The following is a 55611-nucleotide window of genomic DNA, read 5'->3' as shown; positions in this document are numbered from 1 at the left end:
TCGAGGTACCGCTCGTTCGCGCCGTGCAGTCCCTGCAGGGCGACGAAGTCGGCGACACCGAATTCCGGGTCGTGCGCGGGCTCGCCGCACACCTTGGCGCCGAGGCGCAGATATCCCCGGAGCAGCGGCGGCAGGACCGGGCGGGCGGGCGGGTCGATCTCGTCGAGTGATCGCCCGTCGACGCGCACCGGGTTCCTGGGCACGGCCCGGGAGGCCGGGTCGCTGCCGTACTTGCGGAGCAGCAGATCACGCACGCCGCGGACGTTGGAACCGGCCACCTCGTCCGGGTGCTCCCGCATCGGCACGGAGACGCAGCCCATCACCCACTCGTATCCGGTCAATTGCAGGTAGTGGAGGATCCCGGCCCACATCAGGCTCAGGACCGAACCGGAACGGTGATCGGGGTCGACGCACGCCCGGCCCATCTCGACGATGCGGTTGCCGACGGGATCGAGTGCCGAGATGTCGAATTCGGTGGCGGTGTAATAGCCGCCGGCCTGGGAGGCGGCGTCGGGCGGGAGCATGCGATAGCACCCGACGAATTCGCCGGTCTCCTCGTGCCGAACGAGGAGGTGGTCGCAGAAGTCGTCGAACCGGTCGGCGTCGAGGGCATCCGCGTGTGCGGGGACGGAGAATCCGGGTTCGGAGGCGAACACGCGGTAGCGCAGCCGCTGGGCTGCCACGCGGTGTTCGCGGTCGGACGAGACGACCAGGGAGTATCGGGGCGCGGTTACAACAGAATCGGCGGTCTCACTCGGTGCGCGGAGAACTGACGAAGTTGTCATGGCGCAGGTTTACCGAGCAGGGGCGGCGTGGGGGCATCGCCCGGGTGTCGTGTCGATGCAGCCCGGATGAACGACGGAAGATACGACGGCGGCCCCGCTCCCTCGAAGGGAACGGGGCCGCCGTCGGTCGACAATCAGCCCTTGTGGGCCTTGACTGCCTCGGTGAGCTGCGGCGCAACCTTGAACAGGTCGCCGACGATGCCGTAGTCCGCGATCTCGAAGATCGGGGCTTCCTCGTCCTTGTTCACGGCGACGATGGTCTTCGACGTCTGCATACCGGCGCGGTGCTGGATGGCACCGGAGATGCCGAGCGCGATGTACAGCTGCGGGGAGACCGTCTTACCGGTCTGACCGACCTGGAACTGGCCCGGGTAGTAGCCCGAGTCGACCGCGGCACGCGAAGCACCGACAGCGGCACCCAGCGAATCTGCGAGTTCCTCGACGACGGTGAACTTGTCGGCGCTGCCGACACCGCGACCACCGGAGACGACGACCGTCGCCTCGGTGAGCTCCGGGCGGTCGCCACCGACGATCGGATCACGCGAGGTGATCTTGACGGCGCCCTCGTCCTGGGCCGGAACCTCGACGGAAACCTTCTCGCCTGCACCGGCTTCGGGCTTCGCCTCGATGGCGCCCGGGCGGACCGAGATGACCGGGACGTCGCCGTTGGCCTTCGCCTCGACGGTGAACGCGCCACCGAAGATGGAGTGCACGGCACTGCCGTCGGACTTCACGTCGACGACGTCGACGAGCAGGCCGGAGCCGATGCGGGCAGCAAGACGTCCGGAGACCTCCTTGCCCTCGACGCTGGCGGCGGTGATCACCGCGGCCGGAGCTGCCGACTCGACGAGCGACGCGAGTACGTCGACCTTCGGGGTGATCAGGTAGCCGTCGATGTCATCCGACTCGGCGACGTAAATCTTGGCCGCGCCTGCGGCGGCGAGGCCCTCGGCGAGCTTGTCGGCGGTACCGGCGGGACCGGTGACCACTGCGGCCGGCTCACCGAGCGCGCGAGCGGCGGTGATGAGTTCGGTGCTGACCTTCTTGAGCGCACCCTCTGCGTGCTCGACGAGCACCAGTACTTCTGCCATGTCTAACTCTCCCTGTGTGTGTCTGCTGGTCTGTAGAGGGGCGCGATCAGATGATCTTCTGGCCCACGAGGTAGGCAGCGATCTTGCTGCCGCCGTCGCCCTCGTCGACGATGCGCTCACCAGCGGTACGCGGGGGCTTGGGGGTGGAGGCGGTGACGGTGGTGCCCGCGTTGGCGACACCGACGGTCTCCGGGTCGACACCGAGGTCGGCCAGCGTGTAGACGAGAACTTCCTTCTTCTTCGCGGCCATGATGCCCTTGAAGGAGGGGAAGCGGGGCTCGTTGATCTTCTCGGTGACGCTGACGATGGCCGGCAGGCTCGCCTCGAGGCCGAAGAGACCCTCGTCGGTCTCGCGCTCGCCGGTGACGGTGCCGTCGGTGACCGTGAGCTTGCGCAGCTGCGTGAGCTGCGGGATGCCCAGGTACTCGGCGATGATGGCCGGAACGGCGCCGACGCGGCCATCGGTGGCCTCGTTACCGGCGATGATCAGGTCGGCAGGTTCTTCGTTCTCGAACGTGATCTGTCCGAGCGCCGCGGCCAGCGTCCACGCGGTCTGCACCGCGTCGGAGCCGTGGAGGGCCGGGTCGTTGATGTGCACTGCCTTGTCGGCACCCATGGACAGGGCCTTGCGGATGGCGTCGGTGGCGCGGTCCGGACCTGCGGAGAGGACGGTCACCTCGCCGCCCTGAGCCTCCTTGATCAGGAGCGCTTCTTCGACGGCGCGCTCGTTGATCTCGTCGAGCACTGCATCGGCGGCCTCGCGGTCAAGCGTGTAGTCGCCGTCGGTCAGCTTGCGCTCGGACCACGTGTCGGGGACCTGCTTGATCAAAACAACGATGTTCGTCATGGGTCTTCGTCGACCTCCTGTGTGTTCTTGCGTGGTTATCGTGAGTCGCTCCGCGTGGGCCGAGCTCTCGCCTTCGATATTTCGTCGCACGATTGCTCTGCGACAGATTACCCCACGCTAAGTTACCCATCGGTAACTTGCGTGAAAGTCTCGTTCACCATAACGGCCGAAACCGCATTTCACCGCTGTGATGTAGACCACCTGGACGAGCGACCTTGCCGGGGGCACTAACCTCGCACCGGTGAGCGAATCATTTGTCGGCGACCGCGAGGACGCACCACTGCCCCTCACGGGCGAGCGGACCGTGCCCGGTATCCCCGAGGAGAACTACTGGTTCCGGCGGCACGAGGTCGTCTACCGCGACCTCCTCCCCCGCTGCGCGGGACGCCGGGTACTCGAGGCCGGATCCGGAGAAGGCTACGGCGCCAACATGATTGCCGATGTGGCACAGGGCGTTACCGGACTCGACTACGACATCTCCGCCGTCGAACACGTCCGCGCGCGGTACCCCCGGGTCGAAATGCTGCACGGCAATCTCGCGGAGCTTCCCCTCGGCGACGAATCCGTCGACACCGTCGTCAATTTTCAGGTGATCGAACACCTGTGGGACCAGGCCCAATTCCTGCGCGAGTGCTTCCGGGTGCTGACCCCCGGAGGGGAACTGCTCGTCAGCACACCCAACCGCATCACGTTCTCGCCGGGCCGCGACACGCCGCTGAATCCGTTCCACACCCGCGAACTCGACGCGGCCGAGCTGACCGAACTGCTCGAGGAGGCCGGATTCACCGTCGCCCTCATGACCGGCGTGCACCACGGCACGCGGCTGAAGGCCCTCGACACGAAGCACGGCGGCTCGTTCATCGGCGCGCAGATCGACCGTGCACTCGCCGGCGAACCGTGGCCCGAGGAACTGACCCGCGACGTCGAGGGCATCACCGTCGACGATTTCGCACTGCACGAAGGCGACATCGACGACAGCCTCGACCTGGTGGCCATCGCGGTGAAGGATCCTGTTCGGTGACCGAATCCGACAACCGCACCGGAGCGGGCGAAGCGACGGAACCGGGCATGTTCTGCCTGGTCCTGCACTCCCACCTGCCCTGGCTTGCCAACCACGGCCGCTGGCCCGTCGGCGAGGAATGGCTCTACCAGTCGTGGGCGGCGTCGTACCTCCCCCTCACCGCGATGTTGCGGCGGCTGTCCGACGAGGGTCGCTCGCATCTGCTGACCCTCGGCATCACCCCCGTTCTCGCAGCTCAGCTCGATGACCCGCACTGCCTCGCCGGGATGCACCACTGGCTCGGGAACTGGCAGATCCGCGCGCACGAGGCGGCAGGCATGCCCGACGACGCGCACCGCGAACTCGGTGCGCGCGAACACCGTGCGTCCGCCGCCGCCCTCGCCGACTTCGAGGTGCGCTGGCGCCACGGCGGCTCGCCAGTGCTGCGGGACCTCCTCGACCGAGAGTCGTTCGAACTGCTCGGCGGTCCGCTCGCCCACCCGTTCCAGCCGCTGCTCGATCCGCGGTTGCGGTCGTTCTCCCTCCGCGAGGGGCTCGCCGACGCCGCCGCCCGGTGGAACTGCACGCCGACAGGTATCTGGGGGCCCGAATGCGGGTACACCCCCGGCATGGAGACCGGATACGCCGAGGCCGGCGTCACGCATTTCATGGTCGACGGTCCCGCGCTGCGCGGCGACACCTCCCTCGGCCGGCCGGTCCGGGAGTCGGACGTGGTCGCGTTCGGACGCGATCTGCAGGTCAGCTACCGGGTGTGGTCGCCGAAGTCGGGTTACCCCGGCCACGGCGCCTATCGCGACTTCCACACGTACGACCACGCCACGGGACTCAAACCGGCCCGGGTCACCGGCCGCACGGTCGACTCGGCCGACAAGGCGCCGTACGACCCCGCCCTCGCGTCGGCGGCGGTCGACCGGCACGTGGCCGACTTCGTCGCCACCGTCCGCAAGCGGCTGCGCGACGAATCCGGCCGCATCGACCGGCCCGCACTCGTCGTCGCCGCGTTCGACACGGAACTGTTCGGGCACTGGTGGCACGAGGGCCCCGAATGGCTCGAGAAGGTGCTGCGCGCGCTGCCCGAGGCCGGGATCCGGGTCGGCACCCTCGACGACGCCCGCAGCCAGGGCTACGTCGGCGAACCCGTCCAGCTCGAGAACTCGTCGTGGGGATCCGGCAAGGACTGGCGGGTGTGGGCCGGCGATCAGGTCGCGGACCTGGTGCAACTCAACTCCGAGGTGGTCGGGACCGCACTCGATACCGTCGACAAGACCCACGACCACGACGCCGCCCCCGGACGTCCCGCGCTGCGAAACCGCGTGAACGACCAGATGCTGCGCGAGGCACTGATGACGGTGTCGAGCGACTGGGCGTTCATGGTCAGCAAGGATTCGGCGGCCGGGTACGCCCGCGACCGGGCACACAAGCACGCGCACGCCACCCGTGAGATCGCCGCCGCCGTGTCGGCGGGCAAGGAAGCGGCCGCGAGCAGACTCGCAGAGGGATGGAACCGCGCCGACGGCCTGTTTCCCGGGCTCGACGCGCGACGTCTGCCCGCCGGGGACCACCGGCTGACGGGCACCGAGGGAGGGGCGTCGTGAAGATCCTGATCGTGTCGTGGGAGTACCCACCCGTCGTGGTCGGCGGCCTCGGCCGCCACGTGCACCACCTGGCCACCGAACTCGCTGCCGCCGGACACGAAGTGGTGGTGCTGTCGCGGCGGCCGTCGGGCACCGACGCGTCGACCCATCCCACCGTCACCCACATCGAGGACGGCGTCCTGGTGGTCGCCGTCGCCGAGGACCCCGCGCACTTCGTGTTCGGCGAGGACATGCTCGCGTGGACGCTCGCGATGGGGCACGCGATGGTGCGGGCCGGCGTCGCACTGCACAAGCCGGGTGTCGGGGAAGGCTGGCATCCGGACGTGGTGCACGCGCACGACTGGCTGGTGGCGCATCCGGCCATCGCGTTGGCCGAATTCTACGACGTCCCTTTGGTTTCCACGCTCCACGCCACTGAAGCCGGACGGCACAGCGGCTGGGTGTCCGGTCGGATCAACCGGCAGGTGCATTCGGTGGAATGGTGGCTGGCCAACGAATCCGACGCGCTCATCACGTGTTCCGCGTCGATGCAGGACGAGGTGACCGCACTCTACGGTCCGCAGCTCCCGCCGATCACGGTGATCCGCAACGGAATCGACCTCACCACGTGGAGCTTCCGCGAGCGTGCGCCACGGTCCGGACCGCCGAAACTGCTGTTCGTCGGCCGCCTCGAATACGAGAAGGGCGTGCAGGACGCCATCGCCGCGCTCCCCCGCATCCGCCGCAGCCACCCCGGCACGACGCTGTCGATCGCCGGGGAGGGCACCCAGTTCACCTGGCTCTATCAGCAGGCCCGCACGCATCGCGTCGCCCGTGCCGTGAACTTCCTCGGCAACCTCGACCACGTCGAACTGCTCGGGTGGCTGCACGGCGCCGACGCCATCGTCCTGCCCAGCCGGTACGAGCCGTTCGGCATCATCGCGCTCGAGGCCGCCGCCTCCGGAACCCCCCTCGTCGCGTCCACCGCTGGCGGTCTCGGTGAAGCGGTCGTCGACGGCGAAACCGGCATGTCGTTCCAGCCGGGCGACGTCACCGGACTCACGTCCGCGGTCCGGGAGGTCCTCGACGACCCGGCCGGGGCGCAACAGCGTGCAGTCGCCGCCCGCGACCGCCTCACCGCCGATTTCGACTGGCACAAGGTGGCCGAGGAGACCGTCCACGTCTACGCGGGCGCCAAACGTCGCGTGCGGCATCCGCTGGCGCGGCCGGAGATTCCCGAGCGCCCCCTGCCCGGACGCTGAGCCTGGCGCTGACCGGGCGAATGTACCGTTCGGCGCGTTCGGTGCGCGAGCGATACATTCGCCGCTCAGTTCGTGCGGGCCCGCCTGATCCGGATCGGACCCCGAGCCGAGTCCGGATCCACCACATCACCCTTCTGGGTGATCTCGACTTCGCCGGCGGCGGCCAGACGCCGCGCGGCCTCCCGCACCGACTCCATGAGGGGCCGCCAGTCGCCGGGGGCGACGGCTCGCGCGACGTCCGACGGGCAAATGCTCGCGGTGTCGGCCCGGGCGTCGAGGAGCGCCCGGATGCGGTCCTCGAGTTCGCCGTCCGCCGAGGTCATGCTGCCGACTATGCCACCGCGCCGCTCAGTTCTCCTGCGCCGCCTTCTTGCGAGCGATGTCTTCGAGGGCCGCGATGTACTTCGCGCGGTCCGCCGCGCCCGCCTCCCACTCCGCCTTGCGGTTCTTCACGGCCTTGGCCGGCGACCCGACGGCAATGCTGAAATCGGGGATATCGCCCTTCACGACGGCGTGCGCACCGAGAACGCAGCCGCGCCCCACGCGCGTGTTGCGCAGGACCGTCACCTTGGCCGCCACCCACGTGTCGGGACCGATGCGGACCGGGCCCTTCACGATGCCCTGATCTTTGATCGGGACATTCACGTCGTCCATGCGGTGGTCGAAGTCGGTGATGTAACACCAGTCCGCCACGAGCGTCGACGCACCGATCTCGATGTCCAGGTACGTGTTGACGACGTTGTCCTTGCCGAACACCACCTTGTCGCCGATGCGCAGCGAACCCTCGTGGCAGCGGATGGCGTTGCCGTCGCCGATGTGCACCCACCGGCCGATCTCGAGCCGGGACAGGTCGGGGGTCGAATGGATCTCCACCCGCTTGCCGAGGAACACCATGCCGCGCAGGATCACGTGCGGGTTGGCGAGCTTGAATTTCGCGAGCCGGTAGTACCGCACCAGGTACCACGGCGTGTACGCCTTGTTCGCCAGCACCCATCGCAGCGAGGCGCGTGTCAGGAAGCGGGCCTGCTCGCTGTCGCTCCGCCGGGATCCTCGCCACCTCGTACGCAACGGTGCGCCCCACATGCTCGTCATAGCCTGTCAGCCTACGTTCACCGCCCGTACCCCCGTTCGGGTGCGTCCGGACTCCGACACCGCCATCGGGGTGTGACGCTGGCCCCGCCTCGGGGCGTGTGCTCGGCCCCGCCTCGGGGCGTGTGCTCGGCCCCGCCTCGGGGCGTGTGCTCGGCCCCGCCTCGGGGCGTGTGCTCGGCCCCGCCTCGGCGGGATAGTCTCTGGGCCGAGCGTTATCGAAGACGAGGAGATGTAATGCGGCGGGTCCTACGTTCGTCAGTACTGGCGCTGGCGACGATCTCGACTGTCGTCCTCAGCGGCTGCAGCAGCGGACCGCAGGTCGACGACATCTTCTCGGCAGGCGGGTGGCCCGGCATGCACGCCGACGCCCGCAACAGCGACACCAGCCCCGTCACCGGTTCCCGCGACCTCTCCTTCGCATGGTCGCGCCCGCTCGGCGGCCCTGTCGCGAACTACGCGTCCGTGGCGGCGAGCGGCCAGATCTTCGTCACCGCGCGCACCGAGAAGGGCTGCAACCTCTTCTCCTACCAGATGGACAGCGGCCGCAAACGCTGGTGCCGGCAACTCGCCCCCGGCGCCGTGGCGTCCACACCGGTCGTCGACGGCGCCGCCAACGTGTACGTCGGCGAGGACGGCGCCATCAACTCGTTCAACGAGTACGGCCAGCTGCGTTGGCGCACACCGGTGGTCGGGACCCCGCTGTCCGCGCAGTTCACCGGCGACGGCAACCTCCTCTTCATCACCCAGCTCGGCCAGATCAACGTCGTGAACACGCAGAACGGCCAGAAGGTCGTGGCGCCCTACGATCTCGTGCCGCCGCCCTCCCCCGTCGACGGTGCCAACATCGACATCCTCCCCGACGACAAGGGCCTCCGCGGCTGCTTCTTCGGCGCCCCCGACTGCCCGGTGGCGAACATGCCCGCCATCGACCTCGAGTCCGGCAAGTTCTACTTCACGCTCTTCGCGCCCGGCGCACCCCAGGCCGAACTCGTCGCGATGAAGTACTCCGGCGGCGACAACCCGGCGATCACCCAGGAATGGTCCAGCGACACTCTGCCGGGCGGCAGCGCGTCCAGCCCCGACCTGTCGGCCGACGGCTCCGTCGTCTACGCCAACGACAACTGGGGAACGATGTGGGCGATCGACTCGGCGACCGGTGATCCGAAGTGGAGCTACGACATCGGGTACGCCGCGGCAGGCAGCCCGTCGACGTCCGCGGACGGTCTGATCATCCCCGCCGGTGGTCCCGACGGCCACCTGCTGGCACTGCAGGACAAGGGCGATCACGCCGAACTCGTCTGGGAGCGGAAGGATCTGCTGCAGCTGGGTGTCCCGGTGCAGACGGCCGGGTCCACCGGGTACGCGGTGGTCCGCGAGGGCACGGACGGACTGGCGATGCTCACGTTCGACACCGGAACCGGCGAAACCCTCGACCAGGAGACCCTGCCCGGGGCGAAGGGGTTCACGGTCGGCACGTCCGTCGGGCCGAAGGGCGAAGTGCTCACGCCCACCCTGCTCGGGGAGCTGTTCGTCCTCCGCTGACCCGTGAGTACTTCTTAACCGCGGGCGGTTGAGAAGTACTCACGGGCGCGAAGCGCAAATGAAGGCGACGCCGGCCCGGCCGATCCGCGTGATCACCACACTGAGCGAACGGCTTCCACGCAGCTTCAGCTTGGGCCGCAGGACCGCGGGGTCGACGTCGACGCCGCGCACCAGGATTTCCGCCACACCGCAATCGTGACGGGCCAGTTCCTGCCGCAGCGACTTCTCCGAATACTTCACCTGGTCGAGGATGCGGAAGCCCCGCACGCCGTCAGGAACGGAATCGCCGGTGAGATAGGCGATCCGGGGATCCAGCTGCCACAGTCCGTGCCGGGCCGCGTAATGCCGCACCAGGCCCGCGCGCACGACGGCGCCGTCCGGGTCGACGATCCATTCCCCCGGCGCGCGTTCGGGGATGTCGTCGTCCTCGGCGTCCGTCACCGTCCACGCGGTTCCGTCGGAGCCGAGGACGCTCGCCCGCCGCGTGACACCGGCGCCGGACAGCCCCGGCGACCACAGGCAGGCCTCGCGCACACCGCCGTCGAGGGACACCACCTCCACCTCGCCGTCCCAGCCGAGCCGGTCGAAATCGAGTCCGGGGGCGCACTTCACGGCCAGATCGCGTCCGCGGTACGCGTCGATCAGATCGGGGAGCGGCGGTTCCAGCGCGGCGGGATCGTGCGTGCGCCTGCCACCGGACCGTCGCGCCGGATCCGCGAGCACGACGGTGCCGCGGGTGCACGGGACGAGCGCGTCGGCGCGCACAACCGTCGCCCCAGGAACGTTGTGCCGCGCCATCAGGAGGCGGACGGGGTCGAGGTCGCTGCCGATCACCGTCGCCGCCGTCCCGACCACCGCGTCGAGTTCGGCACCGATCGAGCAGGTGACGTCGTGGACGTTCCGGTCCGACAGCCGCGACGCACGATGTGCGGCGACCGCACGCGGCGTCGCCTGTTGCAGAGCGTCGTCGGTGAAGAACCAGTTTTCGGTGCCGGGTAGTTTGGCGGCCGCCTTCCGTCGCAGCAGCACGGTCTCCACCAGCAACGCCACGTGTGAGCCGAAACGTGTACGCGCCCGGCCGATGTCGGCCAGGCGCGTCGACGCGGTCAGGGCGAGGGCGTCCACTTCCGCGAGAGCGTCTGCCCCGTCCGCACTCTGCAGGAACTCCACGTCCCCGGGAGTGAACGCATAACCCAATTCAGTTGCCGGGCTTCACGCCGGTGATCATGACGTTGTAGAAGAATCCACGCGGCACCACGTGCCGGAGAAGCTTCTCGTCGACCCAACTGAGCGTCTTCCATCCGGTGAACGCGAAACGTCCCCAGCCCCAGCCCAGCTTCTCCGGGGGCACCGCGGCCTCGAACGTGCGGACGGGCCACCCGAGCAGAGCGGCGGCGAATTCCTCGGTGGCCGCGTGAACCTGCTCGGCGCCTGCCGACTTCGCGATCTTCTCGAGGTCGCTCGGATCGAATGTGTGGAGGTCGACGACGGCCTCGAGCGCAGCCGCGCGCGAGGACTCGTCCAGTTCCGCCTGCGGGCGACGCCAGTCGGCGAGGAACGGCAACTTGGTGACCCGGGTGGTGACCTCCCACGTCGCGCGACCCAGCCAGCGGGCGTAGAAGTTGCCGATCGTGGTCGGCTCACCGGCGAACACGAAACGCCCGCCCGGCTTGAGGACGCGCAGAACCTCGCGCAGCGACTGCTCGACGTCCGGGATGTGGTGCAGGACCGCGTGTCCCACGACGAGGTCGAACGTGTCGTCCTCGTACGGGATGGTCTCGGCGTCGGCGACGCGGCCGTCGACGGACAGTCCGAGACCCTCGGCGTTGCGGAGCGCGACCTTCACCATGCCGGGCGACAGGTCGGTGACCGAACCGGTCTTCGCGACTCCGCCCTGCATCAGGTTGAGGAGGAAGAATCCGGTGCCGCAGCCCAGTTCGAGCGCCCGCTCGTAGGGCAGCGGCTGATCGCCCGCGACGGCGTCGAAACGTCCGCGCGCGTAGTCGATGCACCGCTCGTCGTACGAGATCGACCACTTCTCGTCGTACGTCTCGGCTTCCCAGTCGTGGTACAGCACCTGGGCCAGTTTGGTGTCCTTCAGCGCAGCCTGGACCTCTTCGGCGGTGGCGTGCGGATGAGGAGCTGGGTCGTCATGGGCGCTTGCAGTCATGCGGCAAATCCTACTCGCTGGTAAGAGTGAACAGGTTCTAGTTTCGGGCTTCAGACTACTCGCCCGTGAACTGAGCCTTACCCGGGCCGTTCTCGATGAACGATTCCATCCCGATCTTGCGGTCCCGGGTGGCGAACAGCGCGGTGAACAGCTGACGCTCCACCGCCAGCCCGGTGCCCAGGTCGACGTCCAGCCCGCGGTCGACGGCCGCCTTGGCCGCGGCCAGTGCGCGGCCCGCCCCCTTCGTGAACTGCGACGCCCAGGTGCGTGCCGCCTCGTACACGTCGTCCGGCGCCACGACCTCGTCGACCAGACCGATCGCCAGGGCCTCCTCGGCGTCGACGAACCGGCCCGTGAACAGCAGATCCTTGGCCTTCGACGGTCCGATCAGCCGGGCAAGACGCTGGGTGCCACCGCCTCCGGGAATGATGCCGAGCAGGATCTCCGGCACGCCGAGCTTCGCGTTGTCGCCCACGATGCGCCGATCGGCCGACAGCGCAACCTCCAGGCCGCCGCCGAGCGCGTACCCCGTGATGGCGGCAACGGTGGGCTTCGGAATCTCGGAGACCGCCGCGAGGTCGGACTGCAGGTCGCCGATCACGTCGGCCATCTGCCCGAACGTCATCTCGGACATTTCCTTGACGTCCGCGCCCGCGGCGAAGACCTTCTCGCCGCCGTAGACGATGACGGCCTTCACGTCGGAATTGACGGTCGCCTCTCGCGCAGCCGCCCGCAACTCCTGCTGAACCTGACGGTTCAGAGCGTTCATCGGGGGGCGCGCGAGCCGGATCGTGCCGATGCCTTCGGATACCTCGAGGGTGACAAACTCAGCCATGAGGCAAAAGGCTACTTGTCTGCCTCCGACCCGGTTTCGCGGCCCGCCCCATCGCGATCAGCCGCGTGACGCCCACGGATGCGGACCGGCTTCGTAGTAGCCGTCCTGTCCCGGGAACTCGACGCGGAGCTGCTCCTCGCCGGTGATCAGCGTCGGCAGGATCACCGGGATCTCGGGCTCCGCGGCCAGCACGTCCGCGACCGACCCGAACGCGCTGAGCGCCGTGAGCTGACTCCACGTCGGCGGCAGCAGGATGCTTCCGCCGCCCTGCCAGTGCGCGAGCGCCGCGGCCGGACTCTGCCACTGCACCTCCTCGGCCTCGGACGTCGCGCCGTCCGCGATCTGGCCGTGCGGCGATGCGGCGACGAAGAAGCGCGTGTCGTAGCGGCGACCCTCGCCGACCGGGGTGATCCAGTTGGCCCAGGGCCGCAGCAGATCGGCCCGCAGGACGAGGTTCTCGCGTTTGAGGAAGTCGCTGAACGACAGTTCGCGTGTCTCGAGCTGCGTACGGGCCTGGGCGTACCGCGACGTATCCGCCACGACCGTGTCCGCGCTCGGTCCCGCGAGGAGCACGCCACATTCCTCGAACGTCTCGCGCACCGCCGCGCACACGAGCGCCTTCGCGCGCGCCGCGTCGGTGGAGAACCGCCCGGCCCACCAGTCGACGGACGGTCCCGCCCAGTCGACCTCGGCCTCGGCGTCGGACGGGTCGACGCCGCCGCCGGGGAACACGGTCATTCCGCCGGCGAACGCCATCCCCTTCACCCGGCGGAGGAGGAACACCTCGATGCCGGACGCCGCGGCACCTGCCGCGGCGTCACGGATGAGAATGACGGTGGACGCGTCCTTGGGCGCCACGTCGGTACTGTCGCGGGGCGTCTGCTCTTGCTTCGAGACCATGCCTCGGAACCTACGCCGACGGGTGACGCGCGTCGCAGTCGGTCCCCGGTCCTCAGCCTCTCCGATGCGCGCCGGGGACGCGGGTCCGCCGCGCGAAGAACCGGCCGTCCACCTTGTCCAGGCTGATGGACTGGCTGAACGCCTCGCTGAGGTTCTCGGCCGTGATGACCTGGTCCAAGAGCCCCTGCGAGACCACCGCCCCCTCCTTGAGGAGCATGGCGTGGGTGAATCCCGGCGGGATCTCCTCGACGTGGTGGGTGATGAGGACCGTCGCGGGGGCGTCGGGGTCGGCGGCGAGGTCGGTGAGGCGCGCGACCAGTTCCTCGCGCCCACCGAGGTCGAGACCGGCGGCGGGCTCGTCGAGCAGCAGCAGTTCCGGGTCGGTCATCAGCGCACGGGCGATGAGGACGCGCTTGCGCTCGCCCTCGGACAGCGTGCCGTAGGTGCGCTTGGCGAGGTGTTCGGCGCCGAGGCTCTCGAGCATCTCTACGGCACGATCGGTATCCATGTCGTCATAACGCTCACGCCACCGCCCGAGCACCGCGTAGCCGGCGGAGACGACGAGATCGCTCACGACCTCCTCGGACGGCACCCGGTTGGCGAGCGCCGAGGAGGACAGTCCGATCCGCGGCCGGAGTTCGTTGATGTCGACGCGGCCGAGCCGCTCACCGAGGAGGTAGGCGCTTCCGCTCGTGGGATGCAGTTCGGCGGCCGCGATGCGGAGCAACGACGTCTTCCCTGCCCCGTTCGGCCCGAGGACGACCCATCGTTCGTCGAGTTCCACCTTCCAGGTGACCGGGCCCACCAGAGTGTTGCCCCCGCGGCGGAGGAGAACGTCGTCGAATTCGATGAGGAGATCAGGATCAGGTTCATGCACGGACCCATCTTCCCGCACATCTTCCGGGCATTCACGGCAGGATCAGTTGCGTGTCGCCTCACATCGATCCGTACCCCGGCGAGATGTCGTCTCTCCCGCCGAGTCTGCGGCTGCCCGGGTCGCCGTTTCCCCTGGGAGCGAAAGTGCGTGGCACCGGAACGCAGTTCGCGGTTCACGCCCCCGACGCCGAACTGGTACAGGTGTGCCTGATTTCGGAGGAGGGCGACGAGACCCGGATCGACCTGGTCCAGCGGACGTACGGCATCTGGCACGGCATCGTCGAGGGTGTCGGCGCGGGGCAGCGCTACGGCTACCGCGCGCACGGTCGCTGGGATCCCGCGTGCGGCGTGCGCCTCAACCCCGCCAAACTACTTCTGGATCCGTGGGCCACACGCATCACCGGCGAACTCGGCGACCACGAGGCGCTGCTCTCCCACGACGGCGACCCGTTCGGCGGCCCGTCGCTCATCGACAGCCTCGGCCACACACCACTGTCGGTGGTGACGGCCGATCACGCCCGCACGAGCGGACCGCGGATCGAAAGGCCGTGGGAGGAAACCGTTGTCTACGAACTCCACGTGGGGTCGTTCACGGCGCGGCACCCCGACGTGCCGCCGCGGTACCGCGGAACGTATCTGGGTCTCGCCGAACCGGCCGTCGTCGGTCATCTCGTGCGCCTCGGGGTGACCGCGGTCGAACTGCTCCCGGTGCAGGCGTACGTCTCCGAGGCCACCGTGCGCTCGCGGGGCATGCGCAACCACTGGGGATACTCCACCGCAGCGTTCTTCGCCCCCCACCCGGGGTACGCGGTCGTGCCCGGCGAGGAGATCACCGAGTTCCACACGATGGTCGACGCGCTGCACGCCGCGGGGATCGAGGTCGTCCTGGACGTGGTCTACAACCACACCTGCGAGCAGAGCGTCGACGGCATCAGCCTCAGCTGGCGCGGCCTCGACGCCCCCGGCTACTACCTTCTCGATACCGAGGGGCGCGACATCGATCTCACCGGTTGCGGGAACACGGTCGACGCGCAGTCGCCCGTCGTCGTCCGGATGATCGGCGACAGCCTGCGTTACTGGGCGCACGAGATGGGGGTCGACGGCTTCCGGTTCGACCTCGCGTCCGCGCTCGGCCGGCCCGGCGGCGGCCGATTCGATTCGCGCGCTTCGATCTTCTCCGCGATCACCGCGGATCCCGTTCTCACGCGCTGCAAACTGATCGCCGAACCGTGGGACGCCACGCCCGATGGATACCGGGTCGGGCAATTCGGCTCTCAGTGGTCCGAGTGGAACGACAAGTACCGCAATACCGTTCGACGGTTCTGGAACGGCGGCACCGGGGTGCGCGAACTCGCCTCCCGGGTGGCGGGCTCGGAGGACGTCTTCGGCACCCGGCGCCCCTGGGCCACCGTCAATTTCGTCACTGCCCACGACGGGTTCACCGCCGCCGACCTCGTGTCGTACACCCGCAAACGCAACGAAGCCAACGGCGAGGACAACCGGGACGGCGCCGATCACAACGACTCCGTCGACCACGGCGTCGAAGGCCCCACCGACGACCCGGCGGTCACCGGGGCGCGGTCCCGGCACGTCCGCGCGCTGCTGGCCACCCTCGCCCTGTCCACCGGCACACCGATGTTCACCGCGGGCGACGAATTCGGTCACACCCTGGGCGGCAACAACAACGCGTACTGCGTCCCCGAAGGCACCTCGCCTGAAGATTCCTGGCCGCTCGACTGGAGCGCCGGGGACCCGGCCCTTGTCGCGTTCGTCACCCGGGCCCTCAACCTCCGGCGCGCCTCCCCCGCCTTGCGTCAGCCGGAATTCTTCGAGGGCAGGCGCACACCCACCGGCCATCCCGACCTCGTGTGGTTCGGCGCGGACGGCGCCGAGATGGACGATTCGGCGTGGCACGACGACTCCCGGCGCACCCTGCAGGCGTGGATCGACGGTTCCGACATCCGCTCCCACACCGAGGACGGGCACCAGCTCACCGACGACAGCTGGCTTCTCGTCTTCCACTCGGGCGGGCCTGCCGCGATCACCCTGGGGTGTCCCGAATGGTTCTACGGGACGGTGCTCGCCGAGTTCGACTCGGCCTCACCGGACGGAGCACCGGCACCGGGCGGCCCGATCTCCGGCGACTCCACGGTCGCGGTGTCCGGTCCCGCACTGCTCGTCTTCCGCGCGGTCGGGTAGATGCCGCCGAAACGCATCATCAACTGGATGAGCGGGCCGATGCCCAGCGCGTAGACGACGGTGCCCACCCCGACGGTGCCGCCGAGCACCCAGCCGGTGGCCAGCACGGTCACCTCGATCGACGTGCGGATCACCCGCACCGACAGCCCGGTCCGCGCAACCAGGCCGGTCATGAGGCCGTCCCGCGGGCCCGGGCCCATTCCCGCACCGATGTACAGCACGGTGGCGAGCGCGTTGAGGACGACACCACCGAGCATCACCGCGATCCGCACGGCGAGGGAGTCGGCGGGTTCGAGCCATGCCAGCGACGTGTCCACCGACACCGCGATGACCACCACGTTGGCGACCGTGCCGAATCCCGGTTTCTGGCGGATCGGGACCCAGAGTGCGAGCACCAGAACGCCGGTCAACGCGGTCACGGCACCGAAACTGAGGGGTGTGCGACCGGCAACGCCCTGATGGAACACGTCCCACGGATCGAGGCCGAGGCCGGCGGTGATCATCATGGCCATCGAGAAGCCGTACAGCCACAGTCCGGCGAACAGTGCGATCAGGCGTCGAGCGAGCATGACCACCAGTCTGTCGTGAACCAGGGCGGTACCCCATAGCCAGGACGGCGTTACTGGACTGTCGACGCGTCGGCCGCTGCTCTCAGGGGCAGGCGATCACGGTCATGGATCCGGGTGCCACCTCGGTGAAGCCGGCGTCGCGCACCGCGATCGCCCTGCCCCGCACCACCTCGATGGTCAGCGTCTCCCACAATCCGACGTCGGCGTCACGCACGGCGCAGCGGTAGCCGGTGGCCGCCCAGGCGCGGGCCTGTTCGGTGGTCATCGCGCCGGCGAGCAGCATCGAGGCGTGACCGACCTGCGCGGCGGCCTTTCCGACCGTCATGTCCAGGACGGAGTTGATCCACAGCACCGGAACGCCGTCGGGAATCTCCCCGGGGTCGTCGTGGTCGAGGTCGGTGCCGCCGATCTGCAGCTTTCTGATGCGCGGATCGAGCGCGCCCACGGCAACGGGCACGAGGGCGCGGGCCTGTGCACCGTCGACATCGACGGTGATCCCGTCGACCTCCTGTGCCGCCCGCCAGCCGGCTCCCCGGGCCCTCCGCGACACCTTGCGGATCCGGGACCCCACCCAAGCGAGGTAGTCCGCCTGCCACGGTCCGGGCGCGCCCGTCTCGTCGGCGCCGACTCGCGGGTCGAGGCACAACGCCACCGTCGCAGTCGCGGCTGCCTCCAGCAGCGCACTGCGCGGCGGAGGGTCGGCCTTCGGGATGTGCAGCACGATCGGCATGGCGAGGACCTGCGCCGGGTCGTCCGGATCCGGCCGGCCGCCGTATCCGGCCGCGAGGACGGCGTGACGCGCCGCCCACCCGGAATCGGCACCGGCCTCCCCGGTGACCGCGGCGCGGCACGATTCCGTCACGGCAGCGGGACGCGTCGCACCACGCCGTCCACCGCGTCGGCGGCCTCGACCTCGTCGCGGGTGACCCCGAGGATGAACAGCACGGCGTCGAGGAAGGGGTGCGACAGGGCGGTGTCCGCGACCTCCCGCAGCGCGGGCTTGGCGTTGAACGCGATTCCCAGGCCGGCCGCGTTGAGCATGTCGATGTCGTTGGCGCCGTCGCCGACCGCCACCGTCTGCTCCATCGGGACGCCGACCTGACCGGCGAACTTGCGCAGCGCGGTCGCCTTCGCCGCCCGGTCGACGATGTCGCCGATCACCCGGCCGGTGAGCTTGCCGTCTACGATCTCGAGCGTGTTGGCCTGCACGAAGTCGAGTTCCAGTTCGTGGGCCAGGCCCTCGATGACCTGCCGGAAACCGCCGGACACCACACCGCAGTGGAAGCCGAGCCTGCGGAGCGTCCGGATGGTGGTGCGGGCGCCCGGTGTCAGCTCGAGACCGTCCGCGACGTCGTCGATCACCGACGCGTCGAGGCCGGCGAGGGTCGCGACCCGCTGGTGCAGGGATTCGGTGAAGTCGATCTCCCCGCGCATCGCCGACTCGGTGACGGCGCGCACCTCGTCCTCGACACCGGCGCGGGCGGCGAGCATCTCGATGACCTCACCCTGGACGAGCGTCGAGTCGACGTCGAACACGATGAGCCGCTTGGCGCGACGGGCCAGGCCCCCGCGTTCGACCGCGATGTCGACGTTCTCCCGCACGGCCACCTCGGCCAGCACGGTGCGCAGGCTCTTGTCCGCCTCCGCCGTGCCGGGAGCGCTCACGAGGAGTTCGAGGCCCGTCACCGGGTAGTCGGCGACTCCGCGGATCGAGTCGATGTTGACCCCGAGGGTCGCCATCTCCCGGGCCACCGAACGCAGCGCGCGAGCCGACACGGGGCTGCCGAGGACGACCACGGCGTGCGTGGACAGCGACTGCCTGCCGGGATCCGCGCCGATCTCGACGTCGACCGACATCCCGACGGTGGCCATCGCCTCCTCGAGTTCCTCCTGCAGCGCCTCGCCGTTCTCGGGGCACGCCACGAGGACGCCGAGGGTCAGTCGCCCACGAATCACCACCTGCTCCACGTCGAGAAGGCTCACGTCGTGGCGGGAGAGCGACCCGAAGAGCACCGAGGTGACGCCGGGTCGGTCGGGGCCCGTCACGGTCACCAGGACAGTGGTGTCAGCTGCACCCACCGATGTACTCCGATCATGTTGCTCGCGCGGCTTGTCCGGCACCCATTGTGCCAAGTCAAAGGCCCCGCCCGTTGCTGGGGCGGGGCCTTTCTCAAACTGATGTGTCAGCGGCCGGTGTCGGTGCCGGGGTCGCCTTCGTCGCCGATGGTCAGCGGCTCGTGGCGTTCCTTCTCGAGCACGGTGCTGGCGTGCTTGCCACCGTGGCCCGGTCCGACGTGCGCCTCGGCCTTCATCCGCTCGACCATGTGCGGGTAGTGCAGCTCGAACGCGGGGCGCTCGGAGCGGATGCGCGGCAGCTCGGTGAAGTTGTGCCGCGGCGGCGGGCAGCTGGTGGCCCACTCGAGGGAGTTGCCGTAACCCCACGGGTCGTCGACAGTGACGACCTCGCCGTATCGGTAGCTCTTGAAGACGTTCCAGATGAACGGCAGCGTCGAGGCACCGAGGACGAACGCGAAGATCGTCGAGAACGAGTTGAGGAACGTGAAGCCGTCCGAGGGCAGGTAGTCGGCGTAGCGACGGGGCATGCCTTCGTTACCCAGCCAGTGCTGGACGAGGAACGTGCCGTGGAAGCCGATGAACGTGGTCCAGAAGTGCCACTTGCCGAGACGCTCGTCCATCATGCGACCGGTCATCTTCGGGAACCAGAAGTAGATGCCCGCGTAGGTGGCGAACACGACGGTGCCGAAGACCACGTAGTGGAAGTGGGCGACCACGAAGTAGGTGTCCGTGACGTGGAAGTCCAGCGGCGGGCTCGCGAGGATGACGCCCGACAGACCACCGAAGAGGAACGTGATGAGGAAGCCGATCGAGAACAGCATCGGCGACTCGAACGTCAACTGGCCCTTCCACATGGTGCCGATCCAGTTGAAGATCTTCACACCCGTCGGGACGGCGATCAGGAACGTCATGAACGAAAAGTACGGGAGCAGCACGGCGCCGGTGGCGTACATGTGGTGAGCCCACACCGCGATGGAGAGCGCGGCGATCGCCAGCGTCGCGTAGACCAGGCCGCTGTAACCGAACACGGGCTTACGGCTGAAGACGGGGAAGATCTCCGAGACGATTCCGAAGAACGGCAGCGCGATGATGTACACCTCGGGGTGACCGAAGAACCAGAACAGGTGCTGCCACAGCAGCACACCACCCGTGGCCGGGTCGAAGATGTGGCCACCGAGGTGACGGTCGACGAACAGACCCATGAACGCGGCGGTCAGCAGCGGGAACGCCAGCAGAATCAGAATGCTGGTGATGAAGATGTTCCACGTGAAGATCGGCATCCGGAACATCGTCATGCCGGGGGCACGCAGGCAGATGACGGTGGTGATCATGTTGACACCACCGAGGATGGTGCCGAGGCCGGCGACCGCGAGGCCCATGACCCAGAGGTCGGCGCCGACGCCCGGGGAGTGCAGCGCACTCGTCAGGGGCGTGTAGGCGGTCCAGCCGAAGTCGGCGGCACCACCGGGGGTGATGAAGCCCGCGGTCGTGATGATCGCGCCGAACACGTACAGCCAGTAGCTGAACGCGTTGAGTCGCGGGAACGCCACGTCGGGGGCGCCGATCTGCAGCGGCAGGATGTAGTTGGCGAACCCGAACACGATCGGCGTCGCGTACAGCAGCAGCATGATCGTGCCGTGCATCGTGAACAGCTGGTTGAACTGCTCGTTCGACAAGAACTGCATACCGGGCACAGCGAGCTCGGCGCGCATCATCAGGGCCATGAGACCACCGATGAGGAAGAACGCGATCGAGGTCGTCAAGTACATGATTCCGAGCACCTTGGGGTCGGTGGTCGTAATCATTTTGAAGATGAACGAGCCCTTGGGTCCCTGCCGCGGCGGGTAAGGCCTGGCTGCAGCTATCGCGGGGACTGGCTGGGGCGCTACGGCAGTCACTGATCCTCCTGAATGCGCGTCCGACCCCGGGCTGCGAGGCGAACGGTCTCTGGCTTGCGCTCATCGAATCGTAGACCGTGCCCTCTGCGGCCTCCGACTGGGTCCTACCCACTGTCGTACTTACCCGGACTCAGAGCAAACCGGGGCGCGGGCGACCTGCGGTTTGTTCCACCGGGGAGCACCGGGGAGTGCTCACTGTCACGCAGTCCGGCGTGTCGCGTGGGGACGGTCGAGGCGGTCCCGCGGAGGCTCCGGCACGCCGGAACCGGGCTGTTAAGGTTTCGCTCACCTAACTTCTATCAGGAGCTCCATGTGAACGTTCTCTCCCGCCGCCGGGTAGTCGCCGGCGCGGTCGCGCTGGCCGCGGCAGCCACCCTCTCGATCACGTCCTGCTCCAGCAGCGACGACTCCGCCGCCGCCGGCACCACGTCGTCGCCCGGGCAGTTCCCCCGCACCGTCGACCACTTCCGCGGCAGCACCGAGATCCCGGCCGCACCGCAGCGCATCGTGGCACTCGACAACAGCTTCACCGACGCCGTCCTCCTCCTCGAGGCGCCCCTGGTCGGGTACGTCGACTACCGCGAGCCCGGCCTGCCCGACTACCTCGGCACCACCCGCGACGAGTACGCGGCAGACGCGAAGTCGGTGGGCAAGGTCAGCAGCGCGAGCCTCGAGCAGATCGCCGCGCTGCAACCCGACCTGATCATCTCCGCCGAGGTGCGCGACGGAAAGAACTACGAGCAACTGTCGGCGATCGCGCCGACCATCTTCACCGAGACGACCGGGCCCACGTGGAAGGACAACATCCGGCTCGTCGGAAAGGCGCTCGGCAAGGAAGAACTCGCGGAGCAGAAGATCGGTTCCTACGAGGAGCGGGCCGCCTCGGTCGGCGCGGAGATCAACGGCACGGCGTCGAATCCGGTGATCTCGGTCGTCCGGTTCGCGGGCGAGCCGACGGCACGCCTCTACCGCACCAGCTCGTTCAGCGGGATCGTTCTCGCGGACGCCGGGCTGGCACGTCCGCAGAGCCAGGGCCCCGATCCGGCCGACCCGGACAACATCATGCAGGCCGTCAGCCCCGAACTGATCAGTGAGGCGGAGGCCGACGTCATCTTCATCAGCACCTGGCAGGACCCGGCAGGCAAGAGCGCCGAAGCGGCGAAGCCGTTCCTGGAGAGCCCGCTGTGGCAGACGCTGAAGGGACGCAAGGTCGACGTCGACGACGCCCGCTGGATGACGCCGGTCAGCGTCCAGGGCGCGCACCTGATCCTCGACGACCTGTCGGACACGTTCGGGGTGGACAAGCACAGCGGCTAACCTGAACGCGCCCGCACACACAGGAAGTCGCCGAATTGTCCCCTCGTAGGTTTTCCGCCCGCCGCGCGTCCACCGGTCTGGTCGCTGCCGTCGCCGCGCTCGCGCTGGCCGGCTGCTCTCAACCGTCCGACGACGATCCCGCAGCGTCCATCGTCCGGACCACCACGCAGATCGCCGGAGCCGGCGTGGTCGGCATCGAGCGGGACACCACGACGGCCTGCGCCGAGCGGGCCCCGGTCGACGCCGCACTCGCGGCCGGCTCGACGCACCGGGTGGTCCACACGAAGGGCGAGAGCGACGTCCCGTCCGATCCGCAGCGGATCGTGGTCCTCGACAGCGCCGCGCTGGACGCGGTGTGCGCCCTCGGCCTGTGGGAGAACGTGGTCGGCGCGGCAACCCTCGACGGCGAGTCGCCGCAGCCCGGCTACCTCGGCACCGGCGTCTCCGAGATTCCGAGCGTCGGATCCGTGGACGCCCCGGACGTGAACAGGATCGCGCAGGCGGACCCGGACCTGATCCTCGGATCGAGTCCGGCGTCCGACCAGCTGTACGGCACGCTCTCCCCCATCGCGCCCACCGTGTTCGTCGGCTCCGACCCCGTGTACTGGAAAGCGCAGTTCCTCCTCGCCGGCAACGCGATGGGCCGGGCCGACGCAGCGACCGCGGCACTCGAGCAGTACCAGCAGGGCGCGAAGCAACTCGGCATCGACATCGATGCCGCGCAGACACAGGCGTCCGTCGTGCGTTTCGACGCCGACAGCATGGAGGTCGAGGGCCCGGCCACGTTCGCGGGCCAGGTCCTCACCGACGCCGGGGTGCGGCGGCCCGCCTATCAGAACCTCGACGGCGCCGTCACCGAACCGATCTCCGAAGCCGACATCGACCAGGCCGAGGGCGACCTCATCTACGCCGTCCTGGACGGCAAGGACGGCACCGCGCACGCGGAGGACGTCATGTCCGGGGAGGCCTGGGAAGACCTCGAGGCCGCCCGCGACAAACGGGTCTTCGCCGTCGAGGGTGACGTGTGGGGCGGAAACGGCGTCGTCGCCGCGCGCGCAATGCTCACCGACCTGCGGAACACGCTGAACGGCTACGTCGGCTAGGAGGCTCGATGCCCGTGCCCGAGTTCGTCGCCGCCCTGCGCGGCCACGTCGGCACCGCACCGCTGTGGCTGTCCGGGGTGAGCGTCGTGGTGCGCGACGACGACGGACGGGTGCTGCTGACCCGGCGCGTCGACAACGGCAAGTGGGCGGTCGTGTCCGGCATCCTCGAACCCGGGGAGGAACCGGGACCGGCCGCGCTCCGGGAGATCCGCGAGGAAACCGGCGTGGACGCCGAACTGGTCCGGATCACGAGCGTCGACGTCACCGACCCGGTCACCTACCCCAACGGCGACGTCGCGCAGTATCTCGACGTGTGCTTCCTCGCCCGGTACGTCGGCGGCGAGGCCGCCGTGTCGGACGACGAGAACCACGACGTGGCCTGGTTCTCCCCCGACTCGCTGCCGGACGACCTCACCCCGTCGTCGCGGCTGCGCCTCGACAAGGCAGTGCAGGACGTCCCCGAGGCGTGGTTCCGCCGCTGAACGCAATTCGCCCGATGCCGCACCGGTGCAGCAGAACCGAACCGGTGTGACATCGGGCGACGCGAAAGTTCGTTCTAGAAATCCCAGTCTTCGTCTTCGGTGTTGACGGCCTTGCCGATGACGTAGGAGCTGCCCGAGCCGGAGAAGAAGTCGTGGTTCTCGTCGGCGTTGGGCGAGAGTGCCGACAGGATTGCCGGGTTGACGTCTGTCTCGTCCTTCGGGAACAGACCCTCGTAGCCGAGGTTCATCAGCGCCTTGTTGGCGTTGTACCGCAGGAACTTCTTGACGTCCTCGGTGAGGCCCACCTCGTCGTAGAGGTCCTGGGTGTAGTCGACCTCGTTGTCGTAGAGCTCGAAGAGCAACTCGAACGTGTAGTTCTTGAGGTCGTCGCGCTCGGCCTCGGTGAGCTGCTCGAGACCCTTCTGGTACTTGTAGCCGATGTAGTACCCGTGCACGGCCTCGTCACGGATGATGAGGCGGATGAGGTCGGCGGTGTTGGTGAGCTTCGCCCGCGACGACCAGTACATCGGCAGGTAGAAGCCGGAGTAGAACAGGAAGCTCTCGAGCAGGGTGGACGCCACCTTGCGCTTGAGCGGTTCGTCGCCCTGGTAGTAGTCCATGACGATCTCGGCCTTGCGCTGCAGGTTCGGGTTCTCCTCGGACCAGCGGAAGGCGTCGTCGATGTCGCGGGTGGAGCACAGCGTCGAGAAGATCGAGCTGTAGCTCTTCGCGTGCACCGACTCCATGAACGCGATGTTGGTGTACACCGCCTCTTCGTGCGGCGTGATGGCGTCGGGGATGAGGCTGACGGCTCCCACGGTGCCCTGAATGGTGTCGAGGAGCGTCAGCCCCGTGAACACCCGCATCGTGAGCTGCTTCTCCTGCGCCGTGAGCGTGCCCCACGACGGGATGTCGTTGGACACCGGCACCTTTTCGGGCAGCCAGAAGTTGCCGACGAGACGGTCCCACACCTCGGCGTCCTTCTCGTCCTGGACGCGGTTCCAGTTGATCGCGGATACGCGACTCACCAGCTTGACCATTGATTCCTCACTTCGTTCGGCTGTGAGTACTTGTTAACCGCCGGCGGTTAACAAGTACTCACGGGCGGCGGAGCCGCCTACAGCATGCAGGAAACGCAACCTTCGACCTCAGTCCCCTCCAACGCGAGCTGACGCAGCCGGATGTAGTACAGCGTCTTGATGCCCTTGCGCCACGCGTAGATCTGCGCCTTGTTGATGTCGCGGGTGGTGGCGGTGTCCTTGAAGAACAGCGTCAGCGACAGCCCCTGGTCGACGTGCTGCGTCGCGGCGGCGTAGGTGTCGATGATCTTCTCGTACCCGATCTCGTAGGCATCCTGGTAGTACTCCAGGTTGTCGTTGGTCAGGTAGGGCGCCGGGTAGTAGACGCGGCCGATCTTGCCTTCCTTGCGGATCTCGATCTTCGACGCCACCGGGTGGATGGAGCTGGTGGAGTTGTTGATGTAGGAGATCGATCCGGTCGGCGGCACCGCCTGCAGGTTCTGGTTGTAGATGCCGTGCTGCTGCACGGAAGCCTTCAGCTCACGCCAGTCGTTCTGGGTCGGGATGTGCAGGCCCGCATCGGCGAACAGCTGCCGCACCCGCTCGGTCTGCGGCTCCCAGGCCCGGTCGGTGTACTTGTCGAAGAACTCACCCGAGGCGTACTTGGACTCCGGGAAGCCGGCGAAGTACGTGCCGCGCTCCTTGGCGATCTCGTTGGACGCCCGGATCGCGTGGAACACCACGGTGTAGAAGTAGATGTTCGTGAAATCGATGCCCTCGTCGGAGCCGTAGTAGATCCGCTCGCGTGCCAGGTATCCGTGCAGGTTCATCTGCCCGAGACCGATGGCGTGTCCCTCGTCGTTCGCCTTCTTGATCGACGGGACCGAGTCGATGGAAGTCTGATCGGCGACGGCGGTCAACGCGCGGATCGAGGTCTCGATGGTCTGCGCGAAGTCCGGCGAGTCCATCGTCTTGGCGATGTTGAGCGAACCCAGGTTGCAGGAGATGTCCTTGCCGATATGACTGTAGGACAGGTCGTCGTTGAACTCCGACGGCGTGGAGACCTGGAGGATCTCCGAGCACAGGTTGGAGTGGGTGACCTTGCCCGCGATCGGGTTGGCACGGTTCACGGTATCCTCGTACATGATGTACGGGTACCCGGACTCGAACTGCAGCTCGGCCACGGTCTGGAAGAACTCACGCGCCTTGATCTTCGACTTGCGGATCCGCTTGTCGTCGACCATCTCGTAGTACTTCTCGGTGACGTTGATGTCCGCGAAGGGCACTCCGTAGATGCGCTCGACGTCGTACGGCGAGAAGAGGTACATGTCCTCGTTCTTCTTCGCCAGCTCGAAGGTGATGTCCGGGATGACCACACCGAGCGAGAGGGTCTTGATGCGGATCTTCTCGTCCGCGTTCTCCCGCTTGGTGTCGAGGAAGCGATAGATGTCCGGGTGGTGGGCGTGCAGGTACACCGCGCCGGCGCCCTGACGCGCGCCGAGCTGGTTGGCGTACGAGAAGGAGTCCTCGAGCAGCTTCATGATCGGAATGACGCCCGAGCTCTGGTTCTCGATCTTCTTGATCGGGGCGCCGTGCTCGCGAACATTGCTGAGCAGCAACGCGACTCCGCCGCCGCGCTTGGACAGCTGCAGGGCGGAGTTGATGGAGCGGCCGATCGACTCCATGTTGTCCTCGATGCGGAGCAGGAAGCAGGACACGGGTTCGCCGCGCTGCTTCTTGCCCGAGTTGAGGAACGTGGGGGTGGCGGGCTGAAAGCGGCCGGCGATGATCTCGTCGACCAGCTTGGTGGCCAGATCCTCGTCGCCGGCGGCCAGCGTCAGGGCGACCATGCAGACACGGTCCTCGAATCGCTCGAGGTACCGCTTGCCGTCGAACGTCTTCAGCGTGTACGAGGTGTAGTACTTGAACGCGCCCAGGAACGTCGGGAAGCGGAACTTCTTCGAGTAGGCGTGCTCGATCAGCGACTTCACGAACGCGCGCGAGTACTGGTCGAGGACCTCGGGCTCGTAGTAGTTCTCCTCCACGAGGTAGTCGAGCTTCTCGTCGAGGTTGTGGAAGAAGACGGTGTTCTGGTTGACGTGCTGCAGGAAGTACTGCCGGGCCGCCGCGACGTCCTTGTCGAACTGGATCTCGCCGTTGGGCCCGTACAGGTTGAGCATCGCGTTGAGTGCGTGGTAATCGAGACCGTTCGTCGAGTCTCCACCGCGCGCGTCGCGCTCTACGCTCCCCGCGTCGATGGTGTCTGTGATGGTCGGCGCCACTTCTCGTGCTCCTCGTCGTCTAAGTGATCCCAGAATTCACCCAGACCGGCCCTGACCCGCTCGACGTCCTCGGCTGTGCCCATGAGTTCGAAGCGGTAGAGGTAGGGAACGTGGCATTTCTGAGAAATGATGTTTCCTGCAAAGCAATAGGATTCACCGAAATTGGTGTTTCCCGCCGCGATCACTGCTCGGATCAGCGACCTGTTGTGTGTGTTGTTGAGAAATCGGATGACCGGCTTCGGGACGTAGCTGGTGTCGCGGCCCATGGCCGTCGTCCCCCCGCCGTAGGTCGGGAGGATCAGCACGTAGGGTTCGTGCACCTCGAAGGTGCCCTCGCGGTCATGAATGGGTATGCGCGTCGCAGGCAGCCCGAGCCGCTGGACGAATCGGTGCGTGTTCTCCGAGGCGCTGGAGAAGTACACCAGCGATGTCATCGGTTTCCACCATCTGGACTAGTACTACCGTTTACTGCCGCCCGGGAATCGGTTCGTTCTCCGCCTCGGGCGGTGCGATCGCTTCGCTTCAAGCAGCGTTTGCCGAGAGGGTCTTGATGCGGTCGGGGCGGAAGCCCGACCAGTGCTCGTCACCGGCCACGATCACAGGCGCCTGCAGGTATCCCAGTGCCATGACGTAGTCCCGGGCTTCGGGGTCTTCGGTGATGTCGACGACGGAGTATTCGATACCCGCCTTGTCGAGGGCCCGGTAGGTGGCATTGCACTGAACGCAAGCGGGCTTGGTGTAGACGGTGATGCTCATGAAGTCCCTCTTTCCACTGCCGAATGGAGCTGACGAAGTGTGTGTTCAGCGCACTGAGACTTCCCCGGATCGAGATGGCGGTGACCCCCGATGGAGATGCTCACCGAGTCGGTTCTCGTTGTGGTCTCTCAGTGCTCAAGACACTACACCTAGTGGCCGACAGAAACACTTAACCCGAGATGTTGTGAGTCACATTGATGAAATTCCCTGGTCGTCATCCCTCGGACCATAAATTTCGTGCTCGCTCCGGCGTGTCGCACATCACATTTTCCGCGTGACGCGGAACACCCCTCGCATCGCGCTCGTGCACTGGAGGCTTCGGGAGCTTACGTCACCTCCGAGGACACGCCCGCATCGGCGGCGCGGGCTCCCGCACAGCGCCGTCCGGACCGGCCGGACACCACTTCCGCCGAACGACGCCGGTCCTTCCGGGACCCGGCCCCGCCGCACCCCACACCCCCTCTCCCTCCTGCCGCGGCCGGGCGCACCGGGCGTCGTACCCGGCCACCGCTCCCACGCTTGCCGGCCGGTAACTGCAGGCCCCGACTCCCCCTCCCGGTACCGTGAGCGAATGTCCGACGACCCCCTGGACGACCTCGTCTGGTCGGCGCCCGTAGCGCGCACGAGGCGGGTGACCCCGAACATGCAGCGGATCACCCTCGCGGGCGGCGATCTGGGTCGATTCGAATCCAGCGGGACGCCCGACGAGCGCCTGCTCCTCGCGTTCCCGCCGGACGGCGCGGAGAAGCGCAGTTACACCGTCCGCCGCTGGGACCCGGACGCCCGGGAGATGGACATCGACTTCGCCGTCCACGCGGGCGGGGCCGCGGCGCACTGGGCCGCGAGCGCGCGTCCGGGCGAGATGCTCGGGTTCTCCACCGCCTCGGGGTGGTACGCGCCGCCCGCCGACGCCGAATGGCAGCTTCTCGTCGCCGACATGACGGCACTGCCCGCCGTCGGACGGATCCTGGAGGAACTACCAGGTTCGGCGCGGGTGCACGTGATCGCGGAGGTCACTACCCCGGCGGACCGGCAGCAGTTCGCGACCGATGCGGCGCTGACCGTGACGTGGCTGGACGGAAGCGGCAACGGCGCCGGGGACAGCCTGCTGGCCGAGGCGGCCCGCGACCGGCCGTTCCCGGATTCGCCGGGATACGTGTGGTTCGCGGGTGAGGCGAAGGTGTCGCGGATGGTGCGACGCTGGTTGCGCCGCGACCTGGGCTGGCCCGCGGACCGCTACGACGTCATCGGCTATTGGCGCGACAACAAAGAGGAGTGGGTCGCGCGGTACGAGACGGTGCGCGAACAGATAGAAGCCGCCAGGGACTATGCCCTGGCGGCCGGTGAAGACTTCGACGCGGTGCGGGACGCCGTCGACGCAGCCCTGGATCGGACCGGGCTGTAACGACGACGGCGTTCCGCGTACGGATCGTCAGGCGTCGACGAGTTCCTTCGTGGCGTCGACCAGGCTGGCGACGACGCCCGCGACCTGCTGCGCGACCTCGGCGTTCTCGCGCGGGTGCCGGTCACCGAACTTGTCGATGGTGCCGCCGATGGCGAGGGTGACGTCTTCGAGGACCTTGCCGCCTGCGATGCGGACGGCCTTGCGGGTGTCCTCGTGCGCCCACTGCGCGCCGTTGCCGCTGGGCGAGGCGCTGATGACGGCGACGGGCTTGTCCTTGACGGCGCCGGTGCCGTACGGCCGGGAGATCCAGTCGATGGCGTTCTTGAGGACGGCCGGGATGGTGCCGTTGTACTCGGGCGTGAGCAGCAGGAGGGCGTCGGCGCGGCCTGCGGCGTCGCGCAGCGCCTCGACGGCGGGGATGGAACCGGCGACGTCGATGTCCTCGTTGTAGAAGGGGACCTCACCGAGTCCGTCGAACACGATCACCTCGGCACCCTCGGGTGCCACGGCGACCGCGGTCTCGGCGAGCTGACGGTTGACCGAGGCGGCGCGGAGGCTGCCGACGAGAACGAGAACGTTGGTCTGTGACATGTCAATAATCCTTCGATGGTGCGTAGGGCGACTCGTGAACATGTATAGCAACTAAACGGACCGCGGTCCACTTATGTTCCCGTCGCGGTAGGATGCGGAGTGTGACCAGCCCCCTCCTGCCCCAGATCGGGGTCGATCCCCCGGAACGCGGAGACGCCGCACGTAACCGGCGTCTTCTGCTCGATGCGGCCGCGCTGCTGGTCGCCCAGCGTGGTGTCGACGCCGTCACGATGGACGCCGTCGCCTGCAAGGCCGGTGTGGGCAAGGGCACAGTGTTCCGCCGGTTCGGCAGCCGGTCGGGACTCATGCACGCACTCCTCGACCACACCGAACGAGAACTCCAGCAGTCCTTCATGTTCGGTCCGCCGCCCCTCGGGCCTGGCGCCGACCCGATCGACCGGCTGATCGCCTTCGGGCACGCCCGCATCGCGATCGTCGAAGTGCAGGGCGAGGTCCAGCGCGCGGCCGAGAACTCTCTCGAGTTCCGTTTCGCCGCTCCCGCGCGGGCGGTGTCCGTGCGCCATGTCGTCTCCCTCCTCCGCGCGGCCGGCGTGCAAGGCGATCACGAACTGCTCGCCTGTTCGCTGCTCGCCCCCCTGGAGGCCACACTCGTACTGCACGAACTGCGCGACCTCGGGATGTCCGTCGAACGGCTCGGCGACGCCTGGGAGGACCTGATCCGGCGCGTCACCCGATGTTGATCCCGGATCCGGACATTTTGTCTAACCTCGGGGAATGCGCACCACCGCCGCCGTTCTCGGCCTCCTGACGTTCGCCTCGCTCACCGCCTGCGGCGGGGATGCGCAGCCCGAGGCCCCCGACCCGACCGGCCGCACGTTCGTCTCCACCTCCGTCGAGGGCGACCCCATTCCCGGCGGTGGGCCGCTCGTGCTCGGGTTCACCGACCCCGGGCGGCTGTCCGTCGACGCCGGATGCAATCAGGGCAGCGCCGACGTCGACCTGTCCGACGGGAAGATCGTGACGGGACCGCTCGCCATGACGCTGATGGCGTGCCCCGGCGAGGCGGCAGGCGCCGACGCCTGGGTGGCGGCCCTGCTGGACGCGCAACCGAACTGGACCCTCGGCGGCGACACGCTCACCCTCACCACGCCCACCGCTTCGGTGACGCTCACGGACGAGAAGGTCGCCCGGCCGGACCGGCCCGTCGTCGGGACCACGTGGACGGTGACCGCGCTGATCAGCCCGGACGCCGTCACCACGACAGCGGCGCTGGAGCGGACCGCACCGCAGTTGCTGATCGCAGCCGACGGTTCGGCGTCCGGTTTCACCGGCTGCAACCGAATGACCGGGACCGCGGACGTGCAGCAGAGTTCGATCACGTTCGGGTCGTGGGCCACCACCCGGATGGCGTGTCCGCCGGACGAGACGGAGGTGGAGCGCGCCGTCCTCGCGGCACTGACCGGGGAGACGGGATACAGCGTCCATTCGGATTCGATGCGCGTGGTCAACGCGGACGGCACCGGGCTGGAACTACGCGCGAGCTAGAGAGCGGTGAGCCAGCGCCCGAGTTCGCGGGCGCTCGCATCGATCCGGGCGGGCCAGTCCAGTGCCGAGTCGTCCGCCGTGTCGCTGACGTGCTTGACGAGCCGGCACCGGGCGCCGGCGCGGGCGCTGGCATACGCGACGGCGAAACCCTCCATGTCGACGAGGTCGGCTCTGCGGGCGAGTTCGTCGCGCACGCCGGCGTCGGACACGAACAGATCTCCGGTCGCGAGCACGGACCCGTCGCCGTCGGGCAGGGCCAGAAGATCGCCCACGTCGTGCCCGAGCGCCCGGATGGCGTCGCCGCTGATGTCGTGATTCAGGACGGTCGACGGCGTGAACAGCCCGCTGTGATGCTCGTGGAGCGCCCCCGCGGTGCCGATGTTGACGACGAGCGGTTTGCCGGTTCGCGGGTAGTCGGCGAGCGCGGACGCCACGGCCACGGCGGCGCTCACCTTGCCGATCCCGGTGATCAGGACCTCGAACTCGGACGGGACGTGCACCGCCTCCGCCTTGGTCGCGCTGACCACCAGAACGTCCGATCTACTCATGCGCGGAACCGTACCCTGCGCCCGTCAGGGGCACTCGCTAGAGTTCTGTCATGGCGAATCTACGTGCGCAGATCCTCGAGGAACTCGGTGCCCGGCCCACCATCGACGCGGCCGGCGAGATCCGCAAACGTGTTCAGTTCCTGAAGGACTACCTGCTGTCGACCCCGGCCAAGGGTTTCGTCCTGGGTATCAGCGGCGGTCAGGACAGCACCCTCACCGGGCGCCTCGCCCAGCTCGCGGCGAGCGAACTGCGCGAGGAGGGCCACGACGCCGAGTTCGTGGCCGTGCGGCTGCCCTACGGCACGCAGGCCGACGAATCCGACGCGCAGATCTCCCTCGACTTCATCAAGCCCGACCGGTCGGTGGTCGTCAACGTCAAGCCCGGCGCGGACGCGACCGCGAAGGAGTCCTCCGATGCCCTGCGCGACATCATCGGCGACGGCGGCGAACTCCGCGACTTCGTCCGCGGCAACATCAAGGCCCGCGAGCGCATGGTGATCCAGTATTCGATCGCCGGTCAGCTCGGGTATCTCGTCGTCGGCACCGACCATGCCGCCGAGGCGATCACCGGTTTCTTCACCAAGTTCGGCGACGGCGGCGTGGACGTCACTCCCCTGACGGGGTTGTCCAAGCGTCAGGGTGCCGCGCTGCTCCGCGAACTCGGCGCACCCGAGAGCACGTGGAAGAAGGTTCCCACCGCCGACCTCGAGGACGACCGTCCCGCGCTTCCCGACGAGGAGGCGCTGGGCCTGACGTACGCGCAGATCGACGACTACCTCGAGGGCAAGGACGTCCCGGACGCCGTGGCCGAGAAGCTCGAGGCGATGTTCCGCAGCACCCGGCACAAGCGCACGGTCCCGGTGACCCCGCTCGACACGTGGTGGCGGTGACCCGGTGGTCCAGGCGCTGGTCGCGGGCGGTACCGGCACTGCAGGCCGGCAGGTGGTCAAGGAGTTCCTCGCCCGCGGTCATTCCGTCCGGGTCCTGACCCGGCACGGCGGGGCGCCCGGTAGCGAGATCGCGCATTTCCACGGCGATCTCGTCACCGGCGACGGCCTCGACGAGGCGCTCGACGGTGTCGACGTCGTGGTGGACACCACCGACGGCAAGACCAAGGGCACCCGGGCGGTGCTGGAGAAGGGCGCCGAGAACCTGCTCGCCACCGCGGACGGCGCGGGCGTCGGACGCGCCGTCCTCCTCTCCATCGTCAACGTCGACCAGGCCGAACTCGCCTATTACCAGGCGAAGCGCACCCAGGAGCGGGTCTACGAGAGTGCCGCGATGGAGACGGCGATCGTGCGGGCAACCCAGTTCCACGACTTCATTCCCATGATCGCGAAGCCGGCGAGCCGGGCGGGGCTGATCCCGGCGTTCTCGAAGACGAGCTTTCAGACCATCGACACGAGGGACGTGGCGACCGCCCTGGTCGACGCCGCCCTGGCCGCCGACGCGCCGAAGGGGACGATCACCATCGGCGGCCCGGAGGTGCGCACCGCCCGCGATCTGACGACGGCGTGGAAGAAGGCCACCGGAACGCACGGGTTCGTCGTGAACGTGCCGCTTCCCGGCGCGCTGGGGCAGTTCCTGCGAAACGGATCGAACCTGGTGCCCGACAACCGGTTCGGAACGATCACCTTCGACCGGTGGCTGGCCGAGTCCATCCACTGAACGGCCCGGCGGACAGCGGACTAGCCGCCGGCGAACGGTGGCAACACGTCCACCTGGGCGCCGGCGGTGCGCGTCAGATCGCGGGTCAACTCGGAGTCCACCAGGAAGGCGGAGACCGAGAGCACCTGCTGCATGTCGGGACCGTACTTGGCGAGGAGAAGGTCCTTCACCTGGCCGAGATCCGCGGTGGCCGGGAGGTCGAGGGTCTCCTTCGTGCAGCCCGCCGCGTCGGCGGCGGCCGCGAAGTACCGAACCGAAATGCCTGTCACATCAACCACCGATTGCTCCCATGCTGCGTTGCGGCGGGGCGAAGCCCGCCGCGTTGATCCCGTGGCCTGCCCACTTGTTCCACATCGCGCCGCGCCACAACTGCGCCAGGTCTTCGTCGCCCGCACCCGACCGCAGCGCCGACCGCAGGTCGACCTCCTGGTCGCTGAACAGGCACGAACGTACCGTTCCCTCGGCGGTGAGGCGTGTGCGGTCGCAGTCGGAGCAGAACGACCGGGTGACGGACGCGATGATTCCGACCGTGCCCGGTCCGCCGTCGACGAGCCACTCCTCGGCGGGCGCCGACGGGTCTTCCCTCCCGTGTTCGGTGAGCGTGAACCGCTCGCCGAGGACGGCCAGCAACCGGTCGGCGGTGACCATGTTGTCGCGTGCCCACTCGTGATCGGCGTCGAGCGGCATCTCCTCGATGAACCGCAGCGTGACGCCCTCGTGCAGGCACCATTCCAGGAGATCGGCCGCTCCGCTGAGCGTTTCGGGCATCAGCACCGCATTGATCTTCATCGGCGCCAGTCCGGCTCGGGCGGCGGCGCGGATACCGGCCATCACCGACGGCAGACGGTCGCGCCTGGTCAGTCTCGCGAAGTGCTCACGATCGACCGAATCGAGGGAGACGTTGACCCGTGTCAGCCCGGCGCGGGCGAGCCCGGCCGCGCGGTGCTCGAGACCGACCGCGTTGGTGGTCATCGCGAGCGGAATCCCCGGCACCCGCTCGGCGCATCCGGCGATCATCCGCTCGAGATCCACCCGCATCAGCGGTTCGCCGCCGGTGAACCGGACCTCGCGGACACCGAGCCGGTGGACGGCGATGTCGACGAGCCTGACGATCTCGTCTGCGGTGAGGAGATTCTGCGCCGGAATGGCGGGCAGGCCCTCCTCGGGCATGCAGTACGTGCAGCGCAGCGAACACTTCTCGGTGATCGACACCCGCAGATCCCGCGCGACGCGGCCGAACCGGTCGACCAGCTGGTCGACGTCCGGTCTGCCGTCGAGCGAGACCGACGACCGGACGGTCGGGATCCCCATCTCCACCGTCGTCATCGAGTCGCCTTTCGCTGCATCTGTCCAGTATGCCGCGCGGGGGTGAGCGTTGTCCGATGCGGTGCGCGTCACTCCGCCGGGAGGTGCCTAGGATTGGTGATCATGGCCGGAGGAATATCGTGACCGCACGCTCTGTGGAGCAGCACGCCCAGCACGTCGCCGAACTCCTCGCGCCGTTGCACGGGCGCCCGCCCGAGGAGATCCCGCTGGGCGAGGCACTCGGGCGCGCCCTGGCCGCCGACGTCCGCTCCCCCGTCGACCTGCCGTTGTTCCGGAATTCGCAGATGGACGGATACGCGGTCGACGCCGCCTCCGTCACGTCCATCCCGGCGGTGCTGCCGGTCCGGGGCGTGATCGCCGCGGGACCGGCAGGCACCACCGTCCACACTCCCGGGACCGCCTACCGGATCATGACCGGTGCGCCGATCCCCGAAGGCGCCGACGCGATCGTCCCGGTCGAGGACACCGAGGCCGCGGACGGACAGGTCCGCATCGAACGCTCGCGCACCGCCGGTGAGTTCGTGCGCGAGCGCGGCAGCGACGTCCGGGAGGGCATGCTCCTGCTGCCCGCGGGCAGTGTGCTCGCCGCCCGGCACATCGCCGTCCTCGCCGCCGTCGGCTTGCAGCGCGTCCCCGTGCGCCCGCGCCCGCGCATCGCCGTGATCACCACGGGAGCCGAACTGGTGGACGCCGGAACGACGCTGCACCCCGGAGAGATCTACGACTCCAACGGAATCGCCCTCGCGTCCAGCGCCAGGGCCAACGGTGCCGAGGTCGTGTCGATCGCGCGCAGCGGCGACGACCCGGCCGAATTCCGGACCCTGCTCGCGGAGGCGACCACCACCGCCGACCTCGTCCTCACGTCCGGCGGGGTGTCGATGGGCGACTTCGAGGTGGTCAAGGAGACGCTCTCACCGCTCGGCGCGCACTTCGGGCACGTCGCGATGCAACCGGGCGGCCCGCAGGGCACCGCCGTCGTCGACGGCACGCCCGTCCTCAACTTTCCGGGGAACCCGGTCAGCACCCTCGTCTCCTTCGAGGTGTTCGCACGTCCCGAGATCCGGCGCGCCGCCGGGCTCCCGCCGACGGAACCCGAGGAACTGCCGCTCGCCGCGGCCGTCACCTCCATTCCCGGCAAGCGGCAGTTCCTCCGGGCGCGCCGCACCGACGCCGGAGTCGAACTCGTCTCCGGCCCCGGCTCCCATCTCGTCGCCGCGATGGCGTGGGCGGACGTCCTCCTCGACGTTCCCGCCGACGTCACCGCGCTCGACGCCGGCCAACTCGTGAAGGTGATCCCCCTATGAGCGACCTGACGCACCTCGACAGCGAGGGCCGCGCGCGCATGGTCGACGTGAGCGCGAAAGCGGACACGACCCGAACCGCGGTGGCCGCCGGGCAATTGGTCACCACCCCCGCGGTGATCGAACTGGTCCGGGCCGACGACCTCCCCAAGGCCGATGTTCTCGCGACGGCCCGGATCGCCGGGATCTCCGGGGCGAAGAAGACGTCCGAGCTGATTCCGCTCTGCCATCAACTCGCGCTGTCGTCGGTGAAGCTGGAGTTCGGGTTCACCGACACTGCGATCACCATCGAGGCCACCGCGAAGACGAAGGGCCCGACCGGCGTCGAGATGGAGGCCCTCACAGCCGTGGCGGTGGCCGGATTGACGTTGCACGACATGGTGAAAGCCGTCGACCCCGCCGCGACACTGGACGGTGTCCGGCTGCTCACCAAGGACGGCGGCAAACGCGGGCACTGGACGCGCGAGCAGCCAAGCACCGGAACGCCCACGGTGACAGCACGATCCGCGGCCGTACTGGTCGCCTCGACCGGCGGGGCCAAGGGCACGCGGGAAGACACGACCGGCCCGGTGATCGCCGCGTGGCTCGAGGAACGTGGCTTCACCACCCGGGGTCCGCTCGTCTACGCGGACGCGGACATCGCGTCCGGACTCGCCGACGCCCTGTCCGGGAGCCCGGCACTGATCATCAGCACCGGCGGCACCGGGGTCTCCCCCACGGACGCGACCCCGGAGGCCACCCGCGCGGTGCTCGACCGCGAACTGCCCGGCGTGGCCGACGCCATCCGGAACCGCGGCACGGAGGTGACCCCGCACGCCTCGCTGAGCCGCGGACTCGCCGGTGTGGCGAACGGCACAGTCGTGGTGAATCTCCCCGGCTCGCCGGGCGGGGTCAAGGACGGATTGTCCGTCCTCGACCCCATCGTCGATCATCTTCTCGCTCAGGTCGCAGGTGGAGGTGCGCACGATGCCTGACATTCTCGCCCAGATCTCGGATCAGCCGCTCGATCCCGCCGTCGTCGACGCCGCCGTGGCCGGGCCCGAACACGGCGCCGTCGTCGTGTTCACCGGCGTCGTCCGCAATCACGATGGCGGACAATCGGTCTCGGCACTCGAATACCAGTCGCACCCGGACGCCGAACGCTTCCTCCGCACCGTCTGCGAGGAGGTCGCGGCCTCGTCCGGACTCCCCGTGGCGGCCATCCACCGGGTCGGATCCCTCACCGTAGGCGACCTCGCGGTGGTCGCCGCGGTCGCCGCTCCCCACCGCGCCGAGGCGTTCACCACGTGCGCCGAACTGGTGGAGCGCATCAAGCACGAGGTACCCATCTGGAAGCGGCAGAAATTCGCCGACGGGGCGTCCGAATGGGTCGGTCTGTGACTCCTCGGTCGGACCGGCCGGCCGTCACCAGGTAGACTCGCCATCACTAGATGACCACGACGGTCATCCAGCGTCGTAGAACGCATTCAGTTCGGTCACCCGAATCCTGTTGGATGTGCACCACCGCATCCGCTCTTCTTACGGCGAAGAAGCTTGCCGACCGGCAACGCCGCCAACCTGTGCTCGAGCTCCGACGGAGACCTTCCGTATCGGCCCTCCGGGCACAACCCTGTGCTCGAAAGGCCTGACCACTTGTCTGACACGAATACCCCCGACACGACGTTCGCCGCGCTCGGTGTCCGCGAACCGCTGGTGAAAGCACTCGCCGACAAGGGGATCACCTCCCCGTTCCCCATCCAGGTCGACACCCTCCCCGACACACTGTCGGGACGGGACGTGCTCGGCCGCGGCAAGACGGGCAGCGGCAAGACGCTGGCATTCTCCATTCCGATGGTGTCCCGCCTCGCGGGTGAACTGTCCGGCGGAAAGCGCCGGCCGGGCCGCCCGGTGGGCCTGATCCTCGCCCCCACCCGCGAGCTCGCCACGCAGATCACCGCAACCCTCGAGCCCCTCGCCGCCGCGTACGACCTGCGAGTCACCACGATCTTCGGTGGTGTCTCCCAGAACCGTCAGGTGAGCGCCCTCAAGGCGGGCGTCGACATTGTCGTCGCGTGCCCCGGACGGCTCGAAGACCTGATGAAGCAGAAGTTCGTGAGCCTCGACGCCGTCGAGATCACCGTGCTCGACGAGGCCGATCACATGGCCGACCTCGGCTTCCTGCCCGTCGTCACCCGCATCCTCACTGCGACCCCCCAGCAGGGGCAGCGACTGCTGTTCTCCGCCACCCTGGACAACGGCGTCGACAAGCTCGTGAAGCGGTTCCTGAAGAACGAGGTGCTGCACTCGGTGGACGAGGCGAACTCGCCCGTCGCGGCCATGACGCACCACGTGTTCGACGTGGACGGCGTCGAGGCCAAGCGCAAGCTGGTCGAGCGGCTTGCATCGGGCACCGGACGCCGCATCCTGTTCATGCGCACCAAGCACCAGGCCCGCAAGCTGGCCCGTCAGCTCACCGAGGCGGGAATCCCCTCGGTCGACCTGCACGGCAACCTGTCGCAGGCGGCCCGCGACCGCAACCTCGCCTCGTTCTCCGCCGGTGAGGCCCGCGTGCTGGTGGCCACCGACGTCGCGGCGCGCGGCGTGCACGTCGACGACGTCCAGTTGGTCGTCCACGTCGATCCGCCCGCCGAGCACAAGGCCTACCTGCACCGTTCCGGCCGCACCGCACGCGCGGGCAGCGCAGGCGACGTCGTCACGGTCGTGCTGCCCGAGCAGCGCAAGGACCTGGCCGTCCTCATGCGCAAGGCCGCGATCAAGGTGACCCCGGTCCGCAGCACCGCGGACTCCGCACACGTGCTCGACCTGGTCGGCGACATCGCACCGCACGTCGCGCCGGCCCCCAAGGCGGCACCGGCGTCGAACGGCGGCGGCGGACGCAATCAGCGGCCGGGCGGCGCCCAGGGCGGACGCGGCGGTCAAGCCGGTCAGGGCGGCCGCGCACACGGTCAGGGCGGCGGCGCACGTCGCTCCCGCTCGGGTGGAGCCGGACGCCCCCGCGCAGCCTCCTCCACGGGCGGCGGAACCCGCACGGCGTCCGCCGGCGGTTCACGCCGCCGTCAGGGCTAGAACTTCTCGAGGTGGACGGCGTCGGCCAATGGCCGGCGCCCCCGCCACCCGAAGCGCTCGAGGTCCGGCACCTGCTGGAACTCGGCGACCCTCCCCACGCACAGCCACGCGATGGGACGCACCGGCTCGGGGATGCCCAGCAGTTCGGTGAGATAGGGCTCGTCGTAGAACGACACCCAGCCGACGCCCACGTTCTCGGCGGCCGCGGCGAGCCACAGATTCTGGATCGCGAGCACCGCGGAGAACAGGCCCGTGTCGTCGACCGTGTGCCTGCCGAGGATGTGTTCGCCGCCGCGGCTCCGGTCGTACGTCACGACTACCCCCATTCCGCTCTCGCAGATCCCTTCGATCTTGATGGGGTCGAACGTCTTCTTGCGATCTTCGGGCAGCGACTCCGCGAACCGCCTGCGGGCGCCGGCCACGTGGTCGGCGAACGTGGTCAGCGTGCCGGTGTCGCGTACGACGACGAAATCCCACGGCTGGGTGTTGCCCACGCTGGGCGCGCAGTGCGCGGCGCCCAGGATGCGGTCGAGAACCTCCTCCGCGATCGGCTCCCCGGTGAACTCGGCCCGCACGTCGCGGCGGCGGCGGATCGCGTCGTACACCGACAGCGCCGGCTCGGGATTCGTATCGGGACTACACGCAGACTCGGTCACGCGGTCACGGTATAGCGGTGCACACCCAGCATCGCGCCGGGGTCCGCATCTTCGCCCACCGCCACGACGCAGCCCGCGAGCCGGGTCCGCACGTGCTCGCCCTCGATGTCGGCACCGATGAGCACCAGCTGGGTCGCCCGCTCCTCGCCGGGCTCCCAGCGCGTCGACGTGAATCTGATGTGCGGCCCGACGGTCTGCACCTCGAACTTTCGGGACTGCCCCGGCACCGCGAAATGCACGAATCCCTTGATCCGGTAGATCCCGACCGGTCGCTTCTCGAGGAACTCGACGAGCCGCCGCGGATCGATCGGCTCGTCCGAAGCGAAATCGACTGCCTCGTACGACGAATGCAGGTGGTCGTGGCCTTCGCAGTGGTCGTGCTGATCCAGCAGGAGCTGGTCGAGGGTGAGCTGCTCCCCCGGCGCCGGTTCACGCCCGGGTTCCCGGTCGAACAGCAGGGTGGGCTCGATCCGGCCGTGCGCGGTGGTGAGGACGGGCGCGCGGTCGTTGTAGCCGCGGACCATCGCCTGCACGGCGGCGCGCCGGTCGTCGTCGATGCGGTCCGTCTTGTTGAGGATCACGAGGTCGGCGAGCGTGACGTGCTTGCAGAGGTCCGGGTGCTGCTCGGACATGTCCTCGAACTGCTCGCCGTCGACCATCACGACGAGACCGCCGTACATCACGTGCGGGTTGGTGCTTCCGAGGACGAGACGAATCATGTTGCGCGGCTCGGCAAGCCCGCTCGCCTCGACGATGATCACGTCGATCTGCGACGCGGGATGCGCGAGGCGGTCCAGCATCTCGTCCATGTCACTGACGTCCACGGCGCAGCACATGCAGCCGTTGCTCAGCGACACCATGGAATCGACCTGGCCGGCCACCATCATCGAATCGATGTTCACGGCGCCGAAGTCGTTGACGATGACGCCGACCCGGACGCCGCGGTTGTTGCGCAGCACATGGTTGAGCAGGGTGGTTTTTCCCGAACCGAGGAATCCGGCGACGATGACGACGGGAATCCGCTTCTTCGCCAACGCTGCGACCTCCGTGGGACCTCGACGAGCTACCGGGCGCCCATCCTAACGCCCGGCACCCGGGCGCGCGTCAGCCGACCGCGGCGAGGATCGCCGCGTCCACGTCGGCGGCGGGCGCCATCGGCAGCGTGTGGTGGGTGACTCCGGGGATCGTCGTGACCGTGGCCGACGGGAGCAGCCGCCCGACGTTCTCCGCGACCCTGCCCGCGTCGTGCGCCCGGCTGCCACCCGCCAGCACCACCGTCGTGGGGACGGTCAGGCCCGCCAGCGCGTCGGCTGTCGGACGCGACGGCACGACGAGCGTGGTGCGGCCGAACGCGGCCGCCCCGAGCGCGGTGACGCCGAGCCACCGCGGGTCGACTCCGGCACCCGCCGTCTCCCAGCGGATCAGCCTCCGCTGCCGTCTCTCCGTCGGCCGGATGAGCACCGGCGCCGCGTGGAGCAGGTACCGCGCGCTCAGGCCCGCAAAGCAGGACGTCGGGTCGAGCAGCGCCAGACGGTCGACGCGACGGGAATCGTGCAGTGCGTAGGCGAGCGCGATCATCGCACCGTACGAATGGCCGACCACCGCCGGCGCCGTCACCCCGAGGTGGTCGAGCACCGCGTCCAGCCACTCGAACAGGTCCGGGGCGGTGCGCAGCGGTGCACCGTCGTTCGCACTGCGCCCCACATCGCCCATGACGTCCACCGCGAGCACCCGGTGACTGCGGGCGAGCGCCGCGACGTTGGCGACCCACACGGTCGACGTGGCCCCTCCGCCGGGAAGCAGCAGCAGCGGCGCCCCCGACTCCGGTCCGCACACGTTCACCCGGGTGGACCCGAACGGTGTGGGAACGTCGACGGGTGTGACGTCCACCGGCCAGTCGGCCAGCAGCGAGTCGTAGGCGCGGACGAAGTCGCCGACTGCCGTCATCGCATCCTCCTCGAAATATCTCGATAATCGAGATACTAGACAATCGAAGGAAAGGTCGCAGTAGATTGCGGAGCGTGGACCCGGACGAAGGCGCACAGACAGTGCACCGGCTGCGTGCACTCGCAGTGGAGCTGAACCTGCTCGGTGCCGAATTCGCGCAACTGCACGGACTGCACACCACCGATCTCCGCGCCCTGATCTGCATCCTCGACGCCGACCGGGCGGGCCTCGCCGCCACACCCGGATGGCTCGGAGGCCAGCTCGGCATCAACTCCGCCTCGGTCACCGCCCTGCTCGACCGCATGGAGAAGGCAGGCCTGATCCGCCGCGACCGGGACGCCGACGACCGCCGCAGGTGGTTGCTCGCGGTCACACCCCGCGCCGTCGATCTCGGTCAGACGTTCTTCGGGCCGCTCATCCACCGGACGGCCGCCGTCCTCGACGACTTCGACGCGGTCGAAAAAGCCACCATTTCACGGTTTCTCGACGGCGTGAACCGCGCGGTCGCCGTCGAACGCCGGGCCGGCCCTCAGCGCACGGACGGGGCGGAGTCGAGGTCGCGAACCCGGCGCGCGGGCGACCCCGCGTAGAGCCCGTTCGGCTCGCAGTCGCGGGTGACCACGGCGCCCGCCCCCACGACGCACCCTTCGCCCACCGTCACTCCGGGAAGGATGATCGCGCCCGCGCCGATCCAGCACCCGTCGCCGATCACGATCGGACGGTCGACCACGCGCCCGCCCCGGCCGGAGCTCGGACCGATCTCGTGGGTGCTCGTGACGAACTGGACGCGGTGCCCGACGGCGACCTGCCTGCCGAGCGTGATGGGCGCGGTGCCGTCGAACAGGACGCCGCGGTTGACGAAGGTCCCCAGCCCCATCGTGACGTCCTTGCTGCCGAAATAGCAGCCCGAATAGATGCCGGCTCCCCACACTTTCGCTCCCGCGGCCATCAGCAGCAGGACCCGCAACCACACGGGGACGAACGCGGAGGCCTGGACGATGGTGACGAACCGCATCCCGTCACCCTAGCCCCGCGGAGCACGTTCGCGATCGAGGTTTGCTATTCATTAACTATTTCACCACACGAAACTGCACGGTGCGGCGTACCATGTGGGCGCCATCGAAAAGCACGAGGGGGGAACCGTGAGACAACTGGATAGCGACGGATTCGCTGCGCTGATGGAATCCATTCCCCACGCGATCAGCGTTCACGACCGCGAACGAAACGTCGTGTTCAGCAACCCCGCCTGCGCGGCCCTGATCGGCTACGACGCCGACGAATTCGCGGACCTCGATCACGAGCAACTGTTCCACCCCGACGACGCCGCACTGTGGGGCACCATGCTCGCCCGGGTACTGAGCCAGGAAAGCCCCAGCGCGACAGCACATCTGCGCATCCGGCACCGGGAGGGCCACTGGATCTGGGTGCTCGTCGCGGCGTCCACGTTCACCGCAGGCACCGAGAGACTGGTCGCCCTCGTGCTCCAGGACGAGTCCGACACGATCTGGGGCAACCCCACGGCCGCGAGGCAGCCGATCCGATAACCGTCCGCTCACCGGCCGTCGTCGGAACCGCCGCAGCACGGCGGAGTCCGAACGGTGGCGCCGCATCGCCGGCAGAAATGGGTGCGGTGCCCACCGTTGCTGGACGTCGCACACCCGCACACCTCCCACCCCACCAGGCACGTATTCGCGGCCAGCGGGTGCCCGTTCGGACAGCACCCCGGCGCGGTCTCGGTTCGGGCGGCCACACGTCGAATCTACCCGGCAGTCGAACAGATGTGCGAATCGCTGCCCGAAGCGTCACATGTAATTGCCGGGCGAACCGTCCTCCTGGCCGTCTTCCCGCTCCACCAGGAACCAACTCCCGGGGGCGTAGATCAGCTCCCGCGCGGCGCGGACGATGACGAGCGCCCCGGACTCGTGGATGCTGTAGCTGTCGTCGTCGCCGAAGTCGGTGACGGCGAACTCCGCCAATTGGTCGAATGAGCGATGCGTCACAGTGAATGTCATGACGCCAGTGTCCCACCGGGACAAGAGGGATGAATGAGGAAAGCCCCCCACCCGCATCGTCTGCGGATGAGAGGCTTCTCTCGAAAGTGGAGCTAAGGGGACTCGAACCCCTGACCCCCACACTGCCAGTGTGGTGCGCTACCAGCTGCGCCATAGCCCCGTATTCGGTTGTTCTCCGCACTCGGAATGACTTCCTCCGTGCTCGAAGAAAGTTACACCATTGCCGACCGGGCCAACAAATCGCCTGGTCAGGGGCGCTTCGTGCCCGTGCGTGGTTAACGAGTCCAGACACTCGTCAACCACGCACGGGCGGCGGAGCCGCCTACAGCTGCGACACCCAGTTCTCGTTGGACAGCGCGTCGATCACGGTGCCGTCCTTGACGACGGCGGGCGTGCCGGTGGCACCGCTCGCGGCGAGGGCCTGACGGCCCGCCTCGGCGTGCGCCCGGGCCTGCTCGACCTTCGCCCCGGTGGTGATGCACTCGGCGGCCGCGTCGGATGCTCCGGCGTCGCGGGCGATCTGCGCGAGTTCCTCGTTGGTGTGATCGGAGCTGCCGTTCTCCTTCGGCTGGTTCGCCGGCGAGAACAACGCCGCATGGAATGCCGAATACGCCACGGCGTCACCGGTTTCGGCGACGCACTCGGACGCGGCGACGGCGCGGGTGGAGTAGTCGCCGGTGGCCGAGAGCCGGTCGAGGAAGTTCAGGACGTGGTAGCGCACGGCCACCTTGCCGTCGTCGATGGACTGCGCGAGTTCCTGACCGTTCTTGTTCTCGAGCTCGGCGCAGTACGGGCACATGGGATCTTCGAACAGGTCGACCGTGGTGGCCGCATCCGGCCGGCCGAGGAGCACGACGCCGTCACCCTGCAACGCCACCTGGACCTCGGAGTTCTGGACCCCGCCGTAACCGTCGTTGCGCGGCTTGCTGCGGTTGCTCTGCCAGATCACACCACCGATGACGAGTACGGCGATGACCAGTACGGCGAGCCCACCGAGAATGTAGGTGGACCGGCTGGATTCCGGCTGCGGGTTGTACTTGTTCTTCGAGCTCACGTGGATGCAGTCCTTCGACGTCGGATCGATTTACCGAATGCTTACTCTGCCACCGTCTGCTGAGGGGTCACTGAGAAAGTGGTGCGGGAGCGGAGCCCCAGCGCGGACGGGGAACGGGGGAACACGATCAGCCACACCGCCAGTGCGAGGAAGCCCACATCCCGGAGGATTTCCTTGGTGTAGTCCCAGCCGTTCACGTCGGCCGCACCGCCGCCGCCGAAGCATCCGCAGTCGATGGACAGCCCGCGCGCCCACACCGAGACGATCACGCCGATGAGGACGAGCAGGAGCACCGCGGACACCGAGGCCGTGGCGCGGACGGCGAGCCCGATCAGCAGGAGCAGACCGAGGGCGATCTCGAAGAACGGCAGCGTGTTGGCGACCGGCCGGACGAGGTCTTCGGGCAGTAGCTGGTACGCCCGGACCGCGATGATCGTCTGGGCGGGGTCGGCGACCTTGAGTGCGCCGGAGACCAGCCAGACGGCAGCGAGTGACAGCCGGGCGAGCAGGGAGACGACCTTGATCCACACCCGGACGAGCGTACCGAAGACGCCGGTCAGACCGCCTCGACCGACACCTTGGGCGCCGGCTTGTTCGGGACCAGCAGCCAGCCGATGGCGGCGAGGAGCATGACCCCTCCGGTGACCCCGAATGCGACCGCGTACGACAGGTGCTGAGCGAGCAGACCCGCGCCGACCGGGCCGAGGACCCCGCCGACGTCGGCGACCATCTGGAACGCGGCCAGCACGGGGCCGCCGCGGGATTTCGCGCCCACGACGTCGGCGACCGCGGCCTGCTGCGCGGGGCTCATCACTCCGGATCCGATGCCCGCGATGCCGGACAGCACCAGGAACACCAGCAGGTTCTCGCTGAGTCCCATTCCGACGGTGCTGGCGCCGCACACCAGCAGTCCGAGCAGGACGAACACCTTCCGGCCGTAGACGTCCGACAACCGCCCGGACACGATGAGGACGAGCGCATTGCCGACGGCGAACACGGTGAGGGCGATACCGGCGAGGGCGGCGTCGCGGTGCAGCGCCTCGACGACGAACAGCGGCACCATCGCCACCCGCACTCCGAAGATCACACCACCGAACGCGAAGTTGGAGCCGAGCGCCGCCCGGTAGACGGGCTGCCCGAGTGCTTCCCGCAGCGTCATGGTGGCACCGGCAGCAGTGGCGTCGGGTGCCGTCAGGTGCGAACCCCGCAGGCTCACGAACACGACAGCGGCCGCGACGACGAGGGCGATCGCGTAAATCACGAACGGAACCCGAAGCCCGAATCCGACGAGCAACCCGCCGACGAGAGGTCCGGAGATCGATCCCATCAGGAAGCTGGTCGCGTAGAGCCCGGACACACGACCGCGGCTGTCCACCGGTGCGATGCGGATCACCAGGCCCATCGCCGACACCGTGAACATCGTCGACCCGATGCCCCCGAGTGCGCGGAAGACGAGCAACTGCCAGTAGTCCCCCGCGACCGCGCAGGCGGCGGTCGAGGCCGCGACGATCAGGAGCCCGGTGATGTAGACGGGCCGCTCCCCCAGCTTCTGCACGAGCCGGCCGCTCACCGGGGCGAAGATCAGACGCATGAACGCGAACGACGAGATCACGACGGTGGCCGCCGTCACGCTCACGTCGAAGCTGCGGGCGAACTGCGGGAGAGCGGGTGCGACGATCCCGAATCCGAGTGCGATGACGAAGCTGGCCGAGACCAGCACCCAGATTTCCGAAGGGAGCCGCGGGCTGCGCCCGGCGGGCAGCCCGGCTGCGCGAGTGTTCATAGTTGAACCCGATGGTAGGTGCCCCCGCTTCCGCGACGGCACCTACCCCGCCGAACACCTACTTCAGGACGTCGGCCACCAGTTCCTTGGCCGCCGCCTGCACCTGCACGAGATGATCCGGGCCCTGGAACGATTCGGCATAGATCTTGTAGACGTCCTCGGTGCCCGACGGCCGCGCCGCGAACCACGCCGATGCGGTGGTGACCTTCAGCCCGCCGAGGGCCGCCCCGTTGCCCGGGGCGCTCGTCAGCGTCGCGGTGATCGGCTCCCCCGCCAGTTCGGTGGCCGACACCTGTTCGGGCGACAGTTTCGCCAGCACCGCCTTCTGCTCCCGGGTGGCGGGGGCGTCGATGCGGGCGTAGGCGGGGCTGCCGAACTGCTCCGTCAGTTCCCGGTACCGGACCGACGGTGTCTTTCCCGTCACCGCCGTCATCTCCGAGGCCAGCAGGGCCAGGATGATCCCGTCCTTGTCCGTGGTCCACACCCCGCCGTCGTGGCGCAGGAACGACGCACCCGCACTCTCCTCGCCGCCGAAACCGAGCGAACCCTCGAGCAGCCCGGGGACGAACCACTTGAAACCCACCGGGACCTCGAGGAGTTCACGGCCGAGGCTTCCGACCACCCGGTCGATCATCGACGAACTGACCAGCGTCTTGCCCACCTTCACACCCGAGCTCCACCCTTGTCGGTGCGAGAACAGGTAGTCGATGGCGACCGCGAGGTAGTGGTTGGGATTCATCAGTCCCGCATCGGGAGTGACGATTCCGTGCCGGTCCGCATCGGCGTCGTTGCCGGTGGAGATGTCGAACCGGTCCCGGGCTCCGATCAGCGAGGCCATGGCGTTCGGCGACGAGCAGTCCATGCGGATCTTGCCGTCGGTGTCGAGGGTCATGAACCGCCACGTGGCGTCGACGAGCGGGTTGACGACCTCGAGGTCGAGGCGGTGGATGTCGGCGATCGCACCCCAGTAGTCGACGCTCGCGCCGCCCAGCGGGTCGGCGCCGATCCGCACCCCGGCGCTGCGGATGGCGTCGAGGTCGAGAACGCTCGGTAGGTCGTCGATGTAGAAGCGGAGGAAGTCGTACCGCTCGGCCCGCGCGATCGCCCGGGCCGCCGGGATCCGCCGCACCCCCGAGAGGTCCCGCCGGAGTAGCTCGTTCGCCCGGTCGGCGATGATCGTCGTCGCCTCGGAGCCGGCGGGGCCACCGTGCGGCGGGTTGTATTTGAAGCCGCCGTCGCGGGGCGGGTTGTGCGACGGCGTCACGACGATGCCGTCGGCCTTCGACTCCGGGCCGCTGCGGTTGTAGCGGAGAATCGCGTGGCTGACCGCGGGAGTCGGCGTGTAGCGGTCCCGCGAATCGATCAGCACCGTCACGTCGTTCGCGGCCAGCACCTCGAGCGCCGACGTCCACGCCGGCTCGGACAGGGCGTGGGTGTCGCGCCCGAGAAACAGAGGTCCGTCGATGCCCTGGGACGCCCGGTACTCGACGATGGCCTGAGTGGTGGCGAGGATGTGCGCCTCGTTGAACGCGGTGTCCAGGCTCGACCCCCGGTGGCCGGACGTCCCGAACAGCACCTGCTGCACAGGGTTCTCGGGGTCGGGCACGCCGCTGTAGTACGCGGTCACCAGGTGCGCGATGTCTACGAGATCCTCCGGCAGTGCCACCTGACCCGCCCTGTCGTGCGCCACGAGACCTCCTGGAAACGTTTCGGGATCGAACTCGGCTCCAACCCATCCTGCACCCTCGCGCCGGAGTGTGCCCTCAAGACGTCAATCGGAATCCCAGCCAGGCGACGGCCAGACCGGCCGTCACACTCGCGATCGTGTAGACGACGGACGTGAGCGCCAGCCGGATCCGCAGCAGTCCCACCGATTCCACCGCGAACGTCGAGTACGTGGTCAGTCCCCCGCAGAAGCCCGTGCCCAGCAACGCGAACGCCTGCGCGGACATCGACGCCCCCGACAGCAGTCCGAGGATCAGGCACCCGGCGACGTTCACGAGGAAGGTGGCGACCGGGAAACTGCGGTACGAGTCGACGTACCGGCCGGCGAGGTACCGCGTCGTCGCACCGAGCGCGCCGCCGACCGCGACGAGGAGGACGATCATGTCGCCGCCTTCCGCCCCAGCCGGTGGCGGTGACCGACGAGCATCCCCAGCCGCGCCGCGAGCAGGGCGGGGATCAGGGTGGCCACGACGTAGAGGCTCGCGGTCACCACGTCCTCCCGCACCGCGTCGACGGCGAAGGTCGAGAACGTGGTGAAACCGCCGAGGACGCCGACTCCCAGGAACAGCCGCCACAACCGGTCCGGTCCCACCGTCTCGGCGAGGTAGCCGAGCAGCAGCGACCCGATCACGTTGATCAGCAGGACGGTCCAGATGCCCGGCCACAGCTCGGACAGGAGGAATCTCGCGGACGCACCGAGCGCACCGCCCAGGGCGACCACGGCCACCGGTTTCGTCAGGGACACGGCACACATCGTGTCACGGCGGCCCGCCAGGATGGTCGAACTCCGGTGCGCACAAAAAGGTCCGGGCCGGACACCTGGTGGTGTCCGGCCCGGACCTTGGTGGAGCTGCCGGGAATTGAACCCGGGTCCTCCGCAGCAAAGCTAGGGCTTCTCCGTGTGCAGTTTGCTATGTCTCTACTTGGATCTCCCAGTCTCGCAAACAAGCCAGGATGACGATCCCAGTCGCTGTTGGTTGTCCCATTCGACTCCGCGACCGAGTCGAACGGTAAAGCCCTCTAGCTGATGCCAGTACCCGGACCGAGGGCGAACCCGGACTGACAGACACGCAGTCGCTACTTAGGCAGCGAGTGCGTAGTCGCGCTGATTGGAATCGGCGCTTATATGTTTGCAGCGACGCTTACGGTGGTCTCTTGCCTGCACCGACACGCTTCCCCTACCTCAACGTACGCAGTCGAAACCGTTCAGCCCCGTACGTGCCCCACGAGTCTCGCGGGGCCACCTAGTGTAACGCGAACCCCGCCCGGTTTCATCCCGGTTTCCCCTGGGAGTGTCGACGGGCGTGTTTCAGCTGGCCACGGCGATCATTCCGACGGCCGCGAGGGCGAGGAGCATCCCCGCCTGCTGCATTCTGCTCACCCGTTCACCGAGCATCACCATCGCCAGCAGCACGGTGGCCGCGGGGTACAGCGACCCGATCACGCTGACGAGCGACAGCAGGCCACCCTGGAACGCGTACATCATCGCCGCGTTGGCCAGGACGTCGAGGAAACTCACGTACACGGCTAGTTTGAGGGGTTCGCCGTGGGGTGGCACGAAGTGGCCGGCGGCGAGGGCGACGAGCCACACCACCGCGGTCGCCGCGGCGCGGGACACGGCGAGCGCCCACATTCCGCCCTCCTCGCCGATCTGGTGCAGCGAGACGAAGGACAGCGCGAACGCGATGCCGGATCCGACGGTGAGCAGCGCCACGGTGCGGGTGAAGCGCAGCACCCTGCCGCCTGCCACCTCGCCCGCGGTCTCGTCGGGCGATTCCCGGCTGACGAGGACGACGGCGACGAGGGCCACTGCGATCCCGATGTACGCGACGGGCCCGGGCCGCTCGCCGAACGCGAGCCCGATCAACACCGGAATACCGGCGACCAGCACGGCCGTCAGCGGCGACACCACCGACATCGGTCCCGACGCCAACGCGAGATAGAACCACCAGACCGCCACGCCGCCTGCCACTCCCGCCACCGCGCCCCACACGAGGGAGGACGAGGTGAGAGTGCCGCCGGCGAACGGGGCGATCAGGAGCACGATCAGCAGGGACAGCGGGTACGACACGATGACGACGCGCAGCGCCGCCACCCTGCGGGACGCGACTCCGCCGACGAAATCGCTCACGCCGTAGCCGATCGCGGCCACGAGCGCGAGCAGGATGGACGTCAGCGCATGCCCTTGACTCGGCGTCCGAGTTCGCGGGTCACCTCACGCTCGGCGGTCCGCCTGGCCAGGTCCTGGCGCTTGTCGTAGTCCTGCTTGCCCTTGGCGAGCGCGAGCTCCACCTTGACCTTGCCGTCGGAGAAGTACATCGACAGGGGAACCAGAGTCTGGTTGCCCTCGCGGGTCTTGCCGACGAGGTGTTCGATCTCCCGCTTGTGCAGCAGCAGCTTCCGGGTGCGGCGCGGCGAGTGGTTGGTCCACGTGCCCTGCGTGTACTCGGGGATGTGCAGGGAGCGCAGCCACACCTCCCCGTCGTCGACTGTGGCGAACGCGTCGACCAGCGACGCCTTGCCCTCGCGCAGACTCTTCACCTCGGTACCGACGAGGGCGATCCCCGCCTCGTAGACGTCGAGAATGGTGTAGTTGTGACGCGCCTTGCGGTTGGTCGCAATGACCTTGCGGCCCTTTTCCTTCACGTTCCGGGCCTTTCAGTCCGCGATGTCCGAGGTGAACAGTTCGTACCCTCCAGCATAGGAGAAGGGGCAAACCGATTATTCGCGGACGTACAAGCGCAGGGTCACGTATGCGGTGACCGCCGCCATTCCGACGCCCACCAGCACCAGCACCGGCGACACGAACAGCACGTCGCTGTTGGAGATCCGGGCCACGATGTTGGCCTCGTACACGTCCGCGAGCACGTCGTCGATGAACATGTTCTTCGCGGTGAACAGGCCGACGATGGCCAGGACGGCGCCGACCAGCGCGGCGACCACCGCCTCGAGCAGGAACGGCAACTGTGTGTACCAGCGGGTGGCACCGACCAACCGCATGATGCCGACCTCGGTGCGACGGGTGAAGGCCGCGATCTGAACCATGTTCGCGATCAGGAGAATTGCCGCCACGGCCTGCACGATCGCGATCGCGAACGCGGCGTTGCGCACCCCGTTGAGGACGCTGAAGAGCCGCTCGACCAGTTCGCGCTGGTTGAGGACGCTCTCGACGCCCGGGCGGGTACCGAAGTTCTCGTTGATGACGCCGAACCGCTCCGGGTCGCTGAGCTTGACCTTGAACGAGGCGGGGAAGCTGTCGGGGCTGACGAGCGCGGCGAGTTCGGGCTGATCCTTGAACACCCGCTCGGTCGCGTCCTTGACCGCGTCGTCCCGGTTGAGGTACTCCACCGACACCACCGACGGCGTGTCCTCCAGTTCCGTGCGCAGCGACTTGCAGATCTCCCCCTCGCAGCCCGGGTCCGACGTGGAGATGTCGTCGGTGAGGAAGATCTGTACCTCGACGCGGTCCAGGAAGATCTGCTGGGTCTTGCCGGCCATCTGCACCACCAGCAACCCGCTCCCGAACAGGCCGAGGGAGATCGCGGTGGTGAGGATCATCGCGATGGTCATGGTGACGTTGCGGCGGAGTCCGGTCAGGACCTCACTGAAAATGAAACTGGCACGCATCGGGGAATCAGAGTCCTTCGTAGGAGACTTGGGGACAGTACTGAAGCTTGGAGTGCAGGGAGGGCGGCTAACGCCCCACGCCGTACACACCCCGAGCCTCGTCGCGCACCACTCTGCCGAGGTCCAGTTCCACCACGCGACGACGCATCGAGTCGACGATGTGGTGGTCGTGGGTCGCCATCACCACCGTCGTTCCGGTGCGGTTGATCCGTTCGAGCAGCAGCATGATGTCCTGGCTGGTCTCCGGGTCGAGGTTGCCGGTGGGCTCGTCGCACAGCAGCACCAGCGGCCGGTTCACGAACGCCCGCGCGATGGCGACGCGCTGCTGCTCACCACCGGACAGTTCGGTGGGGAGCCGGTCGGCCTTTCCGGACAGCCCGACCATCTCGAGCACCTCGGGGACGGTCCGGGAGATCATCGCGCGCGGCTTCCCGATCACCTCGAGCGCGAACGCGACGTTCTCGGACACGGTCTTCTTCTGCAGGAGCCGGAAGTCCTGGAAGACGACGCCCATGCTCTGCCGCAGCTTCGGCACACGCCGGGCGGACAGCTTGTTGACGTGGAAATCCGCGATGTGAATGTCACCCGACGTCGGCGACTCCTCCTTGAGGAGCAGGCGCATGAACGTCGACTTTCCCGAGCCCGACGGGCCGATCAGGAAGACGAACTCGCCCTTGTCCACCTCGACGCTCACCTTGTCCAGGGCGGGCCTCGTGGAGGTCTTGTACGACTTCGACACATTCTCGACGCTGATCACGAGGAGCCAGTCTAGACGTTATCGAACAGTGACCAAATGGAGCGACGCGCGCGTCATCGCCCCGTCTGCGGTGTCGCCGACGTCGTCGGGACGGAAGACGTGGTCGGCGGCGTGGTGGTCTGCGGAGGCGGGAACGGATTGGGAATCCCGAACGGCAGCGTCGGCGTCGACGTCACCTGACTGGTCCCGGTGGGCGCCGTCTGCTCCGGCGTCGGCTCGGGTGTCGACTCGGTGGTCGTGGCGGTCTCCGTCGTCGACTCGATCGTCGTCTCGAACTCCGACGTCGGCGGCGTGGTCTCCTGGATCGGCGCCTCCCGGGTGGGGACGACAGCCGGAGCGACCGGTCCCTGAACCACCTCTTCGGCGGGATTGAGGTACGTGTACAGCGTGTACAGCACCACCCACAGGATGCACAGCACCAGCGTCGACGTCCGCACCCGGCCGCCGAGGATCTTGGCGGGAAGGAACGAGGAGTGCAGAATCCGGTCCAGTCCGCGCCGGGGTTCGTCGGTCATCCCTCGCCCTCCGCTGCCCGGACCGTCTGGAGGTCCGGTTCGACGGTGATCCCCTGCCGTCGCATCGCGGTGGCGATGCGCACGCGCAGTGCGCGACCGACCTGGAACTGCTTACCCGGCAGGGTCCGCGCCACGACGCGGACGCTGACCTCGTCGACCGTCAGACTCTCCACTCCCATCACCGTCGGCTCGTCGAGCAGTAGTTTCTTCAGTCCGCGATCCGCGAAGGCCTCGACGCCGACCTGGTGGAGCACCTCGTTGACGCGGTTGATGTCCGACGTGGCCGGAACGGGAACGTCGATCACGGCGCGCGCCCAGTCCTTGGACAGGTTGATCGCCTTCACGATCTGGCCGTTGGGCACGGTGATGACCTCACCGTCCGAGTTCCGCATCCGGGTGACCCGGAGGGTGACGTCCTCGATCACGCCCTCGGCGTCCTCCGACGACCCCGTCACCGCGAGCTGCACCGTGTCACCGAATCCGTACTGGCGTTCGGTGATGATGAAGAAGCCGGCGAGGATGTCCTGCACGACGCGCTGCGCGCCGAAACCGAGCGCCGCACCGAGCACGGTGGCCGGGGCCACCAGGCTGCCGATCGGCAGGCTCAGCTGGTCGAGGACCTTCATCGTCGCGATCACGTAGATGATGGTGATGATCACCCAGGTGATCACCTGCGCCACCGAGTGGCGGTGCTTGGTCGCCTCGGACCGCACGAGGGCGTCGCCCTGCATGTAGTTGCTGTCGATCCGGTCGGTGACCTTGCCGCCGCCCCAACTGACGAACCGCGCCATCAGGATCGCTCCGAGGACGGTGAGGGACACCGCCAGCCCCGTCGACGAGAGCCAGTCGAGGAGGTTCTGGGTGGGAGCGAACACTGCCGCCGCCGGTTCCATGGAGATCAGGACGCCTGACTCTCGCGCATCCGCCACCGGATGCCGGATTCGAGGAAGCCGTCGATGTCACCGTCGAGCACCGCCGACGGGTTGTTGACCTCGTACTCGGTGCGCAGATCCTTGACCATCTGGTACGGGTGCAGCACGTACGACCGCATCTGGTTGCCCCAGGAACTGCCGCCGTCGCCCTTGAGCGCGTCCATTTCGGCGCGCTCCTCCTTGCGCTTGACCTCGAGCAGCTTGGCCTGGAGGACGCGCATCGCCGACACCTTGTTCTGCAGCTGCGACTTCTCGTTCTGACACGTCACGACGATGCCGGTCGGGATGTGCGTCAACCGGACCGCGGAGTCGGTGGTGTTGACCGACTGCCCGCCGGGGCCCGAGGAGCGGTACACGTCGACGCGGACGTCGTTCTCGTTGACGTCGATGTGGTCGGTGGTCTCGACCACGGGCAGGACCTCAACCTCGGCGAACGACGTCTGGCGGCGGCCCTGGTTGTCGAACGGGCTGATCCGGACCAGCCGGTGCGTGCCCATCTCGACGGAGAGGGTTCCGTAGCTGTACGGCGCCTTGACCGCGAACGTCGCGCTCTTGATGCCGGCCTCTTCCGCGTAGGACGTGTCGTAGACCTCGACGCCGTAACCGTGTTTCTCGGCCCAGCGGATGTACATGCGCATCAGCATCTCGGCCCAGTCGGCGGCGTCGACGCCACCGGCGCCGGAGCGGATGTTGACCAGCGCGTCACGCTCGTCGTATTCGCCCGAGAGCATCGTCTTGACTTCCATCGCCGCGATGTCCTCGCGCAGGCTGTGCCGCTCGGCGTCGGCGTCCGCGATGGCCTCCGCGCCCTCGTCCTCGGCGAGTTCGTAGAGCACCGGCATGTCGTCGAGCCGCGAGCGCAGTTCCTCGACGCGGCGCAGTTCGGCCTGGGAGTGCGACAGCTGGCTGGTGACCTGCTGGGCGTGCTCCTGGTCGTTCCACAGCTCCGGATCGGCAGCCTGGTGTTCGAGCTCGTCGATACGGCGGCGCAACTCCTCCACGTCCAGCACCGATTCGACGGTGCGGAGGGTGGTGTCGAGCTCGCTCAGGTCTGCGGATACGTCGGGATGCACGGTTCCCAAGGTTACCGGGTGCGGACAGGTGCCCTGTCACCCCTTCGTTCCGGCCGAAGTCACCCCTTCCGATCACGTGGCGCGAAAGCCTTGCGGACCCCGGAAGTGCCTTGTTGCATGCACGGGTACGCACTTGTTTGTGCCGCCATCCCGGACGGAGTCGACGATGACCGTGACCGACCAGTACCTGAAGAACAACGAGGAGTACGCCGCCGGATTCACCGGGCCGCTCCCCCTGCCCCCCAGCAAGCACGTCGCGGTCCTCGCCTGCATGGACGCACGTCTGGACGTCTACCGGATCCTCGGTCTCCAGGAGGGTGAGGCGCACGTCATCCGCAACGCGGGCGGGGTGGCGACGGACGACGAGATCCGCTCGCTCGCGATCAGCCAGCGGCTGCTCGGCACCACCGAGATCATCCTCAT

Annotated in this window: 59 protein-coding genes, 1 tRNA gene, 1 other RNA gene and 1 pseudogene (2 of these 62 cut by a window edge); 20 read left to right on the top strand and 42 right to left on the bottom strand. The window is 68.3% G+C overall.

The features are described 5' to 3' along the window. The 3 genes from JWS14_RS35065 to JWS14_RS35055 form a co-directional block, all read right to left on the bottom strand. Window positions 1–785: the 5' portion of a GNAT family N-acetyltransferase gene (locus tag JWS14_RS35065; protein WP_072937731.1), read on the bottom strand. It extends 49 nt beyond the left edge of the window; 785 of the gene's 834 nt are visible here — the first part of the coding sequence; its start codon is at window positions 783–785; the stop codon falls past the left edge of the window. Window positions 786–919: 134 nt separating this feature from the next. Beyond that, window positions 920–1876, bottom strand: coding sequence for an electron transfer flavoprotein subunit alpha/FixB family protein (locus tag JWS14_RS35060; protein ID WP_072937730.1), 957 nt, complete (start codon window positions 1874–1876; stop codon window positions 920–922). A 46-nt stretch (window positions 1877–1922) separates the two neighbouring features. Then, a complete protein-coding gene (locus JWS14_RS35055) occupies window positions 1923–2723 on the bottom strand; it encodes an electron transfer flavoprotein subunit beta/FixA family protein (protein WP_072937729.1) in 801 nt (266 codons plus the stop codon). Between the two features lie 241 nt (window positions 2724–2964). Between JWS14_RS35055 and JWS14_RS35050 the strand changes: the two genes are divergently transcribed. The 3 genes from JWS14_RS35050 to JWS14_RS35040 are packed head-to-tail and all read left to right on the top strand — an operon-like array spanning window position 2965 to window position 6580. Further along, window positions 2965–3744 (top strand): class I SAM-dependent methyltransferase, encoded by a 780-nt coding sequence (locus JWS14_RS35050; protein ID WP_072937728.1) that lies wholly within the window; start codon window positions 2965–2967, stop codon window positions 3742–3744. After that, window positions 3741–5339 carry a 1,4-alpha-glucan branching protein domain-containing protein gene (locus JWS14_RS35045; RefSeq protein ID WP_174705452.1) on the top strand — a complete coding sequence of 533 codons (1599 nt, stop codon included), beginning with the start codon at window positions 3741–3743 and terminating at the stop codon, window positions 5337–5339. The genes JWS14_RS35050 and JWS14_RS35045 overlap by 4 nt, the downstream gene beginning before the upstream one ends. Next, on the top strand, window positions 5336–6580 hold the full coding sequence (locus JWS14_RS35040) for a glycosyltransferase family 4 protein (RefSeq protein WP_072937727.1): 1245 nt from the start codon (window positions 5336–5338) through the stop codon (window positions 6578–6580). The genes JWS14_RS35045 and JWS14_RS35040 overlap by 4 nt, the downstream gene beginning before the upstream one ends. 65 nt (window positions 6581–6645) lie before the next feature. Here the strand turns inward: JWS14_RS35040 and JWS14_RS35035 are convergent, their stop codons facing one another. Next, complete coding sequence (locus tag JWS14_RS35035; protein ID WP_072937726.1) at window positions 6646–6903, bottom strand: DUF3253 domain-containing protein; 258 nt, start codon at window positions 6901–6903, stop codon at window positions 6646–6648. Between the two features lie 25 nt (window positions 6904–6928). After that, on the bottom strand, window positions 6929–7672 hold the full coding sequence (locus tag JWS14_RS35030; RefSeq protein ID WP_072937725.1) for an acyltransferase: 744 nt from the start codon (window positions 7670–7672) through the stop codon (window positions 6929–6931). 234 nt (window positions 7673–7906) lie between these two features. Between JWS14_RS35030 and JWS14_RS35025 the strand changes: the two genes are divergently transcribed. Continuing rightward, the gene (locus JWS14_RS35025; protein ID WP_206015265.1) at window positions 7907–9214 is read left to right on the top strand and encodes an outer membrane protein assembly factor BamB family protein; all 1308 of its coding nucleotides are present in this window, start codon (window positions 7907–7909) and stop codon (window positions 9212–9214) included. A gap of 39 nt (window positions 9215–9253) precedes the next feature. Here JWS14_RS35025 and JWS14_RS35020 read toward each other — a convergent pair whose 3' ends face one another. The 5 genes from JWS14_RS35020 to JWS14_RS35000 are packed head-to-tail and all read right to left on the bottom strand — an operon-like array spanning window position 9254 to window position 13996. Beyond that, on the bottom strand, window positions 9254–10411 hold the full coding sequence (locus tag JWS14_RS35020; RefSeq protein ID WP_072937723.1) for a THUMP-like domain-containing protein: 1158 nt from the start codon (window positions 10409–10411) through the stop codon (window positions 9254–9256). Between the two features lies 1 nt (window position 10412). Continuing rightward, complete coding sequence (locus JWS14_RS35015; protein ID WP_072937722.1) at window positions 10413–11384, bottom strand: class I SAM-dependent methyltransferase; 972 nt, start codon at window positions 11382–11384, stop codon at window positions 10413–10415. 55 nt (window positions 11385–11439) lie between these two features. Next, window positions 11440–12219 carry an enoyl-CoA hydratase/isomerase family protein gene (locus JWS14_RS35010; RefSeq protein ID WP_072937721.1) on the bottom strand — a complete coding sequence of 260 codons (780 nt, stop codon included), beginning with the start codon at window positions 12217–12219 and terminating at the stop codon, window positions 11440–11442. Window positions 12220–12276: 57 nt separating this feature from the next. Next, window positions 12277–13119: an NUDIX hydrolase gene (locus JWS14_RS35005; RefSeq protein ID WP_072937720.1), complete on the bottom strand. Its 843-nt coding sequence runs from the start codon at window positions 13117–13119 to the stop codon at window positions 12277–12279. A gap of 52 nt (window positions 13120–13171) precedes the next feature. Further along, a complete protein-coding gene (locus tag JWS14_RS35000) occupies window positions 13172–13996 on the bottom strand; it encodes an ABC transporter ATP-binding protein (RefSeq protein WP_072937719.1) in 825 nt (274 codons plus the stop codon). An 83-nt stretch (window positions 13997–14079) separates the two neighbouring features. Here JWS14_RS35000 and glgX point away from each other — a divergent pair. Then, window positions 14080–15999 (top strand): annotated as a pseudogene (gene glgX, locus JWS14_RS34995) (glycogen debranching protein GlgX); the annotation flags it as partial. A 62-nt stretch (window positions 16000–16061) separates the two neighbouring features. Here the strand turns inward: glgX and yczE are convergent. The 4 genes from yczE to ctaD all read right to left on the bottom strand — a co-directional run bounded on the left by yczE (window position 16062) and on the right by ctaD (window position 20737). Beyond that, complete coding sequence (gene yczE / locus JWS14_RS34990; RefSeq protein ID WP_241031548.1) at window positions 16062–16763, bottom strand: membrane protein YczE; 702 nt, start codon at window positions 16761–16763, stop codon at window positions 16062–16064. Between the two features lie 82 nt (window positions 16764–16845). Then, a complete protein-coding gene (locus JWS14_RS34985; protein ID WP_206015263.1) occupies window positions 16846–17625 on the bottom strand; it encodes an aminoacyl-tRNA hydrolase in 780 nt (259 codons plus the stop codon). Next, window positions 17622–18842: a phosphoserine phosphatase SerB gene (gene serB / locus JWS14_RS34980; RefSeq protein ID WP_015890195.1), complete on the bottom strand. Its 1221-nt coding sequence runs from the start codon at window positions 18840–18842 to the stop codon at window positions 17622–17624. Before serB ends, JWS14_RS34985 begins: the two co-directional genes overlap by 4 nt. A gap of 104 nt (window positions 18843–18946) precedes the next feature. After that, window positions 18947–20737 carry an aa3-type cytochrome oxidase subunit I gene (gene ctaD, locus JWS14_RS34975; RefSeq protein WP_083395559.1) on the bottom strand — a complete coding sequence of 597 codons (1791 nt, stop codon included), beginning with the start codon at window positions 20735–20737 and terminating at the stop codon, window positions 18947–18949. Between the two features lie 312 nt (window positions 20738–21049). On the opposite strand from ctaD, the gene JWS14_RS34970 reads away from it, so the two are divergent. The 3 genes from JWS14_RS34970 to JWS14_RS34960 are packed head-to-tail and all read left to right on the top strand — an operon-like array spanning window position 21050 to window position 23639. Beyond that, window positions 21050–22054 carry an ABC transporter substrate-binding protein gene (locus JWS14_RS34970; RefSeq protein ID WP_206015262.1) on the top strand — a complete coding sequence of 335 codons (1005 nt, stop codon included), beginning with the start codon at window positions 21050–21052 and terminating at the stop codon, window positions 22052–22054. Window positions 22055–22089: 35 nt separating this feature from the next. After that, window positions 22090–23157 (top strand): iron-siderophore ABC transporter substrate-binding protein, encoded by a 1068-nt coding sequence (locus JWS14_RS34965; RefSeq protein ID WP_095860807.1) that lies wholly within the window; start codon window positions 22090–22092, stop codon window positions 23155–23157. An 8-nt stretch (window positions 23158–23165) separates the two neighbouring features. Beyond that, window positions 23166–23639 (top strand): NUDIX hydrolase, encoded by a 474-nt coding sequence (locus JWS14_RS34960; RefSeq protein ID WP_095860808.1) that lies wholly within the window; start codon window positions 23166–23168, stop codon window positions 23637–23639. Window positions 23640–23713: 74 nt separating this feature from the next. Here the strand turns inward: JWS14_RS34960 and nrdF are convergent, their stop codons facing one another. The 4 genes from nrdF to JWS14_RS34940 all read right to left on the bottom strand — a co-directional run bounded on the left by nrdF (window position 23714) and on the right by JWS14_RS34940 (window position 27696). Further along, window positions 23714–24679 carry a class 1b ribonucleoside-diphosphate reductase subunit beta gene (nrdF, locus tag JWS14_RS34955; protein ID WP_015890191.1) on the bottom strand — a complete coding sequence of 322 codons (966 nt, stop codon included), beginning with the start codon at window positions 24677–24679 and terminating at the stop codon, window positions 23714–23716. Window positions 24680–24756: 77 nt separating this feature from the next. After that, window positions 24757–26940, bottom strand: a complete 2184-nt coding sequence (nrdE, locus tag JWS14_RS34950) for a class 1b ribonucleoside-diphosphate reductase subunit alpha (protein WP_387486564.1) — start codon at window positions 26938–26940, stop codon at window positions 24757–24759. Next, window positions 26898–27374 carry a class Ib ribonucleoside-diphosphate reductase assembly flavoprotein NrdI gene (nrdI, locus tag JWS14_RS34945; protein WP_072937712.1) on the bottom strand — a complete coding sequence of 159 codons (477 nt, stop codon included), beginning with the start codon at window positions 27372–27374 and terminating at the stop codon, window positions 26898–26900. The genes nrdE and nrdI overlap by 43 nt, the downstream gene beginning before the upstream one ends. An 88-nt stretch (window positions 27375–27462) precedes the next feature. After that, window positions 27463–27696, bottom strand: a complete 234-nt coding sequence (locus JWS14_RS34940; protein WP_005240286.1) for a redoxin NrdH — start codon at window positions 27694–27696, stop codon at window positions 27463–27465. Window positions 27697–28267: 571 nt separating this feature from the next. Between JWS14_RS34940 and JWS14_RS34935 the strand changes: the two genes are divergently transcribed. Further along, window positions 28268–29101, top strand: coding sequence for a siderophore-interacting protein (locus tag JWS14_RS34935; RefSeq protein ID WP_206015261.1), 834 nt, complete (start codon window positions 28268–28270; stop codon window positions 29099–29101). 27 nt (window positions 29102–29128) lie between these two features. Here JWS14_RS34935 and JWS14_RS34930 read toward each other — a convergent pair whose 3' ends face one another. Then, window positions 29129–29692 (bottom strand): NAD(P)H-dependent oxidoreductase, encoded by a 564-nt coding sequence (locus JWS14_RS34930; RefSeq protein WP_072937710.1) that lies wholly within the window; start codon window positions 29690–29692, stop codon window positions 29129–29131. 101 nt (window positions 29693–29793) lie between these two features. Between JWS14_RS34930 and JWS14_RS34925 the strand changes: the two genes are divergently transcribed. Both JWS14_RS34925 and JWS14_RS34920 read left to right on the top strand, forming a co-directional pair. Further along, window positions 29794–30393 (top strand): TetR/AcrR family transcriptional regulator, encoded by a 600-nt coding sequence (locus tag JWS14_RS34925; protein ID WP_095860810.1) that lies wholly within the window; start codon window positions 29794–29796, stop codon window positions 30391–30393. A 34-nt stretch (window positions 30394–30427) separates the two neighbouring features. Beyond that, on the top strand, window positions 30428–31198 hold the full coding sequence (locus JWS14_RS34920) for an META domain-containing protein (protein ID WP_072937708.1): 771 nt from the start codon (window positions 30428–30430) through the stop codon (window positions 31196–31198). Here the strand turns inward: JWS14_RS34920 and JWS14_RS34915 are convergent. Further along, the gene (locus JWS14_RS34915; protein ID WP_072937707.1) at window positions 31195–31746 is read right to left on the bottom strand and encodes a nucleosidase; all 552 of its coding nucleotides are present in this window, start codon (window positions 31744–31746) and stop codon (window positions 31195–31197) included. The two genes, JWS14_RS34920 and JWS14_RS34915, sit on opposite strands and share 4 nt — an antisense overlap. A gap of 50 nt (window positions 31747–31796) precedes the next feature. Between JWS14_RS34915 and nadE the strand changes: the two genes are divergently transcribed. Together nadE and JWS14_RS34905 are read left to right on the top strand one after the other, a co-directional pair. Further along, entirely contained in the window at window positions 31797–32636 is an 840-nt protein-coding gene (nadE, locus tag JWS14_RS34910; protein WP_072937706.1) for an ammonia-dependent NAD(+) synthetase, read from the top strand. A gap of 4 nt (window positions 32637–32640) precedes the next feature. Further along, a complete protein-coding gene (locus tag JWS14_RS34905) occupies window positions 32641–33414 on the top strand; it encodes an SDR family oxidoreductase (protein ID WP_095860811.1) in 774 nt (257 codons plus the stop codon). Window positions 33415–33434: 20 nt separating this feature from the next. Here the strand turns inward: JWS14_RS34905 and JWS14_RS34900 are convergent, their stop codons facing one another. Beyond that, the gene (locus JWS14_RS34900) at window positions 33435–33692 is read right to left on the bottom strand and encodes a MoaD/ThiS family protein (protein WP_015890181.1); all 258 of its coding nucleotides are present in this window, start codon (window positions 33690–33692) and stop codon (window positions 33435–33437) included. Next, window positions 33685–34740 (bottom strand): GTP 3',8-cyclase MoaA, encoded by a 1056-nt coding sequence (gene moaA, locus JWS14_RS34895; RefSeq protein ID WP_095860812.1) that lies wholly within the window; start codon window positions 34738–34740, stop codon window positions 33685–33687. The genes JWS14_RS34900 and moaA overlap by 8 nt, the downstream gene beginning before the upstream one ends. A gap of 119 nt (window positions 34741–34859) precedes the next feature. On the opposite strand from moaA, the gene JWS14_RS34890 reads away from it, so the two are divergent. The 4 genes from JWS14_RS34890 (at window position 34860) to JWS14_RS34875 (ending at window position 39107) form a co-directional block, all read left to right on the top strand. Beyond that, window positions 34860–36044: a molybdopterin molybdotransferase MoeA gene (locus JWS14_RS34890; RefSeq protein WP_072937703.1), complete on the top strand. Its 1185-nt coding sequence runs from the start codon at window positions 34860–34862 to the stop codon at window positions 36042–36044. Beyond that, window positions 36041–37015 carry a bifunctional molybdenum cofactor biosynthesis protein MoaC/MoaB gene (gene moaCB, locus JWS14_RS34885; protein WP_206015260.1) on the top strand — a complete coding sequence of 325 codons (975 nt, stop codon included), beginning with the start codon at window positions 36041–36043 and terminating at the stop codon, window positions 37013–37015. The genes JWS14_RS34890 and moaCB overlap by 4 nt, the downstream gene beginning before the upstream one ends. Continuing rightward, window positions 37008–37421 (top strand): molybdenum cofactor biosynthesis protein MoaE, encoded by a 414-nt coding sequence (locus JWS14_RS34880; protein ID WP_087556627.1) that lies wholly within the window; start codon window positions 37008–37010, stop codon window positions 37419–37421. The genes moaCB and JWS14_RS34880 overlap by 8 nt, the downstream gene beginning before the upstream one ends. 252 nt (window positions 37422–37673) lie before the next feature. Then, window positions 37674–39107: a DEAD/DEAH box helicase gene (locus tag JWS14_RS34875; RefSeq protein WP_174705451.1), complete on the top strand. Its 1434-nt coding sequence runs from the start codon at window positions 37674–37676 to the stop codon at window positions 39105–39107. Here the strand turns inward: JWS14_RS34875 and bluB are convergent. The 3 genes from bluB to JWS14_RS34860 all read right to left on the bottom strand — a co-directional run bounded on the left by bluB (window position 39104) and on the right by JWS14_RS34860 (window position 41710). Then, entirely contained in the window at window positions 39104–39763 is a 660-nt protein-coding gene (gene bluB / locus JWS14_RS34870; RefSeq protein WP_072937701.1) for a 5,6-dimethylbenzimidazole synthase, read from the bottom strand. The genes JWS14_RS34875 and bluB overlap by 4 nt on opposite strands. Beyond that, window positions 39760–40797, bottom strand: coding sequence for a CobW family GTP-binding protein (locus JWS14_RS34865; RefSeq protein ID WP_206015259.1), 1038 nt, complete (start codon window positions 40795–40797; stop codon window positions 39760–39762). The genes bluB and JWS14_RS34865 overlap by 4 nt, the downstream gene beginning before the upstream one ends. A 70-nt stretch (window positions 40798–40867) precedes the next feature. Then, window positions 40868–41710 (bottom strand): alpha/beta fold hydrolase, encoded by an 843-nt coding sequence (locus tag JWS14_RS34860; protein ID WP_206015258.1) that lies wholly within the window; start codon window positions 41708–41710, stop codon window positions 40868–40870. 65 nt (window positions 41711–41775) lie between these two features. Between JWS14_RS34860 and JWS14_RS34855 the strand changes: the two genes are divergently transcribed. Continuing rightward, on the top strand, window positions 41776–42300 hold the full coding sequence (locus JWS14_RS34855; protein ID WP_206015257.1) for a MarR family winged helix-turn-helix transcriptional regulator: 525 nt from the start codon (window positions 41776–41778) through the stop codon (window positions 42298–42300). Here the strand turns inward: JWS14_RS34855 and JWS14_RS34850 are convergent. Then, complete coding sequence (locus JWS14_RS34850; protein ID WP_072937697.1) at window positions 42240–42725, bottom strand: acyltransferase; 486 nt, start codon at window positions 42723–42725, stop codon at window positions 42240–42242. The genes JWS14_RS34855 and JWS14_RS34850 overlap by 61 nt on opposite strands. A gap of 127 nt (window positions 42726–42852) precedes the next feature. Here JWS14_RS34850 and JWS14_RS34845 point away from each other — a divergent pair, with 127 nt between their 5' ends. Beyond that, complete coding sequence (locus JWS14_RS34845; RefSeq protein ID WP_241031547.1) at window positions 42853–43254, top strand: PAS domain S-box protein; 402 nt, start codon at window positions 42853–42855, stop codon at window positions 43252–43254. A 258-nt stretch (window positions 43255–43512) separates the two neighbouring features. On the opposite strand, the gene JWS14_RS34840 is transcribed toward JWS14_RS34845, so the two are convergent. The 16 genes from JWS14_RS34840 to prfB form a co-directional block, all read right to left on the bottom strand. Further along, window positions 43513–43722, bottom strand: coding sequence for a hypothetical protein (locus JWS14_RS34840; RefSeq protein WP_011598322.1), 210 nt, complete (start codon window positions 43720–43722; stop codon window positions 43513–43515). A gap of 87 nt (window positions 43723–43809) precedes the next feature. Continuing rightward, a tRNA-Ala gene (locus JWS14_RS34835) sits at window positions 43810–43882 on the bottom strand. A 162-nt stretch (window positions 43883–44044) separates the two neighbouring features. Further along, on the bottom strand, window positions 44045–44776 hold the full coding sequence (locus JWS14_RS34830) for a DsbA family protein (RefSeq protein WP_095860816.1): 732 nt from the start codon (window positions 44774–44776) through the stop codon (window positions 44045–44047). A gap of 41 nt (window positions 44777–44817) precedes the next feature. Continuing rightward, window positions 44818–45306 carry a MauE/DoxX family redox-associated membrane protein gene (locus JWS14_RS34825; RefSeq protein ID WP_072937695.1) on the bottom strand — a complete coding sequence of 163 codons (489 nt, stop codon included), beginning with the start codon at window positions 45304–45306 and terminating at the stop codon, window positions 44818–44820. Window positions 45307–45332: 26 nt separating this feature from the next. Further along, complete coding sequence (locus tag JWS14_RS34820) at window positions 45333–46559, bottom strand: MFS transporter (RefSeq protein ID WP_095860817.1); 1227 nt, start codon at window positions 46557–46559, stop codon at window positions 45333–45335. Between the two features lie 58 nt (window positions 46560–46617). Next, on the bottom strand, window positions 46618–48249 hold the full coding sequence (gene pgm, locus JWS14_RS34815) for a phosphoglucomutase (alpha-D-glucose-1,6-bisphosphate-dependent) (RefSeq protein ID WP_206015256.1): 1632 nt from the start codon (window positions 48247–48249) through the stop codon (window positions 46618–46620). 73 nt (window positions 48250–48322) lie between these two features. Then, window positions 48323–48667, bottom strand: a complete 345-nt coding sequence (gene crcB / locus JWS14_RS34810; RefSeq protein ID WP_072937692.1) for a fluoride efflux transporter CrcB — start codon at window positions 48665–48667, stop codon at window positions 48323–48325. Then, entirely contained in the window at window positions 48664–49038 is a 375-nt protein-coding gene (locus JWS14_RS34805; RefSeq protein WP_072937691.1) for a fluoride efflux transporter FluC, read from the bottom strand. The genes crcB and JWS14_RS34805 overlap by 4 nt, the downstream gene beginning before the upstream one ends. Before the next feature lie 88 nt (window positions 49039–49126). Next, window positions 49127–49498: a transfer-messenger RNA gene (gene ssrA, locus JWS14_RS34800) on the bottom strand. A 95-nt stretch (window positions 49499–49593) separates the two neighbouring features. Beyond that, window positions 49594–50448, bottom strand: a complete 855-nt coding sequence (locus JWS14_RS34795; RefSeq protein ID WP_072937690.1) for a DMT family transporter — start codon at window positions 50446–50448, stop codon at window positions 49594–49596. Between the two features lie 8 nt (window positions 50449–50456). Further along, window positions 50457–50930 carry an SsrA-binding protein SmpB gene (smpB, locus tag JWS14_RS34790; protein ID WP_015890164.1) on the bottom strand — a complete coding sequence of 158 codons (474 nt, stop codon included), beginning with the start codon at window positions 50928–50930 and terminating at the stop codon, window positions 50457–50459. A gap of 75 nt (window positions 50931–51005) precedes the next feature. Next, window positions 51006–51911: a permease-like cell division protein FtsX gene (gene ftsX, locus JWS14_RS34785; RefSeq protein ID WP_072937689.1), complete on the bottom strand. Its 906-nt coding sequence runs from the start codon at window positions 51909–51911 to the stop codon at window positions 51006–51008. Between the two features lie 67 nt (window positions 51912–51978). Then, window positions 51979–52668, bottom strand: coding sequence for a cell division ATP-binding protein FtsE (gene ftsE, locus JWS14_RS34780; protein WP_005240222.1), 690 nt, complete (start codon window positions 52666–52668; stop codon window positions 51979–51981). Between the two features lie 53 nt (window positions 52669–52721). After that, window positions 52722–53183: an Rv3103c transmembrane domain-containing protein gene (locus JWS14_RS34775; RefSeq protein ID WP_095860819.1), complete on the bottom strand. Its 462-nt coding sequence runs from the start codon at window positions 53181–53183 to the stop codon at window positions 52722–52724. Beyond that, window positions 53180–54076, bottom strand: a complete 897-nt coding sequence (locus JWS14_RS34770) for a mechanosensitive ion channel family protein (protein ID WP_072937794.1) — start codon at window positions 54074–54076, stop codon at window positions 53180–53182. The genes JWS14_RS34775 and JWS14_RS34770 overlap by 4 nt, the downstream gene beginning before the upstream one ends. A gap of 5 nt (window positions 54077–54081) precedes the next feature. Beyond that, window positions 54082–55188, bottom strand: coding sequence for a peptide chain release factor 2 (gene prfB / locus JWS14_RS34765; protein ID WP_072937793.1), 1107 nt, complete (start codon window positions 55186–55188; stop codon window positions 54082–54084). Between the two features lie 166 nt (window positions 55189–55354). Here prfB and JWS14_RS34760 point away from each other — a divergent pair, with 166 nt between their 5' ends. Continuing rightward, window positions 55355–55611, top strand: partial view of a beta-class carbonic anhydrase gene (locus tag JWS14_RS34760; RefSeq protein WP_095860820.1) — the 5' portion only. The gene runs 238 nt beyond the window's last position; the window shows 257 of its 495 coding nt (coding positions 1–257); it begins with the start codon at window positions 55355–55357; the stop codon falls past the right edge of the window.

Origin of the sequence: Rhodococcus koreensis, from assembly GCF_017068375.1 — a bacterium.
GTDB classification, from domain to species: Bacteria; Actinomycetota; Actinomycetes; order Mycobacteriales; family Mycobacteriaceae; genus Rhodococcus_F; species Rhodococcus_F koreensis.
The sequence above is the reverse complement of the archived record's forward strand: the minus strand, read 5'-3'. Positions and strand labels throughout refer to the sequence as shown.

Excerpts from the sequence above, each read along its gene's own strand:
- JWS14_RS34935 (WP_206015261.1), top strand. The coding sequence starts at position 28,268 with ATGTCCGACGACCCCCTGGACGACCTCGTCTGGTCGGCGCCCGTAGCG.
- JWS14_RS35035 (WP_072937726.1), bottom strand. The coding sequence starts at position 6,903 with ATGACCTCGGCGGACGGCGAACTCGAGGACCGCATCCGGGCGCTCCTC.
- ftsX (WP_072937689.1), bottom strand. The coding sequence starts at position 51,911 with ATGCGTGCCAGTTTCATTTTCAGTGAGGTCCTGACCGGACTCCGCCGC.
- JWS14_RS34880 (WP_087556627.1), top strand. The coding sequence starts at position 37,008 with ATGCCTGACATTCTCGCCCAGATCTCGGATCAGCCGCTCGATCCCGCC.
- JWS14_RS35030 (WP_072937725.1), bottom strand. The coding sequence starts at position 7,672 with ATGACGAGCATGTGGGGCGCACCGTTGCGTACGAGGTGGCGAGGATCC.
- JWS14_RS34820 (WP_095860817.1), bottom strand. The coding sequence starts at position 46,559 with ATGAACACTCGCGCAGCCGGGCTGCCCGCCGGGCGCAGCCCGCGGCTC.
- JWS14_RS34775 (WP_095860819.1), bottom strand. The coding sequence starts at position 53,183 with ATGACCGACGAACCCCGGCGCGGACTGGACCGGATTCTGCACTCCTCG.
- nadE (WP_072937706.1), top strand. The coding sequence starts at position 31,797 with ATGGCGAATCTACGTGCGCAGATCCTCGAGGAACTCGGTGCCCGGCCC.
- JWS14_RS34960 (WP_095860808.1), top strand. The coding sequence starts at position 23,166 with ATGCCCGTGCCCGAGTTCGTCGCCGCCCTGCGCGGCCACGTCGGCACC.
- nrdF (WP_015890191.1), bottom strand. The coding sequence starts at position 24,679 with ATGGTCAAGCTGGTGAGTCGCGTATCCGCGATCAACTGGAACCGCGTC.
- yczE (WP_241031548.1), bottom strand. The coding sequence starts at position 16,763 with ATGCTCGCTCGACGCCTGATCGCACTGTTCGCCGGACTGTGGCTGTAC.
- moaA (WP_095860812.1), bottom strand. The coding sequence starts at position 34,740 with ATGACGACGGTGGAGATGGGGATCCCGACCGTCCGGTCGTCGGTCTCG.
- JWS14_RS34840 (WP_011598322.1), bottom strand. The coding sequence starts at position 43,722 with ATGACATTCACTGTGACGCATCGCTCATTCGACCAATTGGCGGAGTTC.
- moaCB (WP_206015260.1), top strand. The coding sequence starts at position 36,041 with ATGAGCGACCTGACGCACCTCGACAGCGAGGGCCGCGCGCGCATGGTC.
- JWS14_RS35060 (WP_072937730.1), bottom strand. The coding sequence starts at position 1,876 with ATGGCAGAAGTACTGGTGCTCGTCGAGCACGCAGAGGGTGCGCTCAAG.
- JWS14_RS35055 (WP_072937729.1), bottom strand. The coding sequence starts at position 2,723 with ATGACGAACATCGTTGTTTTGATCAAGCAGGTCCCCGACACGTGGTCC.
- crcB (WP_072937692.1), bottom strand. The coding sequence starts at position 48,667 with ATGATCGTCCTCCTCGTCGCGGTCGGCGGCGCGCTCGGTGCGACGACG.
- JWS14_RS34850 (WP_072937697.1), bottom strand. The coding sequence starts at position 42,725 with ATGCGGTTCGTCACCATCGTCCAGGCCTCCGCGTTCGTCCCCGTGTGG.
- JWS14_RS34920 (WP_072937708.1), top strand. The coding sequence starts at position 30,428 with ATGCGCACCACCGCCGCCGTTCTCGGCCTCCTGACGTTCGCCTCGCTC.
- JWS14_RS34805 (WP_072937691.1), bottom strand. The coding sequence starts at position 49,038 with ATGTGTGCCGTGTCCCTGACGAAACCGGTGGCCGTGGTCGCCCTGGGC.
- JWS14_RS35015 (WP_072937722.1), bottom strand. The coding sequence starts at position 11,384 with ATGACTGCAAGCGCCCATGACGACCCAGCTCCTCATCCGCACGCCACC.
- JWS14_RS34915 (WP_072937707.1), bottom strand. The coding sequence starts at position 31,746 with ATGAGTAGATCGGACGTTCTGGTGGTCAGCGCGACCAAGGCGGAGGCG.
- JWS14_RS35010 (WP_072937721.1), bottom strand. The coding sequence starts at position 12,219 with ATGGCTGAGTTTGTCACCCTCGAGGTATCCGAAGGCATCGGCACGATC.
- JWS14_RS34930 (WP_072937710.1), bottom strand. The coding sequence starts at position 29,692 with ATGTCACAGACCAACGTTCTCGTTCTCGTCGGCAGCCTCCGCGCCGCC.
- JWS14_RS34770 (WP_072937794.1), bottom strand. The coding sequence starts at position 54,076 with ATGGAACCGGCGGCGGCAGTGTTCGCTCCCACCCAGAACCTCCTCGAC.
- nrdI (WP_072937712.1), bottom strand. The coding sequence starts at position 27,374 with ATGACATCGCTGGTGTACTTCTCCAGCGCCTCGGAGAACACGCACCGA.
- JWS14_RS35005 (WP_072937720.1), bottom strand. The coding sequence starts at position 13,119 with ATGGTCTCGAAGCAAGAGCAGACGCCCCGCGACAGTACCGACGTGGCG.
- JWS14_RS35025 (WP_206015265.1), top strand. The coding sequence starts at position 7,907 with ATGCGGCGGGTCCTACGTTCGTCAGTACTGGCGCTGGCGACGATCTCG.
- JWS14_RS34860 (WP_206015258.1), bottom strand. The coding sequence starts at position 41,710 with ATGACGGCAGTCGGCGACTTCGTCCGCGCCTACGACTCGCTGCTGGCC.
- JWS14_RS34940 (WP_005240286.1), bottom strand. The coding sequence starts at position 27,696 with ATGAGCATCACCGTCTACACCAAGCCCGCTTGCGTTCAGTGCAATGCC.